Annotated in this window: 56 protein-coding genes and 5 tRNA genes (1 of these 61 running past the window's edge); 49 read left to right on the plus strand and 12 right to left on the minus strand. The window is 70.9% G+C overall.

From position 1 onward, the window contains the following. On the minus strand, positions 1-2,368 hold a 2,368-nt coding region (locus G3I54_RS32555), incomplete at its 3' end, for a nitrate- and nitrite sensing domain-containing protein (protein WP_164620026.1). 585 nt (positions 2,369-2,953) lie between these two features. Here G3I54_RS32555 and G3I54_RS32560 point away from each other — a divergent pair. The 9 genes from G3I54_RS32560 to G3I54_RS32600 all read left to right on the plus strand — a co-directional run bounded on the left by G3I54_RS32560 (position 2,954) and on the right by G3I54_RS32600 (position 6,886). After that, on the plus strand, positions 2,954-3,136 hold the full coding sequence (locus tag G3I54_RS32560) for a hypothetical protein (RefSeq protein ID WP_164620028.1): 183 nt from the start codon (positions 2,954-2,956) through the stop codon (positions 3,134-3,136). A 92-nt stretch (positions 3,137-3,228) separates the two neighbouring features. Next, positions 3,229-4,014: a fumarylacetoacetate hydrolase family protein gene (locus G3I54_RS32565; RefSeq protein WP_164620029.1), complete on the plus strand. Its 786-nt coding sequence runs from the start codon at positions 3,229-3,231 to the stop codon at positions 4,012-4,014. Then, positions 4,007-5,482, plus strand: a complete 1,476-nt coding sequence (gltX, locus tag G3I54_RS32570; protein ID WP_164620031.1) for a glutamate--tRNA ligase — start codon at positions 4,007-4,009, stop codon at positions 5,480-5,482. Before G3I54_RS32565 ends, gltX begins: the two co-directional genes overlap by 8 nt. 101 nt (positions 5,483-5,583) lie before the next feature. Further along, complete coding sequence (locus tag G3I54_RS32575; RefSeq protein ID WP_164620033.1) at positions 5,584-6,303, plus strand: HAD family hydrolase; 720 nt, start codon at positions 5,584-5,586, stop codon at positions 6,301-6,303. An 88-nt stretch (positions 6,304-6,391) separates the two neighbouring features. Next, a tRNA-Gln gene (locus G3I54_RS32580) sits at positions 6,392-6,463 on the plus strand. 38 nt (positions 6,464-6,501) lie between these two features. Next, a tRNA-Glu gene (locus tag G3I54_RS32585) sits at positions 6,502-6,574 on the plus strand. Between the two features lie 62 nt (positions 6,575-6,636). Continuing rightward, positions 6,637-6,709, plus strand: a tRNA-Glu gene (locus tag G3I54_RS32590). A 12-nt stretch (positions 6,710-6,721) separates the two neighbouring features. Further along, a tRNA-Gln gene (locus G3I54_RS32595) sits at positions 6,722-6,793 on the plus strand. Positions 6,794-6,813: 20 nt separating this feature from the next. Then, a tRNA-Glu gene (locus G3I54_RS32600) sits at positions 6,814-6,886 on the plus strand. 218 nt (positions 6,887-7,104) lie between these two features. On the opposite strand, the gene ndgR is transcribed toward G3I54_RS32600, so the two are convergent. Beyond that, entirely contained in the window at positions 7,105-7,821 is a 717-nt protein-coding gene (gene ndgR / locus G3I54_RS32605; protein WP_003966003.1) for an IclR family transcriptional regulator NdgR, read from the minus strand. 173 nt (positions 7,822-7,994) lie between these two features. On the opposite strand from ndgR, the gene leuC reads away from it, so the two are divergent. The 4 genes from leuC (at position 7,995) to G3I54_RS32625 (ending at position 11,167) form a co-directional block, all read left to right on the plus strand. Next, positions 7,995-9,422: a 3-isopropylmalate dehydratase large subunit gene (gene leuC, locus G3I54_RS32610; RefSeq protein WP_164620035.1), complete on the plus strand. Its 1,428-nt coding sequence runs from the start codon at positions 7,995-7,997 to the stop codon at positions 9,420-9,422. 2 nt (positions 9,423-9,424) lie between these two features. Beyond that, entirely contained in the window at positions 9,425-10,018 is a 594-nt protein-coding gene (gene leuD / locus G3I54_RS32615) for a 3-isopropylmalate dehydratase small subunit (RefSeq protein WP_164620037.1), read from the plus strand. A gap of 104 nt (positions 10,019-10,122) precedes the next feature. Then, positions 10,123-10,350: a hypothetical protein gene (locus tag G3I54_RS32620; protein ID WP_032790676.1), complete on the plus strand. Its 228-nt coding sequence runs from the start codon at positions 10,123-10,125 to the stop codon at positions 10,348-10,350. A gap of 142 nt (positions 10,351-10,492) precedes the next feature. Beyond that, complete coding sequence (locus tag G3I54_RS32625) at positions 10,493-11,167, plus strand: HU family DNA-binding protein (RefSeq protein WP_007448208.1); 675 nt, start codon at positions 10,493-10,495, stop codon at positions 11,165-11,167. A 116-nt stretch (positions 11,168-11,283) separates the two neighbouring features. Here G3I54_RS32625 and G3I54_RS32630 read toward each other — a convergent pair whose 3' ends face one another. Next, complete coding sequence (locus tag G3I54_RS32630) at positions 11,284-11,487, minus strand: hypothetical protein (protein ID WP_030085001.1); 204 nt, start codon at positions 11,485-11,487, stop codon at positions 11,284-11,286. Between the two features lie 10 nt (positions 11,488-11,497). Beyond that, the gene (gene cofC / locus G3I54_RS32635) at positions 11,498-12,181 is read right to left on the minus strand and encodes a 2-phospho-L-lactate guanylyltransferase (RefSeq protein ID WP_164620039.1); all 684 of its coding nucleotides are present in this window, start codon (positions 12,179-12,181) and stop codon (positions 11,498-11,500) included. A 150-nt stretch (positions 12,182-12,331) separates the two neighbouring features. On the opposite strand from cofC, the gene G3I54_RS32640 reads away from it, so the two are divergent. Genes G3I54_RS32640 through G3I54_RS32650 form a run of 3 tightly spaced genes read left to right on the plus strand, consistent with a single transcriptional unit; the run spans position 12,332 to position 15,301 of the window. Next, complete coding sequence (locus G3I54_RS32640) at positions 12,332-13,084, plus strand: lysophospholipid acyltransferase family protein (protein ID WP_164620042.1); 753 nt, start codon at positions 12,332-12,334, stop codon at positions 13,082-13,084. Then, complete coding sequence (locus G3I54_RS32645) at positions 13,081-14,091, plus strand: NAD(P)H-dependent glycerol-3-phosphate dehydrogenase (RefSeq protein ID WP_164620044.1); 1,011 nt, start codon at positions 13,081-13,083, stop codon at positions 14,089-14,091. Before G3I54_RS32640 ends, G3I54_RS32645 begins: the two co-directional genes overlap by 4 nt. A 34-nt stretch (positions 14,092-14,125) precedes the next feature. Next, positions 14,126-15,301 (plus strand): D-alanine--D-alanine ligase family protein, encoded by a 1,176-nt coding sequence (locus tag G3I54_RS32650; protein WP_164620046.1) that lies wholly within the window; start codon positions 14,126-14,128, stop codon positions 15,299-15,301. Positions 15,302-15,349: 48 nt separating this feature from the next. On the opposite strand, the gene G3I54_RS32655 is transcribed toward G3I54_RS32650, so the two are convergent. Further along, positions 15,350-15,838, minus strand: coding sequence for a DUF3515 domain-containing protein (locus G3I54_RS32655; RefSeq protein WP_164620048.1), 489 nt, complete (start codon positions 15,836-15,838; stop codon positions 15,350-15,352). Between the two features lie 20 nt (positions 15,839-15,858). After that, positions 15,859-16,092, minus strand: coding sequence for an Lrp/AsnC ligand binding domain-containing protein (locus G3I54_RS32660; protein WP_006127869.1), 234 nt, complete (start codon positions 16,090-16,092; stop codon positions 15,859-15,861). A 219-nt stretch (positions 16,093-16,311) separates the two neighbouring features. Here G3I54_RS32660 and G3I54_RS32665 point away from each other — a divergent pair, with 219 nt between their 5' ends. Further along, positions 16,312-17,292 (plus strand): thiamine-phosphate kinase, encoded by a 981-nt coding sequence (locus tag G3I54_RS32665; RefSeq protein WP_137234491.1) that lies wholly within the window; start codon positions 16,312-16,314, stop codon positions 17,290-17,292. 17 nt (positions 17,293-17,309) lie between these two features. Further along, complete coding sequence (gene thiD, locus G3I54_RS32670; RefSeq protein WP_164620050.1) at positions 17,310-18,119, plus strand: bifunctional hydroxymethylpyrimidine kinase/phosphomethylpyrimidine kinase; 810 nt, start codon at positions 17,310-17,312, stop codon at positions 18,117-18,119. 74 nt (positions 18,120-18,193) lie between these two features. Here thiD and rpmB read toward each other — a convergent pair whose 3' ends face one another. Further along, on the minus strand, positions 18,194-18,379 hold the full coding sequence (gene rpmB / locus G3I54_RS32675) for a 50S ribosomal protein L28 (RefSeq protein ID WP_026171429.1): 186 nt from the start codon (positions 18,377-18,379) through the stop codon (positions 18,194-18,196). A gap of 256 nt (positions 18,380-18,635) precedes the next feature. Between rpmB and G3I54_RS32680 the strand changes: the two genes are divergently transcribed. The 9 genes from G3I54_RS32680 (at position 18,636) to mutM (ending at position 27,915) form a co-directional block, all read left to right on the plus strand. Further along, a complete protein-coding gene (locus G3I54_RS32680; RefSeq protein ID WP_164620052.1) occupies positions 18,636-20,420 on the plus strand; it encodes a DAK2 domain-containing protein in 1,785 nt (594 codons plus the stop codon). 49 nt (positions 20,421-20,469) lie between these two features. Beyond that, positions 20,470-22,680: an ATP-dependent DNA helicase RecG gene (gene recG / locus G3I54_RS32685; RefSeq protein WP_203687503.1), complete on the plus strand. Its 2,211-nt coding sequence runs from the start codon at positions 20,470-20,472 to the stop codon at positions 22,678-22,680. Between the two features lie 106 nt (positions 22,681-22,786). Beyond that, on the plus strand, positions 22,787-23,371 hold the full coding sequence (rsmD, locus tag G3I54_RS32690) for a 16S rRNA (guanine(966)-N(2))-methyltransferase RsmD (RefSeq protein WP_164620056.1): 585 nt from the start codon (positions 22,787-22,789) through the stop codon (positions 23,369-23,371). Between the two features lie 26 nt (positions 23,372-23,397). Next, positions 23,398-23,877: a pantetheine-phosphate adenylyltransferase gene (gene coaD, locus G3I54_RS32695; protein ID WP_343240491.1), complete on the plus strand. Its 480-nt coding sequence runs from the start codon at positions 23,398-23,400 to the stop codon at positions 23,875-23,877. Positions 23,878-23,993: 116 nt separating this feature from the next. Beyond that, positions 23,994-25,082: a cell division initiation protein gene (locus tag G3I54_RS32700; RefSeq protein ID WP_164620060.1), complete on the plus strand. Its 1,089-nt coding sequence runs from the start codon at positions 23,994-23,996 to the stop codon at positions 25,080-25,082. Between the two features lie 222 nt (positions 25,083-25,304). Then, positions 25,305-25,913 (plus strand): DUF177 domain-containing protein, encoded by a 609-nt coding sequence (locus G3I54_RS32705; RefSeq protein ID WP_164620062.1) that lies wholly within the window; start codon positions 25,305-25,307, stop codon positions 25,911-25,913. Between the two features lie 2 nt (positions 25,914-25,915). Continuing rightward, entirely contained in the window at positions 25,916-26,089 is a 174-nt protein-coding gene (gene rpmF / locus G3I54_RS32710; RefSeq protein WP_003965982.1) for a 50S ribosomal protein L32, read from the plus strand. Between the two features lie 19 nt (positions 26,090-26,108). Then, on the plus strand, positions 26,109-26,933 hold the full coding sequence (gene rnc, locus G3I54_RS32715) for a ribonuclease III (protein ID WP_164620064.1): 825 nt from the start codon (positions 26,109-26,111) through the stop codon (positions 26,931-26,933). Positions 26,934-27,054: 121 nt separating this feature from the next. Then, positions 27,055-27,915 carry a bifunctional DNA-formamidopyrimidine glycosylase/DNA-(apurinic or apyrimidinic site) lyase gene (mutM, locus tag G3I54_RS32720; protein WP_164620066.1) on the plus strand — a complete coding sequence of 287 codons (861 nt, stop codon included), beginning with the start codon at positions 27,055-27,057 and terminating at the stop codon, positions 27,913-27,915. On the opposite strand, the gene G3I54_RS32725 is transcribed toward mutM, so the two are convergent. Both G3I54_RS32725 and G3I54_RS32730 read right to left on the minus strand, forming a co-directional pair. Beyond that, the gene (locus tag G3I54_RS32725) at positions 27,888-28,274 is read right to left on the minus strand and encodes a helix-turn-helix domain-containing protein (RefSeq protein WP_164620068.1); all 387 of its coding nucleotides are present in this window, start codon (positions 28,272-28,274) and stop codon (positions 27,888-27,890) included. The genes mutM and G3I54_RS32725 overlap by 28 nt on opposite strands. A gap of 84 nt (positions 28,275-28,358) precedes the next feature. After that, entirely contained in the window at positions 28,359-29,321 is a 963-nt protein-coding gene (locus G3I54_RS32730) for a CAP domain-containing protein (RefSeq protein WP_164620070.1), read from the minus strand. Between the two features lie 231 nt (positions 29,322-29,552). On the opposite strand from G3I54_RS32730, the gene G3I54_RS32735 reads away from it, so the two are divergent. The 4 genes from G3I54_RS32735 to G3I54_RS32750 all read left to right on the plus strand — a co-directional run bounded on the left by G3I54_RS32735 (position 29,553) and on the right by G3I54_RS32750 (position 36,346). Beyond that, entirely contained in the window at positions 29,553-29,834 is a 282-nt protein-coding gene (locus G3I54_RS32735; protein ID WP_030085033.1) for an acylphosphatase, read from the plus strand. 438 nt (positions 29,835-30,272) lie between these two features. Continuing rightward, positions 30,273-30,485 (plus strand): hypothetical protein, encoded by a 213-nt coding sequence (locus G3I54_RS32740; protein ID WP_006127885.1) that lies wholly within the window; start codon positions 30,273-30,275, stop codon positions 30,483-30,485. Between the two features lie 321 nt (positions 30,486-30,806). Further along, positions 30,807-34,697 (plus strand): AAA family ATPase, encoded by a 3,891-nt coding sequence (locus G3I54_RS32745; protein ID WP_164620072.1) that lies wholly within the window; start codon positions 30,807-30,809, stop codon positions 34,695-34,697. 230 nt (positions 34,698-34,927) lie between these two features. Next, positions 34,928-36,346: a sugar porter family MFS transporter gene (locus tag G3I54_RS32750; protein ID WP_164620074.1), complete on the plus strand. Its 1,419-nt coding sequence runs from the start codon at positions 34,928-34,930 to the stop codon at positions 36,344-36,346. A 68-nt stretch (positions 36,347-36,414) separates the two neighbouring features. Here G3I54_RS32750 and G3I54_RS32755 read toward each other — a convergent pair whose 3' ends face one another. Then, a complete protein-coding gene (locus tag G3I54_RS32755; RefSeq protein ID WP_164620076.1) occupies positions 36,415-37,401 on the minus strand; it encodes an LLM class flavin-dependent oxidoreductase in 987 nt (328 codons plus the stop codon). Between the two features lie 175 nt (positions 37,402-37,576). Between G3I54_RS32755 and ftsY the strand changes: the two genes are divergently transcribed. After that, positions 37,577-38,782: a signal recognition particle-docking protein FtsY gene (gene ftsY, locus G3I54_RS32760; protein WP_164620079.1), complete on the plus strand. Its 1,206-nt coding sequence runs from the start codon at positions 37,577-37,579 to the stop codon at positions 38,780-38,782. Between the two features lie 87 nt (positions 38,783-38,869). Here ftsY and G3I54_RS32765 read toward each other — a convergent pair whose 3' ends face one another. After that, the gene (locus G3I54_RS32765) at positions 38,870-39,517 is read right to left on the minus strand and encodes a bifunctional DNA primase/polymerase (protein ID WP_164620081.1); all 648 of its coding nucleotides are present in this window, start codon (positions 39,515-39,517) and stop codon (positions 38,870-38,872) included. Positions 39,518-39,971: 454 nt separating this feature from the next. Between G3I54_RS32765 and G3I54_RS32770 the strand changes: the two genes are divergently transcribed. The 5 genes from G3I54_RS32770 to ffh all read left to right on the plus strand — a co-directional run bounded on the left by G3I54_RS32770 (position 39,972) and on the right by ffh (position 47,660). Beyond that, positions 39,972-41,447 (plus strand): hypothetical protein, encoded by a 1,476-nt coding sequence (locus G3I54_RS32770; protein ID WP_164620083.1) that lies wholly within the window; start codon positions 39,972-39,974, stop codon positions 41,445-41,447. A 357-nt stretch (positions 41,448-41,804) separates the two neighbouring features. Further along, the gene (locus G3I54_RS32775; protein WP_164620085.1) at positions 41,805-43,157 is read left to right on the plus strand and encodes an ammonium transporter; all 1,353 of its coding nucleotides are present in this window, start codon (positions 41,805-41,807) and stop codon (positions 43,155-43,157) included. After that, positions 43,154-43,492 carry a P-II family nitrogen regulator gene (locus G3I54_RS32780; RefSeq protein WP_003965965.1) on the plus strand — a complete coding sequence of 113 codons (339 nt, stop codon included), beginning with the start codon at positions 43,154-43,156 and terminating at the stop codon, positions 43,490-43,492. Before G3I54_RS32775 ends, G3I54_RS32780 begins: the two co-directional genes overlap by 4 nt. A 28-nt stretch (positions 43,493-43,520) precedes the next feature. Beyond that, positions 43,521-45,980 carry a [protein-PII] uridylyltransferase gene (locus G3I54_RS32785; RefSeq protein WP_164620087.1) on the plus strand — a complete coding sequence of 820 codons (2,460 nt, stop codon included), beginning with the start codon at positions 43,521-43,523 and terminating at the stop codon, positions 45,978-45,980. A 132-nt stretch (positions 45,981-46,112) separates the two neighbouring features. Beyond that, positions 46,113-47,660, plus strand: a complete 1,548-nt coding sequence (ffh, locus tag G3I54_RS32790) for a signal recognition particle protein (protein WP_164620088.1) — start codon at positions 46,113-46,115, stop codon at positions 47,658-47,660. Positions 47,661-47,738: 78 nt separating this feature from the next. Here ffh and G3I54_RS32795 read toward each other — a convergent pair whose 3' ends face one another. Further along, positions 47,739-48,623: a class I SAM-dependent methyltransferase gene (locus G3I54_RS32795; RefSeq protein WP_164620090.1), complete on the minus strand. Its 885-nt coding sequence runs from the start codon at positions 48,621-48,623 to the stop codon at positions 47,739-47,741. Positions 48,624-49,075: 452 nt separating this feature from the next. Between G3I54_RS32795 and G3I54_RS32800 the strand changes: the two genes are divergently transcribed. The 12 genes from G3I54_RS32800 to G3I54_RS32855 all read left to right on the plus strand — a co-directional run. Continuing rightward, the gene (locus G3I54_RS32800) at positions 49,076-49,669 is read left to right on the plus strand and encodes a hypothetical protein (RefSeq protein WP_003965961.1); all 594 of its coding nucleotides are present in this window, start codon (positions 49,076-49,078) and stop codon (positions 49,667-49,669) included. Positions 49,670-49,826: 157 nt separating this feature from the next. Continuing rightward, positions 49,827-50,267 (plus strand): 30S ribosomal protein S16, encoded by a 441-nt coding sequence (gene rpsP / locus G3I54_RS32805; protein ID WP_164620092.1) that lies wholly within the window; start codon positions 49,827-49,829, stop codon positions 50,265-50,267. A 2-nt stretch (positions 50,268-50,269) separates the two neighbouring features. Then, the gene (locus G3I54_RS32810; RefSeq protein WP_003965959.1) at positions 50,270-50,509 is read left to right on the plus strand and encodes an RNA-binding protein; all 240 of its coding nucleotides are present in this window, start codon (positions 50,270-50,272) and stop codon (positions 50,507-50,509) included. A gap of 118 nt (positions 50,510-50,627) precedes the next feature. Further along, positions 50,628-51,233, plus strand: coding sequence for a ribosome maturation factor RimM (gene rimM / locus G3I54_RS32815; RefSeq protein ID WP_164620094.1), 606 nt, complete (start codon positions 50,628-50,630; stop codon positions 51,231-51,233). Next, entirely contained in the window at positions 51,233-52,054 is an 822-nt protein-coding gene (gene trmD / locus G3I54_RS32820) for a tRNA (guanosine(37)-N1)-methyltransferase TrmD (RefSeq protein WP_103507125.1), read from the plus strand. Before rimM ends, trmD begins: the two co-directional genes overlap by 1 nt. Before the next feature lie 130 nt (positions 52,055-52,184). Next, positions 52,185-52,535 (plus strand): 50S ribosomal protein L19, encoded by a 351-nt coding sequence (gene rplS, locus G3I54_RS32825; protein ID WP_003965955.1) that lies wholly within the window; start codon positions 52,185-52,187, stop codon positions 52,533-52,535. Between the two features lie 45 nt (positions 52,536-52,580). Further along, positions 52,581-53,351, plus strand: coding sequence for a signal peptidase I (gene lepB / locus G3I54_RS32830; RefSeq protein WP_164620096.1), 771 nt, complete (start codon positions 52,581-52,583; stop codon positions 53,349-53,351). After that, a complete protein-coding gene (gene lepB, locus G3I54_RS32835) occupies positions 53,344-54,420 on the plus strand; it encodes a signal peptidase I (RefSeq protein WP_164620098.1) in 1,077 nt (358 codons plus the stop codon). Before lepB (G3I54_RS32830) ends, lepB (G3I54_RS32835) begins: the two co-directional genes overlap by 8 nt. Further along, a complete protein-coding gene (lepB, locus tag G3I54_RS32840; RefSeq protein ID WP_164620214.1) occupies positions 54,323-55,219 on the plus strand; it encodes a signal peptidase I in 897 nt (298 codons plus the stop codon). Before lepB (G3I54_RS32835) ends, lepB (G3I54_RS32840) begins: the two co-directional genes overlap by 98 nt. Positions 55,220-55,269: 50 nt before the next feature. After that, positions 55,270-56,025 carry a signal peptidase I gene (lepB, locus tag G3I54_RS32845; protein ID WP_164620100.1) on the plus strand — a complete coding sequence of 252 codons (756 nt, stop codon included), beginning with the start codon at positions 55,270-55,272 and terminating at the stop codon, positions 56,023-56,025. After that, positions 56,022-56,510, plus strand: coding sequence for an NUDIX hydrolase (locus G3I54_RS32850; RefSeq protein ID WP_164620102.1), 489 nt, complete (start codon positions 56,022-56,024; stop codon positions 56,508-56,510). The genes lepB (G3I54_RS32845) and G3I54_RS32850 overlap by 4 nt, the downstream gene beginning before the upstream one ends. Before the next feature lie 64 nt (positions 56,511-56,574). Beyond that, on the plus strand, positions 56,575-56,675 hold the 5' end (the start) of the coding sequence (locus tag G3I54_RS32855) for a DUF2469 domain-containing protein (RefSeq protein WP_003965949.1). It continues 208 nt past the right edge of the window; 101 of the gene's 309 nt are visible here — the first part of the coding sequence; the start codon lies at positions 56,575-56,577; its stop codon lies beyond the right edge, outside the window.

Genomic DNA, 56,675 nt, shown 5'->3' on the forward strand with positions numbered 1-56,675 from the left:
TGTCCCGGGCCGGCAGTGCCGCCCGGGGACCCGCGCCGGAGCCGACCTGGCCGCGCTGTGCGCCGGGTCCGCCGCCGAGGCTCTTGGCGCCCGGACCGCCCGGACCGCTGCCGAGACCCGCGCGCTGGCCGTTGCCCGCGCCGTTCCCGTTGCCCGCGAGCAGACCGCCCGGGGCGCCGGACTGCTGACCGGGGCCCTGCTTGGACGGCGGCTGCTTGCCGCCGTGCGCGACGTCGACGGGCAGCATGACCAGCGCGGTCGTACCACCGGAGTCGGAGGGGCGCAGCTGGATCCGGATGCCGTGACGCAGCGACAGCCGGCCGACCACGAACAGACCCATGCGACGGGAGACGGAGACGTCCACCGTCGGCGGCTGCGCGAGCCGCTCGTTGATCGCGGCGAGGTCCTCGGGCGAGAGGCCGATGCCGGTGTCGTGGATCTCGACCAGCACCCGGCCGTCGGGCAGCGCGTGACCGGTGACCCGGACCTTCGTCTGCGGCGAGGAGAACGACGTGGCGTTCTCCAGCAGCTCGGCGAGCAGGTGCACGAGGTCGTTGACGACCCGGCCGGCGACCTCGGTGGCGGGCACCGCGGACAGCTCGATGCGCTCGTACTGCTCCACCTCGGAGGCGGCGGCACGGAGCACGTCGACCAGCGGAACGGGGCGGGTCCACCGGCGGCCCGGCTCCTCGCCCGCGAGGACGAGGAGGTTCTCGCCGTTACGGCGCATACGCGTCGCGAGGTGGTCGAGCTTGAAGAGCGAGGAGAGCTGGTCCGGGTCGGCCTCGCGGGACTCCAGTTCGGAGATGAGCGAGAGCTGGCGCTGGATGAGGCCCTGGGAGCGGCGCGAGAGGTTGGTGAACATCGCGTTGACGTTGCCCCGGAGAAGGGCCTGCTCGGCGGCGAGGCGGACGGCCTCGCGGTGCACGTCGTCGAAGGCCGCGGCCACCTGGCCGATCTCGTCCCGGGAGTGCACACCGACCGACTCGACGGAGGTGTCGACGTCCTGCGGGTCGGTCTCGGAGAGCTGCTTGACGAGCTCGGGCAGCCGGTCCTGGGCGACGCGGGTGGCGGTGTCCTGGAGGCGGCGCAGCGAGCGGATCATGGAGCGGGCCACCACGAAGGCGCCGACGAGCGAGACGCCGAGCACGAGGAGGATGACCGCACCGTTGACGATCGCCTCGCGCTGGGAGGCCTGGCGCAGTTCGCGGGCCTTGGCCTCCATGTCGCTGAGGAGGGTGGCCTCGATCGTCTCCATGGCCTTGATCTTGATGGTGCTCTGGTCGTACCAGTCGAGGTAGGACCGGACCTGCTTGCCCTCGATCCCGTTCGTGGTGTCCAGGATCCGCTTGGCGTACATGTTCCCGGCGTTGATCTCCGGGTTGCCGTTGTCCAGGGGAGCCATGAGCTCCTCGGCGCTCTCCCCGGTCGTCCCGTAGATCGTCTTGAACGAGGTGAGGGCGCGGGACTCCTTGGCGAGGGCGTTGGAGCCGAACTGCCGGTCGTTCGGGTTGAGGTGCGGCTCCTTCACCGAACCGCCGGGCAGCGCCGCGGCGATGATCGCGCGCTGGACCGAGGCGTACTCCTTGGCGGAGGAGAACGCCGCCAAGGCCCGGGTCCGCTTGATCATGTCCGGGTTGCTGGTCGCCTGCGCCATGTCCTGCGAGAGGCTCAGCAACGAGGTGATCAGCTGGTTGTACTGGTCGATCGTGTTGAGACTCGGTGCGCCCTCTTCATACGCCGTCTTGCGGATCGTACGGATGGTGCCGAGCTGGGAGGCGATCTGCGAGATGCTCGCGTGGATGCTGTCGAGCGCCTCGTCGCCCTCGGAGTCGCCGATCGAGTCGGTCTCGTCGAGGAAGGCGTCCTTGGCCCGGTCGGTCTTGTCCCGGGGCCCGGTGACCTTGTAGTCGGTGGGCTTGGACTTGTTCGACAGCGGACCGGCCGACTGGTCGCGCTCCACCTGGAGCGCCTGGGCGAGCGAGGTCGCCTGCTTGGTCATCTTGGTCAGCAGCTGCATGTGCTCCAGCTGCTGCATGTCGGTCATGGACTCGTTGATCCTCAGACCGCCCAGGGTGGTCGCCGCGACCACGGGGAGGGCGAGGAGCGAGACCAGTCGCGTACTGATGCGCCAGTTACGGAGCGCTATTCGCGAACCCGTGTCGACCGGGCCACGCGGCTGTGCGGGCGTGTTCGGCTCCGCGCCGCTGCTCGTCGTGGAGCCCGAGCGCTGCGCACGGTCGCTGTTGTCGCCGGCAGCGGCCGGCCCGGGGTTCTGGGCGTGCTGGGGCGAGGAACCGCGGTCGGTCCCGCCGCGCGGCTCCTGTTCCGCCGGAGCGCTGCCATCCCTCTTGAAACGTCCCTGCACTAGCGTCGCAACCTCTGGACCAGGCGTCCCGCCCGCAGGTAGCGGACAAGAACGGTGTCGGCGTCGTGGGGCGCTGGACGCGCCCCATGGTGGTCGTATGAGTGACCGGCGTACTTCCCCCTCCCGCCGCCACTCGGCGCTGCGTTGCGCCCCGGCGCGCCGGTCTGAAACCCGCGGCGGTGCGTGGAATTCCAGCACAGTGCAGGATCTCCAACAAGGCCCATGTACCGGGCTGTGACCTGGGTGACACGTTGTGATGAATGAGTAACAAGCAGTGGAGAGTGATCGTGGGTAAAGCGGACTATTACGGAGGAGTCACCTAGGGGTGGGGGGTGTCCCAGTCGCGATGATCAGGAGCGGAATAGTGGATTCAGTGATGCAATGTCCGTTTTCTGGATCACGGTCGGCTGTCCGTAATGGGCTAATTGTCGATTAGTTCGTGAGCAAACTCACATGATGATCGTCGCCTCATCCCGGCTCGGGCGGGGAATCGGATGTTTAGCCTGACGCTTTACAGGGATGGCGAATCCGACAAGCCGGCGCCGCGACGAGCGACGCCCTCACCGAACAGGGTCCTGACGGCAGATGAAGACGACGACGATGTTCCGCAACATTGCCAACCCCCGGCGCACCACGCTGGCGCACCTCAAGGACGCCGAAGCGCTGCAGACGCCCCTGACGCCGGAGCACGCCGCCGACCTGCCCAACGTCACCGCCAACCCGCGCCGCACCATCCTGATGGAAGCCCCGGTCGCCGCCGCCCAGTAGTACCCCGTCGTACGCACGGCCGTCCCCCTCATGCGCGCTAGCCTGGAGCGTCAGTCTTCAGCCAGCCAGCAAGTGAGGGGCGACAGCATCCCGTGCGCATCGCCAGGTTCTCCATCGACGGCAATGTCGCCTTCGGCGCCGTCGAGGGACAGGGCACCGTGGAATCCGGTGACCTCGTCCTCGACATCATCAAGGGCATTCCGTACGCCGACTTCGAGCTCTCGGGCACCAAGGTCCCGCTGAACAAGGTCCGGCTGCTGCCCCCCGTGCTCCCCAACAAGGTCGTGGCCATCGGCCGCAACTACGCGGAGCACGCCGCCGAACTCGGCCACGAGGTCCCCGACGCGCCGATCACCTTCTTCAAGCCCACCACCTCGGTGATCGGCTCCGGCGACGCGATCGAGTACCCCTCCTTCTCCAACGAGCTGCACCACGAGGCCGAGCTGGCCGTGGTCATCGGCCGCATGTGCCGCGAGGTCCCCCGCGAGCGCGTCAAGGACGTCGTTTTCGGCTACACCTGCGCCAACGACGTCACCGCCCGCGATGTGCAGCAGCGCGAGAAGCAGTGGGCCCGTGCCAAGGGCTTCGACACCTCCTGCCCGCTGGGCCCCTGGGTGGAGACCGACGTCGACCCGCACGACCTCACCATCCAGGCGACGGTCAACGGCGAGCAGCGACAGCTCGGCCGCACGAGCGACATGGTCCGCTCCATCGAGGACCTGATCGTCCACATCACGGAGGCCATGACGCTGCTCCCGGGCGACGTCATCCTCACGGGCACCCCCGCAGGGGTCGGACCCCTGCACGTCGGCGACGAGGTCGCCGTCACCATCGAAGGCATCGGCACTCTCACCAACAAGGTGATCAAGCGTGGCTAACGCACCAGTCCGTGTACGTTTCTGTCCCTCCCCGACCGGCAACCCCCACGTGGGCCTGGTCCGGACGGCGCTCTTCAACTGGGCCTTCGCCCGGCACCACCAGGGCACCCTGGTCTTCCGGATCGAGGACACCGACGCGGCGCGCGACTCGGAGGAGTCCTACCAGCAGCTGCTCGACTCGATGCGTTGGCTGGGCCTGGACTGGGACGAGGGCCCCGAGGTCGGCGGCCCGCACGCGCCGTACCGCCAGTCGCAGCGGATGGACCTGTACAAGGACGTCGCCGAGAAGCTGCTCGCCGCCGGGTACGCCTACCCCTGCTACTGCACCACCGAGGAGCTGGACACCCGCCGCGACGCCGCCCGCGCCGCCGGCAAGCCCTCCGGCTACGACGGCCACTGCCGCGACCTCACCGCCGAGCAGATCGCCGCGTACGAGGCCGAGGGCCGCAGCTCGATCGTCCGCTTCCGGATGCCCGACGAGGCCATCACCTTCACCGACCTGGTCCGCGGCGACATCACCGTCCAGCCGGAGAACGTCCCGGACTACGGCATCGTCCGCGCCAACGGGGCCCCGCTCTACACGCTGGTCAACCCGGTCGACGACGCCCTGATGGAGATCACCCACGTCCTGCGCGGCGAGGACCTGCTCTCCTCCACCCCGCGCCAGATCGCCCTGTACCGGGCGCTCATCGAGCTGGGCATCGCCAAGGACACCCCCGCCTTCGGCCACCTGCCGTACGTCATGGGCGAGGGCAACAAGAAGCTCTCCAAGCGCGACCCGCAGGCCTCCCTCAACCTCTACCGGGAGCGCGGCTTCCTCCCCGAGGGCCTGCTGAACTACCTCTCGCTGCTCGGCTGGTCGATCGCCGAGGACCGCGACATCTTCTCGACGGACGAGCTGATCGCCGCGTTCGACATCAAGGACGTCAACGCCAACCCGGCCCGCTTCGACCTCAAGAAGTGCGAGCACATCAACGCCGAGCACATCCGCATGCTCGATGTGAAGGCCTTCACGGAGGCCTGCGGCCCCTGGCTCCAGGCGCCCTTCGCCCCCTGGGCCCCCGAGGCCTTCGACGCGGAGAAGTGGACCCGGATCGCCCCGTACGCCCAGACCCGGGTCACGGTGCTCTCCGACATCACCGACAACGTCGACTTCCTCTTCCTCAACGAGCCGGTGGAGGACGAGGCGTCCTGGACCAAGGCGATGAAGGGCGACCCGGTCGCCCTCCTGACCACGGCCCGCGCCAACCTGGAAGCGGCCGACTGGAGCGACCCGGAGTCGCTGAAGAACGCCGTCCTGACCGCCGGCGAGGCCCACGGCCTCAAGCTCGGCAAGGCCCAGGCCCCGGTCCGCGTCGCCGTCACCGGCCGCACCGTCGGCCTGCCGCTCTTCGAGTCCCTGGAGATCCTGGGCCGTGAGAAGAGCCTGGCCCGCGTGGACGCGGCGCTGGCGAAGCTGACCGCGTAAACAAGCGACAGGACGCCCCGAGGAGGGCCGCAGCCGACCGGCTGCGGCCCTCCTCGGCTTTCCCCCTCCGCGGCCGCCCGCCGACGGCTACCGTGAGATCCATGCCGATCCGCGCCGTGCTCTGGGACATCGACGACACGATCTTCGACTACGCGGGCGCCGATCACACCGGTATGCGGATCCACCTGGAGAGCACGGGACTGCCCGAGGCGTACGCGTCGGTCGACGAGGCCCTCGCCGCCTGGAAGGCGATCACCGCCGTGCACTGGGCGCGCGTCGCCGCCGGGGAGACGGACTTCCTCGGCCAGCGCCGGGACCGGGTGCGGGACTTCCTCGCGCGGACGATGGCGGACGCGGAGGCCGACGCCTGGTTCGCCGGCCATCTGACCCACTACGAGGCCGCCTGGACGCTCTTCCCGGACGTGCTGCCGGTTCTGGACCGCCTGGCGCCCGACTACCGCCACGCGATCCTCTCCAACTCCAGCAGCCACAACCAGCACCGCAAGCTCACCGCGCTCGGTGTCCGGGACCGCTTCGAGGTGATGGTCTGCGCCGTGGAGCTCGGGATCTCCAAGCCGGAGGCCGGCGCCTTCCACGCGGCCTGCGAGGCGCTCGCGCTGGAGCCGCACGAGGTGGCGTACGTGGGCGACGAACCCGACATCGACGCGAGCGGGGCCGTGGCCGCCGGGCTGACGGGGATCTGGCTCGACCGGCGGGGGAGGGGCGGGCGGCCGGACCTCGTGACGATCACCGGGCTGGACCAGCTTCCCGGACTGCTGGCGGGCGATACCCGTTTTGGAGCGCCGGACACCTTCGGGTAATGTTCTTTCTGCGCCGCCCGAGCGGGCCGAAAGATCCGGCCGGGAAGCGTAGACAGAAGTGAAGCCCCCACCAGGGGTTGCATTTCAGTGGGCTATGGTGTAATTGGCAACACTACGGTTTCTGGTACCGTCATTCTAGGTTCGAGTCCTGGTAGCCCAGCGCAAGACCAAGCAGTACGAGCAAGATCAGCAGGACAAGCCCCCGTTGTGTAGCGGCCTAGCACGCTGCCCTCTCACGGCAGTAGCGCCGGTTCGAATCCGGTCGGGGGTACAGATCCTTCCCGCGAGAACATCATGGGTCGCACCCATCGCTCTCGATGCAGGATCGCTAGGGCCCCCGTTGTGTAGCGGCCTAGCACGCTGCCCTCTCACGGCAGTAGCGCCGGTTCGAATCCGGTCGGGGGTACTTGTCACACCATGGGCTATGGTGTAATTGGCAACACTACGGTTTCTGGTACCGTCATTCTAGGTTCGAGTCCTGGTAGCCCAGCGCAAGTCAGCAGTAACCACGCCCCCGTTGTGTAGCGGCCTAGCACGCTGCCCTCTCACGGCAGTAGCGCCGGTTCGAATCCGGTCGGGGGTACAACAGAGCAGTACGGAAAGGCCCTTCACCTCGGTGGAGGGCCTTTCCGCTTGCCCGGACCAGGGCGTCCCCGGCCAAGTGGCCCATGCCGCAACGCTGTTGGCAGGGGAAAGAAGCAGGGGAAAGAAAAAGGGCCGCCACGGCGCTGGGGCGGCCTTCCGGAAGAGGGGGAGAGGTGTCGTAAAGAGAGGGGAGAGACGTCGTGACGGGCGGGCGGGTCAGCCCGTGCGGCGCAGGGCCTCGCTCAGCCGCGCTGCCGAGTCGATGACGGCCTGGGCGTGCATCCGGCCCGGGTGGCGGGTCAGCCGCTCGATCGGGCCGGAGACCGAGACGGCGGCGACCACCCGGTTCGAGGGGCCGCGCACCGGAGCGGAGACCGAGGCCACGCCCGGCTCCCGCTCGCCGATCGACTGGGCCCAGCCCCGCCGCCGTACGCCGGAGAGCGCCGTGGCCGTGAACCGGGCGCCCTGGAGGCCCCGGTGCAGTCGCTCCGGCTCCTCCCAGGCCATCAGGATCTGGGCGGAGGAGCCCGCTTTCATGGTGAGCGTGGAGCCGACGGGCACCGTGTCCCGGAGTCCGGACAGCCGTTCCGCCGCCGCCACGCAGATACGCATGTCGCCCTGCCGGCGGTAGAGCTGCGCGCTCTCGCCGGTGATGTCGCGCAGGTGGGTGAGCACCGGTCCGGCCGTGGCCAGCAGGCGGTCCTCGCCCGCCGCGGCTGCCAGTTCCGACAGCCGGGGGCCGAGAATGAACCGGCCCTGCATGTCCCTCGCCACCATCCGGTGGTGTTCCAGTGCCACGGCCAGTCGATGGGCCGTGGGCCGTGCGAGCCCGGTCGCCGCGACCAGCCCGGCGAGGGTGGCCGGACCGGACTCCAGGGCGCTCAATACCAGAGCTGCCTTGTCGAGAACGCCGACGCCGCTAGAGTTGTCCATACGACGATACTCCCGTCTCACTCTGTGAAACGCAAGTTCAATTTTCGGCGGAAGTTGCGAACCTGTACGGGCGGCCGCACAACGGCTCGTAGCCACCGCCCCGCACGGGGGTCCGGACGGAGGCACACCGATCTCTAGTTGGGCCGGCGAAGACGCCGGCCGGAGGGAAAGCGATGGGTAGGACACTCGCGGAGAAGGTCTGGGACGACCACGTCGTCCGGCGCGCGGAGGGCGAGCCCGACCTTCTCTTCATCGATCTGCACCTGCTGCACGAGGTGACCAGCCCGCAGGCCTTCGACGGTCTGCGTCAGGCCGGACGTCCGGTACGGCGCCTCGACCTCACCATCGCCACCGAGGACCACAACACCCCGACCCTCGACATCGACAAGCCGATCGCCGACCCGGTCTCGCGCGCCCAGCTGGAGACCCTGCGCAAGAACTGCGCGGACTTCGGTGTGCGACTGCACCCGCTGGGCGACGTCGAGCAGGGCGTCGTCCACGTGGTCGGCCCGCAGCTGGGGCTGACCCAGCCGGGCACCACCGTGGTCTGCGGCGACTCCCACACCTCCACGCACGGCGCGTTCGGCGCGCTGGCGTTCGGCATCGGCACCAGCCAGGTGGAGCACGTCCTGGCCACCCAGACGCTGCCGCTGGCCCGCCCGAAGACCATGGCCATCACGGTCGAGGGCGAACTGCCCGACGAGGTCACCGCGAAGGACCTGATCCTGGCGATCATCGCCCGGATCGGCACCGGCGGCGGCCAGGGCTACATCCTCGAATACCGCGGCTCCGCCATCGAGAAGCTCTCGATGGAGGCCCGGATGACCATCTGCAACATGTCGATCGAGGCCGGCGCCCGCGCGGGCATGATCGCCCCGGACGCCACCACCTTCGACTACCTGGAGGGCCGCGACCACGCCCCCGTGGGCGAGGACTGGGACGCCGCCGTCGCGTACTGGAAGACGCTGCGCTCCGACGACGACGCGGTGTTCGACGCCGAGGTCGTCATCGACGCCACCGAGCTCGCCCCGTTCGTCACCTGGGGCACCAACCCCGGCCAGGGCGCGCCCCTGTCGGCCAACGTCCCCGACCCGGCTTCGTACGAGGACGCCTCGGAGCGTTTCGCCGCCGAAAAGGCCCTGGAGTACATGGGGTTGACCGCCGGGCAGCCACTGCGCGAGATCAACGTCGACACCGTCTTCGTAGGTTCGTGCACCAACGGCCGCATCGAGGACCTGCGTAACGCGGCCTCGATCCTGGACGGCCGTAAAGTCGCCGACGGCGTAAGGATGCTGGTCGTCCCCGGCTCGGTCCGGGTCGCGCTCCAGGCCGTCTCCGAGGGCCTGGACAAGGTCTTCACCGAGGCCGGCGCCGAATGGCGGCACGCGGGTTGCTCGATGTGCCTCGGTATGAACCCCGACCAGCTGGCCCCCGGCGAGCGCTCCGCCTCCACCTCGAACCGCAACTTCGAGGGCCGGCAGGGCAAGGGCGGCCGCACCCACCTGGTCTCGCCCCAGGTCGCCGCCGCCACCGCGGTGCTGGGCCATCTGGCCTCGCCCGCCGACCTGTCCGACGCCCGTACCCCCGCCGGAGTCCGATAGCCATGGAAGCATTCACCAGCCACACCGGCCGGGTCGTCCCGCTGCGCCGCAGCAACGTCGACACCGACCAGATCATCCCCGCCCACTGGCTGAAGAAGGTCACCCGCGACGGGTTCGAGGACGGGCTCTTCGAAGCCTGGCGCAAGGACGAGAACTTCGTCCTCAACCGCCCCGAGCGCCAGGGCGCGTCGGTCCTCGTCGCCGGTCCCGACTTCGGTACGGGCTCCTCCCGCGAACACGCGGTCTGGGCCCTGCAGAACTTCGGTTTCAAGGCCGTCGTCTCCTCCCGCTTCGCCGACATCTTCCGCGGCAACTCGCTGAAGAACGGCCTGCTCACCGTGGTTCTGGAGCAGAAGGTCGTCGACGCCCTCTGGGAGCTGACGGAGGCCGACCCGACCGCCGAGGTGACCGTCGATCTGGAGGCCCGCCAGGTCCGCGCCGAGGGCATCGCCGCCGACTTCGAGCTCGACGAGAACGCCCGCTGGCGACTGCTCAACGGCCTCGACGACATCAGCCTCACCCTTCAGAACGAAGCGGACATCGCCGCGTACGAGGCGGCCAGGCCGGTCTTCAAGCCGCGTACCATTGCCGCCTGAGCAGCGCTTTTCCAGGACTGCGCCCCCTGCCTCCCGGCAGGGGGCGCAGTCGCTTGTTGAGACCCCGTCGGGCGACAACTCGCCCCAGATGGCACAATCGGTGCATGGAACGCGACAGCCAACTCAAGCTCTACGGCCAAGTCGCCGACCGATTGAAGGAAGCGCACGCGAAGGTGCGTGCACTGCAAGTCCCGGAGAGCGTACGGATGGCGCTGACCCGGAAGCTGCTGGTCGTCACGGCCGCGGCGAAGCACGATCTCCCGGACGCGGCAAGGCGTCTGGACCGGTTGATGAAGGACCTCGATGAGGGCCGATTCCCCGAAGGTGACTGACACGTGGAACTGCGCATCGGTCGACTTCGTTGCGGCACTAGGGTGATTAGCCCGTTTCGTGTTTGATTTGCGGTATATATCTGCCTAACGTGCGAAAAAGCTTGAACACTTTCGTTCTGGCAATGTCTCCGAAGGGGAAGACGTGAACAAGGCGCAGCTCGTAGAAGCGATTGCCGACAAGGTCGGCGGCCGTCAGCAGGCCGCAGACGCTGTCGACGCGGTACTCGACGCGATCGTCCGTGCCGTTGTCGCCGGGGACCGTGTCTCGGTCACCGGCTTCGGCTCGTTCGAGAAGGTCGACCGCCCCGCCCGGTACGCCCGCAACCCGCAGACGGGTGAGCGCGTCCGGGTCAAGAAGACCTCGGTGCCCCGCTTCCGCGCGGGTCAGGGCTTCAAGGACCTGGTGAGCGGCTCGAAGAAGCTCCCCAAGAACGACGTGGCCGTCAAGAAGGCCCCCAAGGGCAGCCTCTCGGGCGGATCTTCCGCCGCCCGTACGACGGTGAAGGCCGCCGCCGCCAAGAAGTCGGCGGCCAAGAAGGCCACCGCGAAGAAGACCACCGCCAAGAAGGCGACCCCGGCGAAGAAGACCACCGCCGCGGCCAAGAAGGTCACCGCGAAGAAGACCACCGCGACCGCCAAGAAGGCCTCCGCGGCCGCGAAGAAGGCGACCCCGGCGAAGAAGGCCGCGACGACCGCCAAGAAGGCCGTCGCCAGCAAGACCGCGCCCGCCAAGAAGACCACGGCGAAGAAGGCGCCCGCGAAGAAGACCACGGCGCGCAAGACCACGGCCAAGAAGGCCACCGCACGCAAGAAGTGAGACCGGGCACCCGCTCGCACCTCACAACGCGCCGGGCCGGGCTCCCCTCCGGGGGAGCCCGGCCCGCGGGCTGTCCGGGCCCCGTTCGGCCCAGGGCCTGTCCGACCGAACCACTTCTAGAACGTCTGCAGGGTCACCAGCGTGATCCGCAGCGCCGCCCCCTCGCCCTCGCCCTCGATCCGCACCCGCTGCCCCGGACGCAGCAGCAACAGGCCGCCCGCGTCGAAGGCCGGGGCGCCGAACTCCACCGGGGTGCCGTCGTCCAGCAGCACACTGCCGCTGCGGGTCTCGGGGTCGTACGTGTACGAGGTCGCCTGCATGGGCGGCAGCCTATCGGTCGGCCGCCGGGGCGGGCACGGCCGCGATCCGCGCCGTGTGCGGCCCCACCCCCAGGGCCAGGGCGACCCGCAGATCCTCGCCCGTATCCACGTCCCGGCGCACCGAGTCGACACCGGACAGCGCTATTTCCACCGCCCCCGACGCCAGGTGCCGTGACCCGGACGGGCCACCGAAAGCCGGACGGAATTCCGCACCGCTCGCGGCGGCCAGAAATGTCGTACCGATTCCCGCCGCGTCCCGGAGAAATGCGCTGGGAAAAGCGGAAGCAAAATCGAGCACCCGCGCCAATTCGTCGGTGCGCAGCGCGGGCAGATCCGCGTTGAGCGCGGCCACCGCGGCGGCGGGCCGCACGGCCCGCACCGAGCGGGCACCGTGCGCGAGCGCCGCGTTGAGCCCGGCCCCCGGAACGTCCGGCACGATCCGCGCCCCGAGCGCGGAAAGGGCCGCCGCGGCCACGGCGTCGTCCGTGACGACCACCACATCCCGCACCCGGGCACAGGCCAGCGCCGCCGCCACCGTGTCCTGGGCGAACGCCAGGGCCAGCAGGGGCCGCGCATCCTCGCCCGCCGCCCGCCCCAGGCGGCTCTTGGCCCGTGCGAGCGGCTTCAGTGGAACGACCAGGGACCAGGGCCCGGCCGGATCGGTGTTCGTGGCGATCTCCCCCTCCGTACGCATCAGCACTTATTCTCGCCTGCCGGTACGACAACCCGGAGGACCACTACGCAACGTGAGGCGTACGGTGTTCTCGACAGAGCAGGGGCCTGGGGCGAGACTTGACCGTCAGTAGCCAGCCAGCAGGTCAAAGTCCCTAAGGAAGGTGTCCGAGTGTCCCGCCGCAGAATCGGCTTTTGGTACCGCCTGGCGGCGGTTATCGCCAAGCCGCCATTGGTGGTTCTGTTCAAGCGCGACTGGCGGGGGATGGAACACATTCCGGCCGACGGCGGATTCATCACCGCCGTCAACCACAACTCCTATCTGGACCCGCTCTCCTACGGCCACTTCCAGTACAACACCGGGCGCGTGCCGCGGCTCCTGGCGAAGGCCGGCCTCTTCCGCACCCCGTTCGTCGGGATGATGCTGCGCGGCACCGGCCAGATCCCCGTCTACCGCGAGACCACCAACGCCCTGGACGCCTTCCGGGCCGCCGTGGAGGCCATCGAGCGCGGCGAGTGCGTCGCCTTCTACCCCGAGGGCACCCTCACCCGCGACCCCGACATGTGGCCGATGGCCGGCAAGACCGGGGCCGCCCGGGTCGCCCTGATGACCAAGGCCCCCGTCATCCCGGTCGCCCAGTGGGGCGCCAACCTCGCGATGCCGCCGTACGCCAAGGAGAACAAGTTCCGGCTGTTCCCCCGCAAGACGCTCCAGGTGCAGGCCGGACCGCCCGTCGACCTCAGCCGCTTCCACGGCCTGGAGCCCACCCCCGAGGTGCTGCGCGAGGCGACCGAGGTCATCATGGCGGCCATCACCCGCGAGCTGGAGGACCTGCGCGGCGAGAAGGCGCCCGCCGAGCTCTACGATCACCGCAAAGCCCGTGCTGAACAACGGCGCAGGGCCCAGGGAAAGGGACCCACGTGACGCACCCCGTAAAAGCAGCCGTCTTCGGAACCGGCTCATGGGGTACGGCCTTCGCCGTGATCCTCGCCGACGCGGGCTGCGAGGTCACCCTCTGGGGCCGCCGCGCCGAGGTCGCCGAGACCATCAACACCACCCGCACCAACCCGGACTACCTCCCGGGCATCACGCTCCCCGACACCATCCGCGCCACCACCGACGCCGCCGAGGCCCTGCGCGGTGCCGAGTTCGCGTTCCTCGTGGTGCCCTCGCAGACGCTGCGCGCCAACCTCGCCGACTGGGCCCCGCACCTGGGGCCGGACACCGTCCTGGTCTCCCTGATGAAGGGCGTCGAGCTGGGCACCGCCGAGCTGATGAGCGAGGTGATCGCGGACGTGACCAAGGTCTCCGCGGACCGCATCGCCGTCGTCTCCGGACCCAACCTGGCCAAGGAGATCGCCGAGCGCCGCCCCGCCGCGGCCGTCGTCGCCTGCGCCGACGAATCGGTCGCCCAGCGCCTCCAGGCCGCCTGCCACACCGCGTACTTCCGGCCGTACACCAACACCGACGTGGTCGGCTGCGAGCTCGGCGGCGCCGTGAAGAACGTCATCGGCCTCGCCGTCGGCATCGCGGACGGCATGGGCCTCGGCGACAACACCAAGGGCTCCCTCATCACCCGGGGCCTCGCCGAGACCACCCGTCTGGGCCTGGCCATGGGCGCGGACCCGTTGACGTTCTCCGGACTCGCGGGCCTGGGCGACCTGGTGGCGACCTGCTCCTCGCCGCTCTCGCGCAACCACACCTTCGGCACCAACCTCGGCCGCGGCATGACGCTCCAGGAGACGATCGCCGTCACCAAGCAGACCGCCGAGGGCGTCAAGTCCTGCGAATCGGTCCTCGACCTGGCCCGCAGGCACGGGGTCGACATGCCCATCACCGAGACCGTCGTCTCCATCGTCCACGAGGGCAAGTCCCCGGTCGTCGCGGTGAAGGAGCTGATGTCGCGGAGCGCCAAGGCCGAGCGACGCTGACGTCTCCCTTACCAGCAGGTACGCTCATCGCGATATGAGCAGCGAGAACCTCCCCCAGAGCCCTGAGCGCCGCGAGAGCCCTGAGCAGCAGCGCCGCAAGCCCCGTGTGGCGGTCGTGTTCGGCGGCCGCAGCTCCGAACACGGCATCTCGGTCGTCACGGCCGGCGCCGTCATGAAGGCCATCGACCGGACCAAGTACGACGTCCTGCCGATCGGCATCACGACGGACGGCCGCTGGGCGCTCACCGCGGACGAGCCCGAACGCATGGCCATCACCGACCGCAAGGTCCCCGATGTGGACCGGCTCGCCGAGTCCGCCGAAGGCAGCGTCACGCTCTCCGTCGACCCCGGCAGCCGCGAGGTCCTCTACAGCGAACCGGGCTCGGTGCCCAAGGCGCTGGGCGAGGTCGACGTCGTCTTCCCCGTGCTGCACGGCCCGTACGGCGAGGACGGCACCCTCCAGGGGCTCCTGGAACTCTCCGGTGTGCCCTACGTCGGCGCGGGCGTCCTCGCCTCCGCCGTCGGCCAGGACAAGGAGTACATGAAGCGGGTCTTCATCTCCTTCGGGCTGCCGGTCGGACCGTACGAGGTCGTCCGGCCCCGCGAGTGGGACAACGACCCGGCCGCCGCCCGCAAGCGGATCGTGGACTTCGCCGGCGAGCACGGCTGGCCGCTGTTCATCAAGCCCGCCCGCGGCGGCTCCTCGATGGGCATCACCAAGGTCGACGGCCTCGAAGGCCTCGACGAGGCGATCGAGGAGGCCCGTCGCCACGACCCGAAGTTCCTCGTCGAGTCGCTGCTGCGCGGCCGCGAGATCGAGTGCGGGGTGCTGGAGTTCGAGGACGGCCCGCGCGCCAGCGTGCCCGCCGAGATCCCGCCGGTCACCGCGCACGACTTCTACGACTTCGAGGCCAAGTACATCGACTCGGCCGCCGGTCTCGTGCCCGCGCCGCTCACCGAGGAGCAGACCGCCGAGGTGCGGAGGCTCGCCGTCGCCGCCTTCGACGCCGTCTCCTGCGAGGGCCTGGTGCGCGCCGACTTCTTCCTCACCGAGGACGGCGGCTTCGTCATCAACGAGATCAACACCCTGCCGGGCTTCACCCCGATCTCGATGTACCCGCGCATGTGGCAGGAGAGCGGCGTCGACTACCCGGAGCTGGTCGACCGGCTGATCCAGGCCGCGTTGAACCGCTCCACCGGACTGCGCTGACGCGGACCGCGCCGACGCCGACCGTGCCGACGCGAACGCCGGCGGGCCTCAGAACCGGTCCGGGACCGTCTTCGCGATGGGGCCGGCGAACGCGGCCAGCGGCGTGATGTCGTGGGCGTACGCCGAGGAGAGCGTGACCTCGACGTACGCCTTGCGGTACGTGGTGGTGAACCGCGGTCCGGAGTCCTCGGGCTCCTCCAGCATCCACTTCACCCCGTCCGCCTCGACGCCCTGTGACTGGGGGTCGTCCATCTTCGCGGGCCGGGGGACCCCGCAGCGCAGTACGATCGCCCCGTCCCCCCAGCCGGCGGTCAGCTCCGAAGCCGGGGAGGGGTCGCTGCGTTCCAGTTCGAGGACGGCCTTCGGCAGTTCCTCGTGCAGGGCCTCGCAGTACGCTGCGGCCTCCGGGGACGGTGTGGGAACCGTGATCGAGGGCTGCGCGTCGCTGAGGGAACAGCCCGCCGCGGCCAGCACGAGCACGGCAGCGGACGGACCGAGGAATATCGAGCGTGGGGAACGGCGGGCGGATGACGTCACCGGCCCAGCCTAGACGGGGGTCAGAGGTGGACGACCGGGCAGGTCAGGGTTCGTGTGATGCCGTCCACCTGCTGCACTTTGGCGACCACCATGCGGCCGAGTTCATCGACCGTGTCTGCCTGGGCCCGCACGATCACGTCGTACGGACCGGTGACGTCCTCTGCCTGGATGACTCCCGGAATCTTGGAGATGGTCTCGGCGACGATCGACGCCTTGCCCACCTCGGTCTGGATGAGGATGTACGCCTGTACCACGGAACCTCCAGGGCGGCCACGAGGATCATGTGGGGGAAAGGGACGCCACGTTATCGCGTTGCCGCGGGCCACGGGGAGACCTACGGGCCGGATGACGTCCACAGCGTGGCGTACAGAGCGCAGAAGTTGACGTATGTCTTGACGGTACCGACAGCACAGACGGCTCGCGACCGGGGGCCCGGACGGGTGTCCGGGGCGATAAAGGAGAGGTGAGACTCGGTGAAGGGAACCGTGGGCGAGTTGGGGGAGTTCGGGCTCATCAGAGAGCTCACGTCCCGGCTCACCACCACTCCGGCGGTACGGCTGGGGCCCGGCGACGACGCCGCGGTCGTGGCCGCCCCCGACCGCAGGGTCGTGGCCAGTACGGACATCCTGCTGGAAGGGCGGCACTTCCGCCGTGACTGGTCGACGGCGTACGACGTCGGCCGCAAGGCCGCCGCCCAGAACCTCGCCGACATCGCGGCGATGGGCGCCGTGCCCACCGCGCTGCTCCTCGGCCTCGTCGTCCCCGCCGACCTCCCCGTCACCTGGGCCGCCGAGCTGATGGACGGGCTGCGCGACGAGTGCCAGGTGGCGGGCGCGGCCGTGGTGGGCGGCGATGTGGTCGGCGGCGACACGATCACCGTCGCGATCACCGCGCTCGGCGACCTGCGCAACCACGAACCGGTCACCCGGGGCGGCGCCCGTCCCGGCGACGTCGTCGCGGTCACCGGCTGGCTCGGCTGGTCCGCCGCCGGATACGCCGTGCTCTCCCGCGGCTTCCGCTCGCCCCGCGCCTTTGTCGAGGCCCACCGCCGCCCGGAACCGCCGTACCACGCGGGCCCCGCGGCCGCCGGACTCGGCGCCACCGCGATGACCGACGTCAGCGACGGCCTCGTCGCCGACCTCGGCCACATCGCGGAGTCCAGCAAGGTCCGCATAGACCTGCGCTCCGGCCTCATCGACATCCCCTCGCAGATGTCCGACATCGGCCAGGCCGTCGGCGTCGACCCGCTCCAGTGGGTGCTGACCGGGGGAGAGGACCACGCGATCGTGGCGACCTTCCCGCCGGACGTGAAACTGCCCGCCCGCTGGAAGGTGATCGGCGAGGTCCTCAACCCGTCCGCCCTGCCCCAGGTCACCGTCGACGGCGCGCCCTGGACCAGCAAGGGCGGCTGGGACCACTTCGGCTCCATCGAGGACACCCACCAGCCCCGGTGACCGTTAGATTGCTGCGTATGCCCATACGTACCGCTGTCCCGCCCCGCGTGCTCACCGTCGCCGGATCCGACTCCGGCGGCGGTGCGGGGATCCAGGCCGATCTGAAGACGATGCTCGCTCTCGGCGTGCACGGCATGAGCGTCCTCACCGCCGTCACCGCACAGAACTCCCTCGGCGTCCAGGGCGCGTGGGAGCTTCCGGTGGACGCCGTACGCGCCCAGTACCGCAGCGTCGTCGACGACATCGGCGTCCAGGCCGTGAAGACCGGAATGCTCGCCTCGGCCGCCCTCGTGGAGACCGTCGCCGAACTCCTCACCGGAACCGACGCCCCCGTCGTCGTCGACCCGGTCGGCGTCTCCAAACACGGCGACGCGCTGCTCGCCGCCGAGGCCCTCGATTCCGTACGGACGAAGCTGCTGCCCGTCGCCACCGTCGCCACCCCGAACCTCGACGAAGTGGCCCAGCTCACCGGGGTCACGGTCGCCGACGAGAGCGGTATGCGACGGGCCGCCGAGGAGATCCTCGCCTTCGGACCGCGCTGGGTCGTCATCAAGGGCGGCCACCTGCCCGGCGAGGCGGTGGACCTGCTCACCGACGGGAGCGCGGAACACTGGCTGCGCGCCCCCCGGCACGACAACCGCCACACCCACGGCACCGGCTGCACGCTGGCCTCCGCCATCGCCTCCGGGCTCGCGCTCGGGAAGGACGTACCCACGGCGGTACAGGGCGCGAAGACGTACGTCACCGGCGCGATCGAGGCCGGCTTCCCGCTCGGCGGCGGCATCGGCCCGGTCGACCACGGCTGGCTGACCCGGGCAGCTGTCTGAGCACAGCAAAAAGCCGGTCCACCGAGGTGGACCGGCTTTTTGGGCAACCGGAAGGCTGCGCTACGACGGGGACGTCAGCGCGCGACCTTGCCGGCCTTGATGCACGAGGTGCAGACGTTGAGCCGCTTCGGCGTCCGACCGACCACGGCACGCACGCGCTGGATGTTGGGATTCCAGCGACGGGACGTACGGCGGTGCGAGTGCGAAATGTTGTTGCCGAAGCTCGGCCCCTTGCCGCAAACGTCGCAGTTGGCAGCCACGGGTCACTCCAAAGACTTCAGATGCACTTACAGTGAATTCCGGCGCGCCGGATTCATTTGACTGAAGTGGCGGTACCGGAGGAATGGCCCGACTCTCATCGGGCAACCGGAGCAGCATACAACGCCTGCTTCGGAGATACGAAACTACCACGGGTTGGCCCCCCGCCCTTCCCGCCCCCTGTCCGGGCCGGAACCCCGGCAAGCGGGCTAACCTGCGGTGCAGCCCGTTGCCACGGCCGATCGAGGAGGACCATCGGTGCCGCAGCTCCCCGACGATCTGGACGCCGTCGCGGTGCGCACGTGGTGCTCACTGGCCCTGGAGGCCCTGGGCCGGGAGCGCGCGGAGATCGACGCGATCAACGTCTACCCCATCGCCGACGGGGACACCGGCACCAACCTCTATCTGACCGTCGAGTCCGCCGCCGCGGCCGTCGAGGCGGTGTTCGCCGCACACGAGACCGGCGCCACCGCGCCCGCCACCGCCGACGCCGTACGCGCCATGGCGCACGGCGCCCTGATCGGCGCCCGCGGCAACTCCGGCACGATCCTGGCCCAGCTGCTGCGCGGCATGGCCGGAGTGCTGGCCGACGGCGGCGACGCGGCCCATCTGCGCCTCGCTCTCACGAGCGCCGCCGACGCCGCCCGGCAGGCCGTCGCCCACCCCGTCGAGGGCACCGTGCTCACCGTCGCGGCCAAGGCCGCCGAGGCCGCCCGGGGCGAGGACCCCGACCTGCGGGCCGTCGTGAACGCCGCGTACGAGGGGGCGCTCGCCGCCCTCGCCCGGACCCCGGAACAGCTCGCCGTCCTCGGCCGGGCGGGCGTCGTCGACGCCGGGGGGCGGGGGCTGGTCGCGGTCCTGGGCGCGCTGGTGGAGACCGTGACCGGACAGGCTCCGGTACGAGGGCCTCGTACCGGCCCCGGGAAGGCGCCCGTGCCGGTGGACGGCGGGTCCGTGGTGGGCCTTCCGGTGGGCGGCACGCCGGTCGAGGGCGTCACGGAAGGGGGCTTTCCGGCGGGAGGTGTTCCGGTGGGCGGCGTTTCGGCGGGCGGTCCGGCCGGGGGCGCTTCCGTGGGCGGGGCCCTGGTGGGCGAGGGCCCGCTCGACTGCCCCGAGGACGGGGGCGCCGGGCCCGCGTTCGAGGTGATCTACCTCCTGGAGGCCCGCGACGAGCAGGTGGCCCGGCTGCGCACCCGGCTCGACGCGCTGGGCGACTCCCTGGTCGTGGTGGGCGGCGACGGGCTCTGGCACGTCCACGTCCATGTCGACGACGCCGGGGCCGCCGTGGAGGCGGGCGTCGAGGCCGGCCGGCCGTACCGGATCCGGATCACCCACTTCGCCACCGAGAGCGGCCACGACCTCCGCGTCCAGGCCGAACCCGCCCAGCGCGCCGTCGTCGTCGTGGTCCCCGGGGACGGCCTGGCCGGGCTCTGCACCGAGGCGGGCGCCACCACCGTTATCGCCCGCCCCGGCGAACCGCCCGCCAGCGGCGAACTGGTCGACGCCATCCGCCGCGCGCACGCCCGCGAGGTGGTGCTGCTGCCCAACGACGCGGCCCTGCGCCACACCGCCGCTGCCGCCGCCGAACAGGCCAGGACCGAGGGGGTCAGGGTCGCGCTCGTGCCGACGCGCGCCGCCGTCCAGGGCATCGCCGCCCTCGCCGTCCACGAGCCGGACCGGGGCTTCGACGAGGACGTGGTCGCGATGACCGCCGCCGCCGGGGCCACCCGCTACGCCGAACTGGCCGTCGCGGAACGCCAGTCGTGGACCATGGCCGGGGTCTGCCAGGCCGGTGACATCCTCGGCCTGATCGACGGCGATGTGGCCGTGATCGGCGCGGACGTCCCGGCCACCGCCCGCACCGTGCTCGACCGGATGCTGGCCGCCGGCGGCGAACTGGTCACCCTCGTCCTCGGCGAGGACGTCCCCGACTCGCTGGCCGACGCGCTGGAGGAGCACGTACGCGAGGGCCACCTCGCCGTGGACACCGTGGTCTACCGGGGCGGGCACCAGCGCGCACCGCTGCTGATCGGCGTCGAGTAGCGGCCCCACCGCCGCGCCCGGCGGACAGCTGTCAGTGCCGTGGTGTGCAATGGATCGCGTGTCCTCGTTCGATGAACCTCTCAAGAAGCTGCTCGGCGGAGCCACCGCGAAGGTGATGGCCGAACACCTCGACCTGCACACGGTCGGTGATCTGCTGCACCACTACCCGCGGCGGTACGAGGAGCGCGGCAAGCTGACCGCGCTGGCCGACCTCCCGCTGGACGAGCACGTCACGGTGCTCGCCCAGGTCGCCGACGCCCGGATCCTGATGTTCAACAACGGCCGGGGCAAGCGCCTGGAAGTCACCCTGACCGACGGCAGCGGCCGCCTCCAGCTGGTCTTCTTCGGCCACGGCGTCCACAAGCCGCACAAGGAGCTGCTGCCCGGCCGCCAGGCGATGTTCGCGGGCAAGGTCTCCGTCTTCAACCGCAAGATGCAGCTCGCCCACCCCACGTACCAACTGCTCGACGCCTCCGACGCCGACGAGGCGACCGAGGCCGTGGACGCCTTCGCCGGACGGCTGCTGCCGATCTACCCCGCCTGCAAGCAGCTCGACTCCTGGCGGATCGCCAAGGCCGTCGACGCCGTCCTGCCCAGCGCGCGGGACGCGGTGGACCCGCTGCCCGCCTCGCTCCGGGAGGGCCGGGGCTTCACCCCGCTGCCCGAGGCCCTGCTGAAGGTGCACCGCCCGCAGACGAAGGCGGACATCGAGGACGCCAAGGCCCGGCTCAAGTGGGACGAGGCCTTCGTCCTCCAGGTCGCCCTGGCCCGCCGCCGGTACGCCGACACCCAGCTTCCCGCCGTCGCCCGCCGCCCCGTCGCGGACGGCCTGCTGGACGCGTTCGACGCCAAGCTGCCCTTCACCCTCACCGAGGGCCAGGAGAAGGTCAGCAAGGAGATCTTCGACGACCTCGCCACCGAGCACCCGATGCACCGCCTCCTTCAGGGCGAGGTCGGCTCCGGGAAGACCATGGTGGCGCTGCGCGCGATGCTCGCCGTGGTCGACGCGGGCGGCCAGGCCGCGATGCTCGCCCCCACCGAGGTCCTGGCCCAGCAGCACCACCGCTCGATCACTGAGATGATGGGCGAGCTGGCCGAGGGCGGCATACTGGGCGGCTCGGACCGGGGCACCAAGGTCGTCCTGCTCACCGGCTCCATGGGCATGGCCGCCCGCCGTCAGGCCCTGCTGGACCTGGTCACCGGCGAGGCCGGGATCGTCATCGGCACCCACGCCCTCATCGAGGACAAGGTGCAGTTCCACGACCTCGGACTCGTGGTCGTCGACGAGCAGCACCGCTTCGGCGTGGAACAGCGCGACGCCCTGCGGTCCAAGGGCAAGCAGCCGCCCCACCTCCTCGTCATGACCGCCACCCCCATTCCCCGTACGGTCGCGATGACGGTCTTCGGCGACCTGGAGACCTCCGTCCTGGACCAGCTCCCGGCCGGCCGCTCCCCGATCGCCAGCCACGTCGTCCCCGCCAAGGACAAGCCGCACTTCCTCGCGCGCGCCTGGGAGCGCGTCCGCGAGGAAGTGGAGAACGGCCACCAGGCGTACGTGGTCTGCCCCCGCATCGGCGACGACGCGGAGGAGGAGGGGAAGAAGGGCAAGGCCAAGAAGAAGGCCGCCGAGGAGGACCCGGAGAAGCGGCCGCCGCTCGCCGTCCTGGAGATCGCCGACGAGCTCCGCAAGGGCGCGCTGGCCGGACTGAGCGTCGAGGTGCTGCACGGCAGGATGCACCCCGACGAGAAGGACGACGTCATGCGCCGGTTCGCCGCCGGGGACGTCGACGTCCTGGTCGCCACCACCGTCATCGAGGTCGGCGTCAACGTCCCCAACGCCACCGCCATGGTGATCATGGACGCCGACCGCTTCGGCGTCTCCCAGCTCCACCAGCTCCGCGGCCGCGTCGGCCGAGGCTCCGCCCCCGGGCTCTGCCTGCTGGTCAGCGAGGCCCACGAGGCGAGCCCCGCCCGCGCCCGCCTCTCCGCCGTGGCCGCCACCCTCGACGGCTTCGAGCTCTCCCGCATCGACCTCGAACAGCGCCGCGAGGGCGATGTGCTGGGCCAGGCCCAGTCCGGGGTGCGCTCCTCGCTGCGGATGCTCACCGTCATCGACGACGAGGAGGTCATCGCCGCCGCCCGCGAGGAGGCCGTCGCGATCGTCGCCGCCGACCCGGAGCTGGAGCATCTGCCGGAGCTGCGCACGGTGCTGGCGGCCCTGCTCGACAAGGACCGCGAGGAGTACCTGGACAAGGGGTGAGCCCGGGGCCGTCCTGCTGGTGCGGGCCCCACGCCATATCGTGGACGCACGGCCCGCCTACAGCGTGAGCCTTCCGCTCGCCCCCGACCCCGAGGACCCCACACCCATGACCCGCGTGATCGCCGGCTCGGCCGGCGGACGCCGCCTGGCCGTACCGCCCGGCACCGGCACCCGCCCCACCTCCGACCGTGCGCGCGAGGGCCTCTTCTCCACCTGGCAGGCGCTGCTCGGCACCCTCGACGGCAGCCGCGTCGCCGATCTGTACGCCGGATCCGGCGCGGTCGGCCTCGAAGCGCTGTCCCGGGGCGCGGTCCACGCCCTGCTCGTCGAGGCCGACCCGAAGGCGGTCCGCACGGTCCGCGACAACGTCCGCACGCTCGGCCTCCCCGGCGCCGAGGTCCGGGCCGGCAAAGCCGAGCAGATCGTGACAGGACCGGCGCCCTCGGACCCGTACGACATCGTCTTCCTGGACCCGCCGTACGCCGTCACCGACGACGATCTTCGCGAGATCCTGCTCACACTCCGTGCTCAGGGGTGGCTCACGGCCGATGCGCTCGTCACGGTGGAACGCAGCACCCGGGGCGGAGAATTCGGCTGGCCCGCCGGATTCGAGCCACTGCGGTCCCGTCGCTACGGCGAGGGAACGCTTTGGTACGGTCGCGCCGCCGCTACGTGCGAAGACGCACGATGACCGGACCGGAGAGCGAGGGAATCACAGTGCGCCGCGCCGTCTGTCCGGGGTCGTTCGACCCCATCACCAACGGACATCTCGACATCATCGGACGAGCCTCGAAGCTGTACGACGTGGTGCACGTGGCGGTGATGATCAACCAGTCCAAGAAGGGGCTGTTCACCGTGGACGAGCGGATCGAGCTGATCCGCGAGGTCACCGCCGACTTCGGCAACGTCGAGGTGGAGTCCTTCCACGGCCTGCTGGTCGACTTCTGCAAGCAGCGGGAGATCCCGGCGATCGTGAAGGGCCTGCGAGCCGTCAGCGACTTCGACTACGAGCTGCAGATGGCCCAGATGAACAACGGCCTCTCGGGCGTCGAGACGCTCTTCGTGCCGACCAACCCGACGTACAGCTTCCTGTCGTCCTCGCTGGTCAAGGAGGTGGCGACCTGGGGCGGCGATGTCTCCCACCTGCTGCCGCCGAAGGTCCACGAGGCACTGGTGAAGCGCCTCGGCGAACGCTGAGAAGCTGACGGGTCGTCACCAGGTGTCGGGCGGCGGCCGACTGGCCTTACAGTCGTCCCGTCCGTCTCCAACAGAGCAGCAGCTTCAACAGAGCAGCAGAGAGTGGCGAGCACACGGTGGACGTGCAGAAGAAGCTCGACGAGATCGTCGAAGCGGTCGGGAGCGCCCGATCCATGCCCATGTCGGCCTCGTGCGTGGTCAACCGCGCCGAGCTGCTCGCCATGCTCGAAGAGGTGCGCCAGGCGCTGCCCGGCTCCCTCGCCCAGGCCCAGGAGCTGATCGGCGGCCATGAGCAGCTCGCCGAGCAGGCCCGGCAGGAGGCCGAGCGGATCATCGAGTCCGCCCACGCCCAACGCTCCTCGCTGATCTCCGAGACCGAGATCGCCCGCCAGTCGCAGAGCGAGGCCGACCGGATCCTGTCCGAGGCCCGCCGCGAGGCCGAGGAGGTCCGGGCCGAGGCCGACGACTACGTCGACAGCAAGCTCGCCAACTTCGAGGTCGTCCTCACCAAGACCATCGGCTCCGTGGACCGGGGCCGCGAGAAGCTCCTCGGCCGTGGCCAGGGCCTGGACGAGCAGGGCTATCAGGACCCCGACTTCGCCGAGGCCCCCGAGCGCAGCGCCGACCCGGAGACCCTGCGGCAGCGGGCCGACGCCTATGTCGACGCCAAGTTCGGCGCCTTCGAGGCCGTCCTCGCCAAGACCCTGGAAGCGGTCGGCCGGGGCCGGCAGAAGCTGCACGGTCGGGTCGCCAGCGACGACCTCGGCGCGCACATGGCCGCCCAGGACGCCGCGGGCGGCCAGGGGCACACCAGCGACGCCGACTATCTGGCCGGCCTCGCCGAGCTCGCCCCGGAACCGCAGGCGCCCCAGCAGCCCCAGCAGCCGCAGTACCCCGCGCAGCCGCAGGGCGAGCCGAGCTACGCGCAGGCGTCGTACGGCTACCAGGAGCAGCCGGTCCAGCAGGGCGTGCAGGACGCCTACGGCTACCAGCAGCAGCCCGACCCGTACGCCGCCTACCAGCAGCAGGGCGGCTACGACCCGAACGGCTACCCGCCCCAGCCGGACTACGGCTGGCAGCAGCACCCCCAGCAGCAGCCCCAGGCGCCCGACCAGCAGGGCGGCGGCGCGCTGGACGAGACCAGCCTCTTCGACACCAGCATGATCGACCTGGAACAGCTGCGCCGGTACGAGCAGGGCCGCTGATCCCGGGGCGGACCGACCCGATTGGGTGCTGAGCGGTCCGTCCAGTATCCTGAATCCTCGGTCGCACATAGGTCCGCGATCTCGGCTGCCCGTTTCGTCTACGAATCGGGACGATTTGACTCCGGACCGTAGACGGCCCTTCCCCTCAGCAGCAAGCACGACACCCATGATTCGAAAGCAGGAAACGCCCTGAACGGCCACCTCGACCACCGCAACCCTCTCGTGTTCGATACGCGCGAGCTGGGTCGGCGTCCCGGTGCCCTGAAGCGGCTGTCCCGCTCGGTGGACGCACCCGGTTCACCGGTTCTCGGTATCGACGGCGTCATCGGTGTGCCGGAAGGCGCGCCCCTGGAGCTGGACCTCCGACTCGAATCGGTCATGGAAGGGGTGCTTGTCACAGGCACCGCCCGTGCGAGCGCCGAGGGGGAGTGCGTAAGGTGTCTGGAGCCGCTGACCGTAGAGGTCGACGCGGATTTCCAGGAGATGTTCTCGTACCCTGACGCCGATGACCGGGGCCGCCCTGCGGACCCGGCCGACGACGCCGAGGACGACGAGGACAGGTTCTTCCTCGAGGACGGCTTGTTCGACCTCGAGCCAATGCTGCGTGACGCGGTAGTGCTCGCACTGCCCATGCAGCCGGTGTGCAAGGAGACCTGCGCCGGTCTGTGTTCCGAATGCGGAATCAGGCTGGACGAGAATCCGGACCATCACCACGATGCCCTCGACATTCGTTGGGCGGCACTGCAAGGACTCGCCGAGACCGTTCAGGACGGCGAGAAGGACAACATGGGCGGCGCCGAACCGGGCGTCGACGAGAAGCAGGAGAAGTAGCCGTGGCTGTTCCGAAGCGGAAGATGTCGCGCAGCAACACGCGCCACCGCCGGTCGCAGTGGAAGGCTGCGGTCCCCACCCTGGTTTCGTGCGAGCGTTGCCAGGAGCCCAAGCTCCAGCACATTGCGTGCCCGAGCTGCGGCACCTACAACAAGCGCCAGGTCCTCGAGGTCTGAGCGGCTGGTGAGAGGCCCGATGTCTGAGTTGTCCAACGCCAAGAAGCAGGCAGACAACGTCAACACAGCCTCGTCCCACACGCTTCTGGAAGGGCGGCTCGGGTATCACCTCGAGTCCGCCCTTCTGGTGCGTGCGCTGACCCACCGTTCGTACGCATACGAGAACGGCGGCCTGCCCACCAACGAGCGGCTCGAATTCCTCGGGGATTCGGTGCTCGGCCTGGTGGTCACGGACACGCTGTACCGCACCCACCCCGACCTGCCCGAAGGCCAGCTGGCCAAGTTGCGGGCCGCGGTGGTCAACTCGCGTGCACTTGCGGAAGTGGGCCGCGGCCTCGAACTCGGCTCCTTCATCCGGCTCGGCCGCGGTGAAGAGGGCACGGGGGGCCGGGACAAGGCTTCCATCCTCGCCGACACACTGGAAGCAGTGATCGGCGCGGTCTATCTCGACCAGGGCCTCGGCGCGGCCTCGGAGCTGGTCCACCGGCTCTTCGACCCGCTGATCGACAGGTCCTCGAACCTCGGCGCCGGCCTGGACTGGAAGACCAGCCTCCAGGAGCTCACCGCGAGCGAGAGCCTCGGAGTCCCCGAGTACCTCGTCACGGAGACCGGTCCGGATCACGAGAAGACCTTCACTGCTGCCGCTCGCGTCGGTGGTGTCTCGTACGGCACCGGCACCGGCCGTAGCAAGAAGGAAGCGGAGCAGCAGGCGGCCGAGTCCGCCTGGCGCGAGATCAGCGCCGCCGCAGAGGCACGGCAGGCCGCGGAGAAGTCCGCGGCCGACGGAGGGGCCGCCGACACCCCTGCCGATCCGTCGCCGAACACGGACGCCGCTCCGGCCTGAAGCACAACGGGAGCCCCTCGGTGCCATGCGCACCGGGGGGTTTTCCCTGTCCCGGGGGGCGGTATCCGCGGTTCTCGCGGAGCCCGCCCCCGTACTACCGTCGTGTCTGGAGTGGTGCACCGTGCCCGAGCTGCCCGAGGTCGAAGTCGTCCGCCGGGGCCTGGAGCGCTGGGTCAGTGGCCGTACCGTCACCGAGGTCGAGGTCCTGCACCCGCGCTCGGTCCGCCGGCACCTCGCGGGCGGCGTCGACTTCGCCGCTCGGCTGCGCGGGGTCCGCTTCGGGGCGGCGATGCGCCGCGGCAAGTACCTCTGGGTGCCGATCGAGGAGGCATCCTCCTCGCTGCTGGGCCATCTCGGCATGAGCGGACAGCTGCTGGTGCAGCCCGCCGACGCCCCCGACGAGAAGCACCTGCGGATCCGGATGCGGTTCGACGACGCGCTCGGCACCGAGCTGCGCTTCGTCGACCAGCGCACCTTCGGCGGGCTCTCGCTGCACGACAACACCCCCGACGGCCTGCCGGACACCATCGCGCACATCGCCCGGGACCCGCTCGACCCGCTCTTCGACGACGCCGCGTTCCACACCGCGCTGCGCCTGCGCCGTACGACGGTCAAGCGCGCCCTGCTCGACCAGTCGCTGATCAGCGGCGTCGGCAACATCTACGCGGACGAGGCGCTCTGGCGCGCCAAGCTGCACTACGACCGGCCCACCGCGACCCTGACCCGCCCCAAGTCCGCCGAACTGCTCGGCCACGCCCGTGACGTCATGAACGCGGCGCTCGCCCAGGGCGGCACCAGCTTCGACAGTCTGTACGTCAACGTGAACGGCGAGTCCGGCTACTTCGACAGGTCGCTCGACGCGTACGGCCGGGAGGGCGAGCCCTGCCACCGGTGCTCCACCCCGATGCGCCGCCGCGCCTGGATGAACCGCTCCAGCTACTACTGCCCGCGCTGTCAGCGGCCGCCGCGCGCCTCGTCGTAACGCGCACGGGCGGAGAGCACATCGTCCATCCGCCCCTCCACGAGGTGGATCAGCCCGAGGAGCTTCTCCGTGACCTCGCGGCCGAACGGGGTGAGCTCGTAGTCCACCCGAGGCGGATTGACCGGCTGGGCCTCCCGCAGGACGAGCCCGTCGCGCTCCAGCGCGTGCAGGGTCTGGGAGAGCATCTTCTCGCTGACCCCGTCGACCCGGCGGCGCAGCTCGTTGAACCGGAGGCTCTCCTCGTACAGCGCGCCGAGCGTCAGGCCGCCCCAGCGGCCGGTGACATGCTCCAGCGTCGAGCGCGAGGGGCACTCCCGGGAGAAGACGTCGAACGCGAGGCGGTCCGTATCGCTGGCCATACCAAAAGCTTACTCCCGCACAGTGCTCACCCCGAGGGAGCGCTGTACGGGAGTAAGTGGATTCAGGTAGGCCCGGGGGCGGGGTCAGAAGCCGAAGTTCTGGACCCACCACGGGCCGCCGGAGCCCTCGTGGACGCCGATGCCGATGGTCTTGTAGTCGCAGTTGAGAATGTTCTCGCGGTGGCCGTCGCTGTTCATCCAGGCCTCCATCACGGCCTGGGCGTCCGCCTGGCCGCGGGCGATGTTCTCCGCGCCGAGTCCCTGCACACCGGCCTGGGCGGCCCGGTCCCAGGGGGTGTCGCCGTCCGGGTCCGTGTGGTCGAAGAAGCCCCGGGCCGCCATGTCCTCGCTGAAGTTCTGCGCGAGCGAGGTCAGCGGAGCGCTGGTGGACAGCGGGGAGCAGCCGACCTTCGCGCGCTCCTGGTTCACCAGCGCCAGCACCTCGGTGCGTGCGGAGGCGTCGGTGGGGGAAGGGCTCGGCTTCTTGCTGGGCGGCGGGGCGACGGAGGTCTTCGGCGGGGCCGGGGTCCTGCTCGCCGGGGCGGTGCTCTTCTCCGGGGTCGAGGTGGGCGCCTTCGACTTCTCGGACGGGGTGGCGGCCGGCTTCTTCGACTTCTTCGCCTTCTCCGAGGCGGAGGGCGCGGCCGGCTTCGACGGCGTCTTCGAGGGGGAGTCCGAGGCCGAGGGCGTCTTGGACGGCGACGTGCTCGGCGCCTCCGGGCGCTCGCTGCCCCGGCTGGCGGGGGAGGAGGAGGACCGGTCGGCCGGCGCGGTGGAGCTGCCGCCCTGCGTCAGCAGGTCCGGAGCGCCGCCGGTGCGTACCTGGTCGGCGGCGGTGGTGTTGCCGGAGGTGTAGGTGTCGCCGCCGGGCAGCAGGCCGGAGGCGACGGCGACCGCGCCGACGGCCACGGCCGCCGAGACGCCGAGGAGCCCGGTGCGGATGGGCACGGCGGACTTCTTCCGGCGCGTGCCCCGGCGCCGGGAAGCGGCCCCGGCCGCGGGTTCTTCAGCGGCGGGGCCTGCGGCGGATCGTCGATGGCGTCCCATGCGCTGTGCCTTCCTGATGCTCCGGACGCCGTTGCGACGTCACTCGACTGCCCCGTTGCCGCCTCGTTGATCGAATTCGGTCGCACGCGGAGCGAATGCCGCTTGATCGACTTTCCGTCGACTCGCGTCCGATACTCACCCGATCGAGTGAGGCTGTTGCGACGGGACTGTAGCCCATGGGCGAAAGGGGGCGGCGTGCTTCGAGAGCAATTGGCCGGTTAGCGTTCGGGCATGAACGAAGAAGCGCGCCTCGTCGTATGGGTACGCGGCCGAGTACAGCAAGTAGGCTTCCGCTGGTTCACCAGGGCAAATGCTTTGGAGATCGGTGGCCTCATCGGGTTCGCCCTCAATCTCGACGACGGCAGAGTGCAGATCGTGGCCGAAGGGTCACGTGAGAATTGCCACCGTCTGCTGGACTGGCTGCGGTCCGACGACACTCCCGGGCGCGTGGACGGAGTCACTGAGATCTGGGACACCCCGCGCGGTGGATACGACGGATTCGCCATCCGCTGATCCCGCCCCGCGCGGCCCTTCGGATCCGCTCGGTGAACGCCGCGCCCCGAACGGTCACCGGAACGCCGGGCCCGGGCCCGGCACCCGAAATGACCTGCGACGGGACCCGGAGACGGCCGATGGTTGCCAGATGCGGAATGTCGTGCAAGGCTGCGGCATTGACGAAGATCCGCGCACCCCTCGGGGTCCCGCAGGAGAGTCGCGCCGCATGATCGTCCGGCCGCGCGCCCCCGGGACACCCGGGTACACAGGGTGTGATCGTGTTGACCGTCAAACTTTTTGGTGAGACGCTGAAAACCCCGCGCACCTTAGCTGTTCGGTAGAGCTGATTAGCAGCAGAACCGCAGTGGTGACAGAGCCCTGCCGAGCACCGCGGGTGCGATCCCCTGACGACCCACACCGCATCGGTCGGTCACTCATTGTGGAGGACCATCCATCATGGCAAAGGCGCTTCTCGGTTACGTCGGCGGTTCCGACCCGCGACTCCTCGCCGAGATGCGACGGCTCCAGCAGCGCGTCCAGGACCTGGAATCCGAGCTCACCCGGATCCAGGACGAGAACGACGCGCTCAACGCCGCCGCCCAGCACCAAGAGTCGCTGCTCGACAGCATCGACATCGACGTACCCCAGGGCGAGCCTGCGCTGACCTGACCACCATGGCCCTTCGGGCCGGTCGGGCCGGGCACGCTCAGTAGCCTCGGAACACCTCTGATTCGTTCTGCGCAACGGATCGCCGTCCCCGAACACCGGGGTCCCCGTAGCACCGGGGACGTCGTTGTCCGGTCGCTCTGCGATGCACCGCGCAGGACCGCAGCTGGATCCACCGTGTCGCCAGCAAGATTCACAGGGACGCTTCGGCGTCCCTTTTTCTTTGCCCGACCCCCACCCCGGACGTACCGGCCTTCGCTTACCGTCTGATGTGCCCTGCACCTTCATCAGCGAAACCGAGAGCGAAAGGTAGAGTCCGGCGGCGTGCACCTCAAGGCCCTGACCCTGCGTGGTTTCAAATCGTTCGCGTCCGCCACCACCCTGCGGTTCGAACCGGGGATCACCTGCGTCGTCGGACCCAATGGATCCGGAAAGTCCAATGTGGTGGACGCGCTCTCCTGGGTCATGGGGGAACAGGGCGCCAAATCGCTGCGCGGCGGCAAGATGGAAGACGTGATCTTCGCCGGGACGACCGGGCGGCCTCCGCTCGGCCGCGCCGAAGTGTCGCTGACCATCGACAATTCCGACGGCGCATTGCCCATCGAGTACGCCGAAGTGACGATCACTCGGATCATGTTCCGCAATGGCGGCAGCGAATACCAGATCAATGGCGACACCTGCCGGCTGCTCGACATCCAGGAACTCCTCTCCGACTCCGGCATCGGCCGCGAGATGCACGTCATCGTCGGCCAGGGCCAGTTGGACTCCGTGCTGCACGCCGACCCGATGGGCCGCCGGGCCTTCATCGAGGAGGCCGCGGGCGTCCTCAAGCACCGCAAGCGGAAAGAGAAGGCGCTGCGGAAGCTGGACGCGATGGGCGCCAACCTGGCCCGGGTCCAGGACCTCACCGACGAACTGCGCCGCCAGCTCAAACCGCTCGGGCGACAGGCCGCCGTCGCCCGCCGGGCCGCCGTCATCCAGGCCGACCTGCGCGACGCCCGGCTCCGGCTCCTCGCGGACGACCTGGTGACCCTGCGGGACGCGCTGCGCGACGAGATCGCCGACGAGGCGGAGCTGAAGAAGCGCAAGGACGCGGCCGAGGCCGAGCTGAGTGCGGCGCTCGCCCGGGAGGCCGAGCTGGAGGGCGAGGTGCGCCGCCTCGCGCCCCGGCTCCAGCGCGCCCAGCAGACCTGGTACGAGCTGTCGCAGCTGGCCGAGCGGGTCCGCGGCACGATCTCGCTGGCCGACGCCCGGGTCCGCAGCGCCTCCGAGGCGCCCGCCGAGGAGCGCCGGGGCCGCGACCCCGAGGACCTGGAGCGCGAGGCCGCCCGGATCCGCGAGCAGGAGGCGGAGCTGACGGCGGCCCTGGAGGCGGCCGAACACGCGCTGGAGGACACCGCCGCCCACCGCGCCGACCTGGAACGCGAGCTGGCCGCCGAGGAACGCCGGCTCAAGGACGCCGCCCGCGCCATCGCGGACCGGCGCGAGGGGCTGGCCCGGTTGAACGGCCAGGTCAACGCGGCCCGCAGCCGGGCCGGTTCGGCACAGGCCGAGATCGACCGGCTGGCCGCCGCCCGCGACGAGGCGCAGGAGCGCGCGGTGACCGCGCAGGAGGAGTACGAGCAGCTCAAGGCCGAGGTCGACGGTCTGGACGACGTCGACGAGGAGCTGGCCGCCCGCCACGAGGAGGCCAAGGAGGCCCTCGCCGAGGCCCGGTCCGCCCACAGCGCGGCCCGCGAGGAGGCCACGGCAGCCGAGCGCAGGCGGGCGGCGGTCGCCGCCCGGCACGAGGCGCTGGCCCTCGGGCTGCGCCGCAAGGACGGGACGGGCGTGCTGCTCGGCGCCCGGGACCGGCTGGCCGGGCTCCTCGGCCCGGCCGCCGAACTGCTGACCGTGGAGCCCGGGTACGAGATCCCGGTCGCGGCCGCCCTCGGCGCGGCGGCGGACGCGGTGGCCGTCACGGACCCGGCCACGGCCGCCGACGCGATCAGGCTGCTGCGCGAACGGGACGCGGGGCGCGCGGCGATGCTGCTGGGCGCGGTGGCGGCCGACGGCGCGGGGGCCCGGCCTCATCACGTACCGGAGCAGCCTGGGGAGCAGGCGCCGAAGGAGCCGCCTGCCGCGCTGCCCGGACAGGGAAACGCTCCTGGTGAGCCGGCGCCTGCCGGGCTGTCCGCGCAGGGCGGCGCCCACGGCGGTACGGAACCTGAGCCGGACGCGTACGGCGGCAGCCGCACCGGCATGGAACCCAAGTCGTCTGCGCAGGGCGGCGGCCTCGTCGGCACGGAACCCGAGCCGTCTGCTCAGGGCAGCGCCCACAGCGGCACGGAACCCGGGCCGCCCGCGCAGCACGGCGGCCCGGACGCCGTCGTCGCCCTCCCGGACGGCCGTGCCGAGACGGTCACCGCCCTCGCCGCGCCCGCCGTCGCCGACCTCGTGCGCGGGCCCGCCGCGCTGGTCGGGGCCGTACGCCGTCTCGTACCGGACATGGTGGTCGTCGGGACGCTGGAGGATGCCGAGGCGCTGGTGGCCGCGCACCCCGGGCTGACCGCGGTGACCGGTGAAGGGGACGTGCTCTCCGCCCACTTCGCGCACGGCGGGTCCGCCGGGGCGCCCAGCCTCCTGGAGGTGCAGGCCTCCGTCGACGAGGCCGCCGCCGAGCTGGCCGACCTCGCCGTACGGTGCGAGGAGCTCGCCGAGGCCCAGCGGCTGGCGGGGGAGCGGCGCACGGAGCGGACCGCGCTCGTCGAGGAGTTGGGGGAGCGCCGCAGGGCGGCCGAGCGGGAGAAGTCCGGCGTCGCCCAGCAGCTCGGGCGGCTCGCCGGGCAGGCCCGGGGCGCGGCGGGCGAGGCCGAGCGGATGACCGCGTCCGCCGCCCGCGCCCAGGAGGCCCTGGAACGGGCGACGGAGGAGGCCGAGGAGCTGGCGGAGCGGCTGCTGGTCGCCGAGGAGGCCCCGGCCGAGGAGGAGCCCGACACCTCGGTACGGGACCGGCTCGCCGCCGACGGGGCCAACGCCCGCCAGACCGAGATGGAGGCCCGGCTCCAGGCCCGTACGCACGAGGAGCGGGTCAAGGCGCTGGCCGGCCGCGCCGATTCGCTGGACCGGGCCGCCCGTGTCGAACGGGAGGCGCGCACCCGTGCCGAACAGCGCCGGGCCCGGCTGCGGTACGAGGCCGAGGTCGCCTCCGCCGTGGCCTCGGGCACCCGTCAGCTGCTGGCGCACGTCGAGGTGTCCCTCGTTCGGGCCGACCAGGAGCGGACGTCGGCCGAGGCGGCGAAGGGCGAGCGGGAGCGTGAGCTGGCCGTCGAGCGCGACCGGGGCCGGGCGCTCAAGGGCGAGCTCGACAAGCTCACCGACTCGGTCCACCGGGGCGAGGTGCTGGGCGCGGAGAAGCGGCTGCGGATCGAGCAGCTGGAGACGAAGGCCCTGGAGGAGCTGGGCGTGGAGCCCGCGGGGCTGGTCTCGGAGTACGGCCCCGACCAGCTCGTGCCGCCCTCGCCCGCCGCGGAGGGCGAGGAACTGCCGGAGGACCCGGAGCATCCGCGTAACCAGCCGAAGGCGTATCGGCGGCCCGAGCAGGAGAAGCGGCTGCGGGCGGCCGAACGGGCGTACCAGCAACTCGGGAAGGTGAATCCGCTCGCCCTTGAGGAGTTCTCGGCGCTGGAGGAACGGCACAAATTCCTGTCCGAGCAGCTTGAAGACCTGAAGAAGACCCGGGCCGATCTGCTCCAGGTGATCAAGGAGGTCGACGAGCGGGTCGAGCAGGTCTTCACGGAGGCCTACCGGGACACCGCCCGTGAGTTCGAGGGCGTCTTCTCGCGGCTCTTCCCCGGCGGCGAGGGGCGGCTCATCCTGACCGATCCGGACAACATGCTGGCCACCGGGGTGGACGTCGAGGCGCGTCCGCCGGGCAAGAAGGTGAAGCGGCTCTCCCTGCTGTCGGGCGGCGAGCGGTCCCTGACGGCCGTGGCGCTGCTGGTGTCGATCTTCAAGGCCCGGCCCAGTCCGTTCTACGTGATGGACGAGGTCGAGGCCGCGCTCGACGACACCAATCTGCAGCGGCTGATCCGGATCATGGAGGAGCTCCAGGAGAGCTCCCAGCTGATCGTGATCACGCACCAGAAGCGGACGATGGAGGTCGCCGACGCGCTGTACGGCGTGTCCATGCAGGGCGACGGGGTCTCGAAGGTCATCAGCCAGCGGCTGCGCTGACCCTTACCGGCACGCCCCCTTTACTGGCACGACCGAACCATCAGAGGTTCAATGCACCTTTTGTGCACTTCTGGGCAGACGGGGCTGGACCCGCTGTTTGACTTCGTTTCCTGAACGCATAACCTCTGCAAAGTTGATTTCGCCTTCAAGTGGTGGCGGGCCGGATGTTGTGCCCCACTGGGAAGGCTCACCCCCCACGTCTGACTTGCGGCCAGGCATCAGGAGTTCACGTGACCAGCACAGCGAACGGACCCGAGTCCGGGGCCCGAGCGGCCCATCCGGACCACCTCGGCCATGTCATCTTCATCACCGCGGCCGCGGCGATGGGCGGCTTCCTCTTCGGCTATGACAGCTCCGTCATCAACGGGGCGGTCGAGGCGATCCGCGACCGGTACGACATCGGCTCCGGAACCCTCGCCCAGGTCATCGCCATCGCGCTGATCGGCTGTGCGATCGGCGCCGCCACCGCCGGCCGGATCGCGGACCGGATCGGCCGCATCCGCTGCATGCAGATCGCCTCGGTGCTCTTCACGGCCAGCGCGATCGGCTCCGCGCTGCCGTTCGCCCTCTGGGACCTGGCGATGTGGCGCATCATCGGCGGCTTCGCCATCGGCATGGCCTCCGTGATCGGCCCGGCCTACATCGCCGAGGTCTCCCCGCCCGCCTACCGCGGCCGGCTCGGCTCCTTCCAGCAGGCCGCGATCGTCATCGGCATCGCCGTCTCCCAGCTGGTCAACTACGCCGTCCTCCAGATCGCCGACGGCGACCAGCGCGGCAAGATCCTGGGCCTGGAGGCCTGGCAGTGGATGCTCGGCGTGATGGTCGTCCCGGCCATCCTGTACGGGCTGCTCTCCTTCGCCATCCCCGAGTCCCCGCGCTTCCTCATCTCGGTCGGCCGGAAGGCCGAGGCCCGCAAGATCCTCGAAGAGGTCGAGGGCAACAAGATCGACCTCGACGCGCGGGTGGCCGAGATCGAGACCGCCATGCACCGCGAGCACAAGTCCTCCTTCAAGGACCTGCTCGGCAACCGCTTCTTCTTCCTGCCCATCGTCTGGGTCGGTATCGGCCTCTCGATGTTCCAGCAGCTCGTCGGCATCAACGTCGCGTTCTACTACTCGGCGACGCTGTGGCAGTCCGTCGGCGTCGACCCGACCGACTCGTTCTTCTACTCGTTCACCACCTCGATCATCAACATCATCGGCACGGTGATCGCGATGGTGCTGGTGGACCGGGTGGGCCGCAGGCCGCTCGCCCTCGTCGGCTCCGTCGGCATGGCGGTCGCGCTGGCCGTCGAGGCTTGGGCCTTCTCCGCCGACCTGGTCGACGGCAAGCTGCCCACCGCCGAGGGCGCCGTCGCCCTGATCGCCGCCCACACCTTCGTGCTCTTCTTCGCTCTGTCGTGGGGTGTCGTCGTCTGGGTCTTCCTGGGCGAGATGTTCCCGAACCGCCTGCGCGCCGCCGCCCTCGGTGTGGCCGTCTTCGCGCAGTGGATCGCCAACTGGGCGATCACCGCCAGCTTCCCGAGCCTGGCCGACTGGAACCTCTCGGGGACGTACATCATCTACGCCTGCTTCGCCGTGCTCTCGATCCCCTTCGTGCTCAAGTTCGTGAAGGAGACCAAGGGCAAGACGCTGGAGGAGATGGGCTGACCCCCCCCCGCGCTGGAGGAGATGGGCCACCCCCCGCTGCCGCTCTCCTCTTCACCGGCGGCCCCGGCTCACCCTTGAGCCGGGGCCGCCGGCTTCTCCCGGCCCACCGCCTCGCAGAACAGCCGCAGGCTCCGCCACCCCTCCTCCACCGGCATCCCGCCGCACAGCGGATGCAGCACCAGCGAGTCCGCCCCCAGGCCCGACAGCTCGTCCGGCGTCACGATCCGGTACACCCCCTCCTCGCGCAGCTCCGCCACCGTCGTCGCCGCCGAGCGGACGGCCGAGCGGATGTCCTTGGACTGCCACGAGGCGTACGTCCGCGCCTCGTGCAGGAAGTGCTCGCCGTACTCCGCCCACGTACGGTCCGGGTCCTCGGACACATGCAGCAGCGGCGTCTCGGCCGCGGGCATCATGCAGAAGCCCTCCGTCCCGTGGACCGCGCGCTGCTCGTGGTAGTACGCCTCCAGCTCCGGCAGATGCGCGCTCGGGAACAGCGGCAGCCCCAGCCGGGCCGCCCGCCGCGCCGCGGCCCGCGAGCTGCCGCCGACCAGCAGCAACGGGTGCGGCCGCGTGTACGGACGCGGGGTGACGCGCACCGTACGCCCCCGGTACGGGAACGGCTCCCCGGTCCACGCGGTCAGCAGCGTCTCCAGCAGCTCGTCCTGGAGCCGGCCGCGCCGCCCCCACTCGACCCCGGCCCGCTCGTACTCCTCGGGGCGGTAGCCGATCCCCGCCACCGTCACCAGCCGGCCCGCGCTCAGCAGGTCCAGCACCGCGATGTCCTCCGCCAGCCGGAGCGGATCGTGCAGCGGCCCGATGATCGCCGAGACGGTCACCGCGATCCGGCGGGTGGCGCCGAAGACGGCTCCGGCGAAGGTGAACGGGGAGGGCAGCCAGGAGTTCGCCACCCCGTGGTGCTCCTCGGTCTGCACCGTGTCGACGCCGTGCTCGTCCGCGTACGCCGCCATCTCCAGGGCGGCGCGATAGCGGGCCGAGAGCGCTACGGGTTCGGCTGCCGGGTCGACGAGATTGAACCGGACCACTGTGAACGCCATCAGAGGCTCCCTTCACCGGGCGGGGCAGGCGGCCGCACCGTAGCTGACGAAGCGTCAGAAGTGTAGAGGCGTGCATGCGCATTGCCGCCAAAAAGGTGCATATGGATCGGCCGGATCGCCGGGGGTCAGCCGGGGCAGCGCCCGCGGCACGGCCGTGGCCGATACTGGACGGGTTATGGAACTCGTCGAAATCGTCATCCTCGCTGTAGTCATCGCCCTGGTCGCTGTCGGCCTGGTCGGCGGGCTCGTGGTCGGCAGCCGCAAGAAGAAGAAGCTGCCGCCCCCGCCGCCGAGCGCGCCGACCATCACCCCTCCCGCCGAGCCGCAGGTCGGCGAGGAGGCCGAGACGCCGCGCGACGAAGCGCGGCGCACCATCGACGAAGTCGGCCTCCCGGACGCCACCGCGCCCGTGGAGGAGGAGGCTCCGGTCGCCGAGGCCCCCGCGCTGGAGGTCCCCGAGCCCACCGCCGGCCGGCTCGTCCGTCTGCGGGCCCGGCTCGCCCGCTCGCAGAACTCGCTGGGCAAGGGGCTCCTCACCCTGCTCTCCCGCGACAACCTCGACGAGGACACCTGGGAGGAGATCGAGGACACCCTCCTCACCGCCGACGTCGGCGTCGCCCCCACCCAGGAACTGGTCGAGCGGCTCCGCGAGCGCGTCCGGGTGCTCGGCACCCGCACCCCCGAGGACCTGCGCACCCTGCTCCGTGAAGAGCTGATCACCCTGCTCGGCCCGGACTTCGACCGTGAGGTCAAGACCGAGGGCGGCGCCGATTCCCCGGGCGTCGTCATGGTCGTCGGCGTCAACGGCACCGGCAAGACCACCACCACCGGCAAGCTGGCCCGGGTGCTCGTCGCCGACGGCCGCAGCGTGGTGCTCGGCGCGGCCGACACCTTCCGCGCCGCCGCCGCCGACCAGCTCCAGACCTGGGGCGAGCGCGTCGGCGCCCGTACGGTCCGCGGGCCCGAGGGCGGCGACCCCGCGTCGATCGCCTACGACGCGGTCAAGGAAGGCATCGCCGAGGGCGCGGACGTCGTCCTCATCGACACCGCCGGCCGGCTGCACACCAAGACCGGCCTCATGGACGAGCTCGGCAAGGTCAAGCGCGTCGTGGAGAAGCACGGCCCGCTGGACGAGATCCTGCTCGTCCTCGACGCCACCACCGGGCAGAACGGCCTCGTCCAGGCCCGGGTGTTCGCGGAGGTCGTGGACATCACCGGCATCGTCCTCACCAAGCTCGACGGCACCGCCAAGGGCGGCATCGTCATCGCGGTCCAGCGCGAGCTGGGCGTACCGGTGAAGCTGATCGGCCTCGGTGAGGGGGCGGACGACCTCGCGCCGTTCGAGCCGGGCGCCTTCGTGGACGCCCTGATCGGCGACTGACCCCCTTCGCATCCGGTGCGGCGGACGGGCGGCGGGCTCCTCGCAGGAGCCGCCGCCCGTCCGCCGTTTCCGTGCCCGCTCGGCGCCCTACGAGCGGTGGCAGATGTACGCCAGCGTCCCCAGCAGCAGCCGCGCCTGCGGGGGAGCGGCCGCCGTGTCCAGCACGGGGGGCCGCAGCCAGCGGACCGGGCCGAGGCCGCCGAGGTCGGAGGGCGGGGCGGTGATGTACGCACCCGGGCCCAGGGCGCGCAGATCGAGGGCGGCGTCGTCCCAGCCCATCCGGTAGAGCAGCTCGGGCAGCTCGGCGGCGGCCCCGGGGGCGACGAGGAACTGCGCCCGCCCGGTCGGCGTCACCGCGACCGGCCCCGACGGCAGCCCCATCCGCTCCATCCGCACCAGCGCTCGCCGCCCGGCCTGCTCCGCCACCTCCAGGACGTCGAAGGAGCGGCCCACCGGCAGCAGCATCGCCGCTCCCGGCGTCTGAGCCCAGGCGTCCGACGCACGGTCCAGGCCGGTGCCCGCCGGGACCTCGCGGGCGAAGTCCAGTGGGTGGGCTCCCGGCGCCGGACAGGCCGCCTCGCCGCACGAGCAGGAGCCGGCCTCGGCCCGCGCCCCGGGCGTCACCGCCCAGCCCCACAGCCCTGTGTACTCGGCCACCGCCGTGCCCTCGGTGCCGCGGTGGCGTCGCCGCGCACCGGATCGCATCTCCCGGATGCCGCCGATCGTGAAGCCCATGCCCCCTCCAACGGGTCCGGCTCGTCGGTGGTTACGACCCGCTTCGCTCGGGTAACCCTCCGTCGCTGAAACTCGATCGAGTGGCGTGCGCGGTAGTGCGAAAGGGAGTGCGACACGGTGTGCGCGCCCCCGAGTGCTTCCGTCCGCTCGCCCTCGGTCCTGTTCGCTCAAGTCAAGCGCGCCCGGCGGTAGTCGGGTTCATTCGAAGGGGTGGCGAATGGTGGCGTTTCCTCAATTCCCCTCGCGGGAGGGGTGATCGTAGGATTACCGTCGGTACACGAACCCTGGGAGTATGTGCACCCACGGGTATGCCATGGGCAACCCGATTTCCAGTTCGATGACGTCGGTGAAGTCGAGATGTCGACGGGGGTCAACTCCCGGACGGACAGCACCGATGCACGGCATTCTGATAATGGTTCGCGCGATGAGGTTTCAGCGGGATGGGGGCGTTCCAGTGAGTGGCAGCGGCGCAGGCGACACGGATGCCGGAAAGCGTCCCAACGGACAGTTGGGGTCATGGTTCGTGCGCAGTGGCTGGTCCAAGGGCGAGCTGGCACGCCAGGTGAACCGGCGGGCGCGGCAGATGGGCGCCCACCACATCAGCACCGACACCTCCCGCGTACGGCGCTGGCTGGACGGCGAGCAGCCCCGCGAGCCGATCCCGCGCATCCTCTCCGAGCTGTTCTCGGAGCGCTTCGGCGCCGTCGTCGCCGTCGAGCAGCTCGGGCTGCGCACCGCCCACCAGTCACCCTCGGTGGCCGGGGTCGACCTGCCCTGGGCCGGACCCCAGACCGTCGCCCTGCTCAGCGAGTTCTCCCGCAGCGACCTGATGCTCGCCCGGCGCGGCTTCCTCGGCAGCTCGCTGGCGCTGGCCGCGGGGCCCGCCCTCATCGAGCCGATGCAGCGCTGGCTGGTGCCCGTCCCCGCCCAGGGCCCCGGCGAACCGGAGTCCCCGGCCGCCGCCCACCGCCCCTCCAAGCTCTCGCGGCCCGAGCTGGACCTGCTGGAGTCGACCACCGCGATGTTCCGGCAGTGGGACGCCCAGTGCGGCGGCGGACTGCGCCGCAAGGCCGTCGTCGGGCAGCTGCACGAGGTCACCGACCTGCTCCAGGAGCCCCAGCCCGGACCGACCGCCCAGCGGCTCTTCCGCTGCGCCGCCGAACTGGCCGAGCTGGCGGGCTGGATGAGCTACGACGTCGGCCTCCAGCCCACCGCCCAGAAGTACTTCGTGCTCGCCCTGCACGCCGCCAAGGAGGCCGGGGACAAGCCGCTCGGCAGCTACATCCTCTCCAGCATGAGCCGCCAGATGATCCACCTGGGCCGCCCCGACGACGCCCTGGAGCTGATCCACCTCGCGCAGTACGGCAGCCGCGACTGCGCCACCTCCCGTACGCAGGCCATGCTGTATGCGATGGAGGCCCGCGCCTACGCCAACATGGGCCAGCCCAGCAAGTGCAAGCGGGCCGTCCGGATGGCCGAGGACACCTTCCTGGACGCCGGTCTCGACGGTGAGCCCGAGCCCGACTGGATCCGCTTCTTCTCCGAGGCCGAGCTGAACGGCGAGAACGCCCACTCCTACCGCGACCTGGCCTATGTCGCCGGCCGCAGCCCCACCTACGCCTCGCTCGCTCAGCCCGTCATGGACAGGGCCGTCGAGCTGTTCGGCGAGGACGACGAGCACCAGCGCTCCTACGCGCTCAACCTCATCGGTATGGCCACCGTCCATCTCCTCCAGCGCGAGCCCGAGGAGTCCACCGTGCTCGCCACCCGCGCCCTGAAGATCGCCAAGAAGGTCCGCTCCGAGCGCGTGAACACCCGCCTGCGCAAGACCGTCGACACCGCTGCCAGGGACTTCGGCGATGTCGCCGACGTCGCCCGGCTCACCGAGCTGCTCCACGAACAGCTGCCGGAGACCGCCGAAGCGGTCTGACCGGCACCACCGGCCCCGGCCGCGGCGCCCCTTCCGTACAGCCCGACTCGGCTCCCCCATCGCCTGGTCACACGGAGGGCCGCCGTGGCCGGTTTCCTGTTTTCCGGCCCCTGGGCGTTTCAACCGCACCGTATGCGGCGTGCGCCGCAGGATAGGCAGGGCACCGGACGCGCCACCCCGGATTCATTCGGCCGTAACACGCGATCCCTCTTCGTCACGCTCGCGAAACATCGTGCGGCATCCCCGGAAACGGCGCTCGGCCAACCTCATGGCTCATAACCGGCCCGCACCTTTTCCCCAGTGGTCCCGCAGCATTCCCCCGCACGCCGCGGCCGCACCGACGACGAGGAGACGCCGATGCCCCCAGGCATCACGACGCTTGCCGCAGACGCCCCTGAGCTGTCTGCCGCCAACACCGGGTTCATGCTCATCTGCTCGGCCCTGGTGATGCTCATGACCCCCGGCCTGGCCTTCTTCTACGGAGGCATGGTCCGCGTCAAGAGCACCCTCAACATGCTGATGATGAGCTTCATCAGCCTCGGGATCGTCACGATCCTGTGGGTGCTCTACGGATTCAGCCTCGCCTTCGGCTCCGACATCGGGTCGGTCATCGGCTGGAGCGGCGACTACGTAGGCCTCAGCGGGATCGGCATCACCGAACTCTGGGACGGCACCACCATCCCGGTGTACGTCTTCGCCGCCTTCCAGCTGATGTTCGCGATCCTCACCCCGGCCCTGATCAGCGGTGCGCTCGCCGACCGCGTGAAGTTCACCGCCTGGGCGCTGTTCATCGTCCTGTGGGTCACCATCGTCTACTTCCCCGTCGCCCACTGGGTCTGGGGCTCCGGCGGCTGGCTCTTCGACATGGGCGTCATCGACTTCGCCGGCGGTACGGCCGTCCACATCAACGCCGGTGCCGCGGCCCTCGGCGTGATCTTCGTCATCGGCAAGCGCATCGGCTTCAAGAAGGACCCGATGCGGCCGCACAGCCTGCCGCTCGTCATGCTCGGCGCGGCCCTCCTGTGGTTCGGCTGGTTCGGCTTCAACGCCGGATCCTGGCTCGGCAACGACGACGGCGTCGGCGCGGTCATGTTCCTGAACACCCAGGTCGCCACCGCCGCCGCGGTCCTCGGCTGGCTCATCTACGAGAAGCTGCGGCACGGCTCCTTCACCACCCTCGGCGCCGCCTCCGGCGCGGTCTCCGGTCTGGTCGCCATCACCCCCGCGGGTGGTTCCGTCTCCCCGCTCGGCGCGATCGCGGTCGGCGCCATCGCCGGTGTCCTGTGCGCCATGGCGGTCGGCCTGAAGTACAAGTTCGGCTACGACGACTCCCTGGACGTCGTCGGCGTCCACCTCGTCGGCGGTGTCATCGGCTCCATCCTGGTCGGCTTCTTCGCCACCGGCGGTGTCCAGTCCGACGCCAAGGGCCTCTTCTACGGCGGCGGTGTCGACCAGCTCGGCAAGCAGGTCGTCGGCGTCGTCGCGGTCCTCGCGTACTCTCTGGTCGTCTCCGGCCTCATCGCCCTCCTGCTCCACAAGACCATCGGAATGCGGGTCTCCGAGGACGACGAGATCTCCGGCATCGACCAGGTCGAGCACGCCGAGACGGCCTACGACTTCAGCGGCGCCGGCGGCGGCACGGTCTCCCGCACCACCGCCCCCGCGACGGACCCGACGGCAGCACCGAAGGCAAAGAAGGTGGACGCATGAAGCTCATCACCGCGGTCGTGAAGCCCCACCGGCTGGACGAGATCAAGGAGGCCCTCCAGGCCTTCGGCGTCCAGGGGCTCACCGTCACCGAAGCCAGCGGTTACGGGCGGCAGCGCGGCCACACCGAGGTCTACCGGGGCGCCGAGTACACCGTCGACCTGGTCCCCAAGATCCGCATCGAGGTCCTCGTCGAGGACGAGGACGCCGAACAGCTCATCGAGGTCGTCGTCAAGGCCGCCCGCACCGGCAAGATCGGTGACGGCAAGGTCTGGAGCGTCCCGGTCGAGACCGCCGTCCGCGTTCGGACCGGCGAGCGCGGCCCGGACGCCCTCTGACCGACGGCCCGCAACGGAAGGCAGCTGGGTGACGAGTACCGAAGTGACCACCGAATCCGAAGGCTCGGGACCCAGCGGCTACGCGGCGGCCCGGCTGCGCCTCCTCCAGCAGGAGGCGCGGTCCGGGCCGCCGCGCCGTGCGGCCCTCGCCCGCCTCACCGACGACTGGCTCACCGGCCTGTTCACCGCCGCCGCGACCCGCGCCGGGGTGCGCGGCGCCGCCCTCGTCGCCGTCGGCGGCTACGGCCGCGGCGAGCTCTCCCCGCGCAGCGACCTCGATCTGCTCCTCCTGCACGACGGCAGCGCCGACGCGGCGGCCCTCGCCGCCCTCGCCGACGGCATCTGGTACCCCGTCTGGGACCTGGGGCTGGCCCTCGACCACTCCGTACGCACCCCGGGCGAGGCCCGGAGGACGGCGGGCGAGGACCTCAAGGTCCAGCTCGGCCTGCTGGACGCCCGCCCGGTCGCCGGCGACCTCGGCCTCGTCGCCTCCCTGCGCACCGCGATCCTCGCCGACTGGCGCAACCAGGCCCCCAAACGGCTCCCCGCCCTCCACGAGCTCTGCCAGGAACGCGCGGAACGGATGGGCGAGCTCCAGTTCCTCCTGGAACCCGACCTCAAGGAGGCCCGCGGCGGCCTCCGCGACGCCACCGCCCTGCGCGCGGTCGCCGCCTCCTGGGTCGCCGACGCACCCCGCGAAGGACTCGCCGAGGCCCGCCGCATCCTCCTCGACGCCCGCGACGCCCTCCACCTCACCACCGGGCGCGCCACCGACCGGCTCGCCCTCCAGGAACAGGACCAGGTCGCCGAGGCCCTCGGCCTGCTCGACGCCGACGTCCTGCTGCGCAAGGTCTACGAGGCCGCCCGCACCGTCTCGTACGCCACCGACGTCACCTGGCGCGAGGTCAACCGGGTCCTGCGCGCCCGCTCGGTCCGCCCGAAGCTCCGCGCCATGCTCAGCGGCGGCCTCGGCTCCAAGGCCGCCCCCGAACGCACCCCGCTCGCCGACGGCGTGGTCGACGCGGACGGCGAAGTGGTCCTCGCCCGCGCCGCCCGCCCCGAACGCGACCCGGTCCTCACCCTGCGCGCCGCCGCTGCCGCCGCCGAGGCCGGACTCCCGCTCTCCCGCCACCTCGTCCGCCACCTGGCCACCACCGCCCAGCCGCTGCCGGTCCCGTGGCCCCCCGAGGCCCGCGAGGAACTCGTCACGCTGCTCGGCGCGGGCGAGGCCACCGTCGGCATCTGGGAGGCACTCGAAGCGGAAGGGATCATCACCCGGCTGCTGCCCGACTGGGAACGCGTCCACTGCCGCCCCCAGCGCAACGCCGTCCACACCTGGACCGTCGACCGGCACCTGGTGGAGACCGCCGTCCGCGCCGCCTCCCTCACCCGCCGCGTCCACCGCCCCGACCTCCTCCTGGTCGCCGCTCTGCTCCACGACATCGGCAAGGGCTGGCCCGGCGACCACTCGGTGGCCGGCGAGGTCATCGCCCGGGACATGGCCACCCGGATCGGCTTCGACAAGCACGACGTGGGCGTCATCGCCACCCTCGTACGCCACCATCTGCTGCTCGTCGAGACCGCCACCCGGCGCGACCTCGACGACCCCGCCACCGTGCGGTCGGTGGCCGAAGCCGTCTCCAGCGCCTCCACCCTGGAGCTGCTGCACGCCCTCACCGAGGCCGACGCGCTCGCCACCGGGCCCGCCGCCTGGAGCTCCTGGCGCGCCTCTCTCGTCACCGACCTGGTCAAACGCGTCGCCGCCGTCCTCGCCGGCGAGCTCCCCGAGGAGCCGGAGGAGACCGCGCCCAGCGCCGAGCACGAACGCCTCACCATCGAGGCCCTGCGCACCGGCGAACCCGTCCTCGCCCTGCACACCCAGCCCGGGGAACCCGCCGAGGACGGCGAAGTGGAACCCGTCGGCGTCGAGCTCCTCATCGCCCTGCCCGACCGCCCCGGCGTGCTGCCCGCCGCGGCCGGCGTCCTCGCCCTGCACCGCCTCACCGTGCGCGCCGCCGACCTGCGCGCGGTGGAGCTGCCGAACGAGCTGGGGGAGCGGGCGGACCTGCTGCTGCTCAGCTGGCGGGTCGCCGCCGAGTACGGGTCCCTCCCGCAGGCCACCCGCCTGCGCGCCGACCTCGTACGCGCCCTCGACGGCTCCCTGGACATCCGGGCCCGGCTCGCCGAGCGCGAGGCCGCCTACCCGCGCCGGCGCGGCGTGAAGGCCCCGCCGCCCCGGGTCACCGTGGCCGCCGCGGGCTCCCGGCGCGCCACCGTCATCGAGGTCCGCGCCCAGGACGCCCCGGGCCTGCTGCACCGGATCGGCCGGGCCCTGGAACAGAGCGCGGTACGGGTGCGGAGCGCCCATGTCTCCACCCTCGGCGCCAACGCCGTGGACGCCTTCTACGTCACCGGGACCGACGGCGAACCGCTGTCCCCGGCCCGGGCCGCCGAGGTCGCCCGGGAGGTCGAGAAGGCCCTCGGCTGACCGCGTACGACACCACCGCACGGCCCTCGCTCGGCTTCGTATCCGGGCGAGGGCTTGGTGTTCTCCGGGGGACGGATACCCTGGAGGGCGACTGACCTGCCCCGCCCCCGACCCTGAGGACCGACGAGCGCCGTGTTCGATACTCTCTCCGACCGCCTTAGCGCGACTTTCAAGAACCTCAGGGGCAAGGGCCGCTTGTCCGAGGCGGACATCGACGCCACGGCACGCGAGATCCGTATCGCCCTGCTGGAAGCCGACGTCGCCCTGCCCGTGGTCCGGGCCTTCATCGCCAATGTGAAGGAGCGGGCGCGCGGCGTCGAGGTCTCCCAGGCGCTGAACCCCGCCCAGCAGGTCGTCAAGATCGTCAACGAGGAGCTCGTCTCCATCCTCGGCGGCGAGACCCGGCGGCTGCGGTTCGCCAAGACCGCGCCCACCGTGATCATGCTCGCCGGCCTCCAGGGCGCCGGTAAGACGACGCTCGCCGGAAAGCTCGGCCTCTGGCTCAAGGGCCAGGGCCACTCCCCGCTGCTCGTCGCCTGCGACCTCCAGCGCCCCAACGCCGTCAACCAGCTGAGCGTCGTCGCCGAGCGCGCCGGCGTCGCGGTGTACGCCCCCGAGCCGGGCAACGGCGTCGGCGACCCGGTCCAGGTCGCCAAGGACTCCATCGAGTTCGCCAAGGCCAAGGTCCACGACATCGTCATCGTCGACACCGCCGGACGCCTCGGCATCGACCAGGAGCTGATGCGGCAGGCCGCGGACATCCGCGACGCCGTCAGCCCCGACGAGATCCTCTTCGTCGTCGACGCGATGATCGGTCAGGACGCGGTCAACACCGCCGAGGCCTTCCGCGACGGCGTCGGCTTCGACGGCGTGGTGCTCTCCAAGCTCGACGGCGACGCCCGCGGTGGTGCGGCCCTGTCGATCGCCCATGTCACGGGCAAGCAGGTCATGTTCGCGTCGAACGGCGAGAAGCTGGAGGACTTCGACGCGTTCCACCCGGACCGGATGGCCTCCCGCATCCTCGACATGGGTGACCTGCTCACCCTGATCGAGCAGGCGGAGAAGACGTTCAGCCAGGAAGAGGCCGCCAAAATGGCCTCGAAGCTCCAGTCGAGCAAGGGTGGCAAGGACTTCACCCTCGACGACTTCCTGGCCCAGATGGAGCAGGTCCGCAAGATGGGCTCCATCTCCAAGCTGCTCGGCATGCTGCCCGGCATGGGGCAGATCAAGGACCAGATCAACAACATCGACGAGCGCGACATCGACCGCACCGCCGCGATCATCAAGTCGATGACTCCCAAGGAGCGCGCCGAGCCGACGATCATCAACGGCTCGCGCCGGGCCCGTATCGCCAAGGGTTCGGGCGTCGAGGTCTCCGCGGTCAAGAGCCTGGTGGAGCGCTTCTTCGAGGCCCGCAAGATGATGTCGAAGATGGCCCAGGGCGGCGGTATGCCCGGGATGCCGGGGATGCCCGGCATGGGTGGCGGCCCCGGCCGCCAGAAGAAGCAGGTCAAGCAGGCCAAGGGCAAGCGCAAGAGCGGCAACCCCATGAAGCGCAAGGCCGAGGAGGCCGCCGCCGCGGAGCGCCGCGAGCAGGCCGCCCAGGGCGGCGCGTTCGGTCTGCCCGCCCAGGAGGACAAGAACTTCGAGCTGCCGGACGAGTTCAAGAAGTTCATGTAAGCGGCACGGCATCAGTCATGCGTAAGGGGCGCCCTTGAGAGAGGGCGCCCCTTACGCATGTCCGGCGGACGTACTCGCTCAGGTCACGCAGACCAGATAGCGGAAGACGTTCGGCATCCACACCGTGCCGTCCTGCCGCCGATGCGGATGCAGGGCCTCCGCGACCTCCTTCTCCACCTGGGAGCGGTCCGTGGCCCGTACGGCGGCGTCGAAGAGCCCGGTCGACAGCAGCCCGCGCACCGCGCTGTTCACGTCCGCGTACCCGAACGGGCAGGACACCCGCCCCGAACCGTCCGGCTTCAGCCCGGCCCGCGCCGCCACGTCCTCCAGGTCGTCCCGGAGCGTGGGCCGCCACCTGCCGGGCTCCGTACGCGGCGGACGCCCGGACTCCGCCAGCCGCGCGGCCACCCGCAGCACCGCCGCCGTGGCGCAGCGCTCCGGCGGACCCCAGCCGGTCAGCACCACCGAGGCGCCCCGGACGGCCAGCGGCACCGCCGACCGCAGCGCGGGCACCAGCCCCTCGGAGTCCCCGGCCGCGCAGCCGATCGGCTCGAAGACCGTGATCAGGTTGTACGGAGCGCCGTCCGCGCCGGCGGGCGCGGACGGCCCGTCCTCCAGCAGCCGGGCCCGACGGTGGGCCGGGTGCGGGGAGTGCGCGGGCGCCTCGTTCCAGCCGGCCTCCGGCAACAGCCGCGCGCGGGCCAGCGCCAGGCGCTCCCGGTCGGAGTCCACACCCGTGACATGCGCACCCCGGGCCGCCGCGACGAGCATCGCGAGGCCCGAGCCGCAGCCGAGGGACAGCATCCGGGTGGCGGCCCCGACTTCCATCCGGTCGTACACCGCTTCGTACAGCGGCGCGAGCATGCGTTCCTGGATCTCGGCCCAGTCGCGTGCGCGGGTACCGGCGTCCGCCGGCGCGGAGGCGTCCGCGGCCGGCTGGTTCCGGACGAGCGTTGGTGTCATGGAAAGTGCCCCAATCCGCCAAGAGGTCGGTCGTGCCCGAGTGGACGTCCCCCGTGTGCGTATGTTCCGCACCCCCGTAGCCAGAGAACTGCGCATCCGCCGTTCCGTCCAGGGGTTGTGGGGCAGTGCTTGCGTGCACCGGTCGTGCGCCCCGTTCCGCGTCTGCTCTCCGACCAGTCTTACCCGACACCCCGCGCCGGGCACGTCGAGCGGCGGGGCGGGTAGTCTCTCGGGCGGATTCGTCAGGACCGCGGGCCGCCCGCGCACCTCACATCCGAAGCGCCCGGCGCACCGCACGCTGTGCACCACCTTGGTGCGAGCTGTGCGCCTTCTCCGCAGTTCTGCGTACCCGCCCTCGTCCGGACGCATCAACGGCAACTGACTGGTACGTGCAAATTATTTGGGATGCCCCGGAATAGGAACACCGGAGCACTCGGGCTCGTTGTCACGACGTGAGCACGACACCACCTGTACTTGCCGCAGAGCTGGCACAGGCGTGGGCCGACATTCAGCGGTACCACCCCGAGCTGCCCGATCTTGCCGCGCCCGAGTCCCTGATCGGAGAGTCCTCGTCCGCCTGTGGCGCCGAGCTCTCCTTCGAGCGACTGCTCCACGAGGCAGTCCACGGCATCGCCGCCGCGAGAGGAGTCCGAGACACCTCCCGCGCCGGCCGCTACCACAACCGACGTTTCCTCGCGATCGCCGAGGAGCTGGGCCTCGATCATGCCGAGGAACCCCACCCCAGCAGCGGATTCTCACTGGTCACGCTGAATCCGGAAGCCAAGCGCCGGTACCGTCCGACCACCGAACGGCTGCAGCGCGCCCTCAAGGCGCACACCGTCGCCACCGCCGCCGACACCAAGCGCTCCTTCCGCGGACCTGCCGCCCGGCACGGTTCCTCCGGAGGCGGTGTGCGGGTCAAGGCCGTCTGCGACTGCGGACGCAACGTCCGCGTCGTCCCGTCGGTCCTGGCGCAGGCGCCGATCGTCTGCGGCGGCTGCGGCAAGCCGTTCCGGATCCCGGAAGCGGCGGTCGCGGTGGGGTGAGCCGATGTGGTGTGGCACAATGGCTAGCTGTACTCGACAGTCGCACAGGACCCCTCTCTCCTCCGGCTGACGCGTCCATCGGGCACTCCGAGTACCGCAACCCCACGTGGCATCTAGTTGTGCCCAACCACGTCATAGACCAGGAGACACCACTTCCGTGGCAGTCAAGATCAAGCTGAAGCGTCTGGGCAAGATCCGTTCGCCTCACTACCGCATCGTCGTCGCCGACTCCCGTACCCGCCGTGACGGCCGGGCCATCGAGGAGATCGGCCTGTACCACCCGGTGCAGAACCCCTCGCGCATCGAGGTCAACTCGGAGCGCGCGCAGTACTGGCTGTCCGTCGGCGCCCAGCCGACCGAGCCGGTCCTCGCGATCCTGAAGCTCACCGGTGACTGGCAGGCCCACAAGGGCCTCCCGGCCCCCGCGCCGCTGCTGCAGCCGGAGCCCAAGGCTGACAAGCGCGCGCTGTTCGAGGCGCTGTCCTCGGACGGCGACGAGGCCAAGGGTGAGGCCATCACCCCCAAGGCCAAGAAGTCCGACAAGAAGGCGGACGAGGCGGCTGAGGCCCCCGCGTCCACCGAGTCGACCGAGGCCTGAGCATGCTCGAGGAGGCTCTCGAGCACCTCGTGAAGGGCATCGTCGACAACCCCGACGACGTGCAGGTTGCCGAGCGCACCCTGCGTCGCGGGCGCGTGCTGGAGGTCCGGGTCCACCCCGACGACCTCGGCAAGGTGATCGGCCGTAACGGCCGCACCGCTCGCGCTCTGCGTACGGTCGTGGGTGCCATCGGCGGCCGCGGTATCCGTGTCGACCTCGTCGATGTGGACCAGGTTCGCTGATCAGCGAGTTGAACACCGGCCAGGGCCGGGGAGGGCCTTCGGGCCGTCCCCGGCCTTTGTCGTCGGCCACCCGGACGTCTCCTCCTCCACGTCCGCACCCCATCAATCGGAGAACAGCGTGCAGTTGGTAGTCGCGCGGATCGGCCGCGCCCACGGCATCAAGGGCGAGGTCACCGTCGAGGTACGAACGGACGAGCCGGAGCTGCGGCTCGGACCCGGCGCCGTCCTGGCCACCGAACCGGCGGAGACGGGTCCGCTGACGATCGAGACCGGCCGGGTCCACAGCGGCCGGCTCCTGCTGCGCTTCGAGGGCGTACGCGACCGCTCCGGCGCCGAGGCCCTGCGCAACACCCTGCTGATCGCCGAGGTGGACCCGGAGGAGCTCCCCGAGGAAGAGGACGAGTTCTACGACCACCAGCTGATCGACCTCGACGTGGTGCTGGCCGACGGCACCGAGATCGGCCGGATCACCGAGATCTCCCACCTGCCCTCGCAGGACCTGTTCATCGTGGAGCGGCCCGACGGCAGCGAGGTGATGATCCCCTTCGTGGAGGAGATCGTCACCGAGATCGACCTGGAGGAGCAGCGCGCGGTCATTACCCCGCCGCCCGGCCTGATCGACGAGAGCGAGGCAGTGGTCGCCTCCTCCCGCGACGAGGAAGAGGCCCCGGAGGACGCGGAGGCCCCGGCGGACGCGGACGAGGCGCCGAAGGGCGACGCCTGATGCGGCTCGACGTCGTCACGATCTTCCCGGAGTACCTGGAACCGCTGAACGTCTCCCTGGTCGGCAAGGCCCGCGCCCGCGGCGTGCTGGACGTCCATGTCCATGACCTGCGGGAGTGGACGTACGACCGGCACAACACGGTCGACGACACCCCTTACGGCGGCGGCCCCGGCATGGTCATGAAGACCGAGCCCTGGGGCGAGGCGCTGGACGAGGCCCTGGCCGACGGCTACGAGGCCGGGGCGCACTCCCCGGTGCTCGTCGTGCCCACGCCCAGCGGTCGCCCGTTCACCCAGGAACTGGCCGTCGAACTCTCCGCCGCACCCTGGCTGGTCTTCACCCCGGCGCGGTACGAGGGCATCGACCGCCGGGTGATCGACGAGTACGCCACCCGGCTGCGGGTCGTCGAGGTCTCCATCGGGGATTACGTACTGGCCGGCGGGGAAGCGGCCGTCCTGGTGATCACGGAGGCCGTGGCCCGCCTGCTGCCCGGCGTCCTCGGCAACGCCGAGTCCCACCGGGACGACTCCTTCGCGCCCGGCGCGATGGCGAACCTCCTGGAGGGGCCCGTCTACACCAAGCCGCCCGAGTGGCGCGGCCGGTCCATCCCGGACGTGCTGCTCAGCGGCCACCACGGGAAGATCGCACGCTGGCGGCGGGACCAGGCCTTCGCCCGTACCGCCCTCAACCGGCCCGACCTGATCGAGCGGTGCGAGGCGAGCGCCTTCGACAAGAAGGACCGCGAGATCCTCTCCATCCTCGGCTTCGCGCCGGAGCCCGGCGGCCGATTTTGGCGCAGGCCCACCGCCGTGGAAGAATAGGCCGCTGCTGTACGTCCGGTGTGCGCCCCTGCCACAGGGGGAAAGACGCCCGCCCGACGCGATCAGCACTCCGAACTCTTCAACGACATTCCGTCGATGACCTGTGGCATCGGCGAAGAAAGCAGAAACCATGGCTTCCCTGCTCGATGGCGTCAACGCCGCCACCCTCCGTTCGGACGTCCCGGCGTTCCGCCCCGGTGACACCGTCAACGTCCACGTGCGCGTGATCGAGGGCAACCGCTCCCGTATCCAGCAGTTCAAGGGTGTTGTCATCCGCCGCCAGGGCTCGGGCGTCAGCGAGACCTTCACGGTCCGCAAGGTCTCCTTCAGCGTCGGCGTCGAGCGCACCTTCCCGGTGCACAGCCCGATCTTCGAGAAGATCGAGCTCGTCACCCGCGGTGACGTCCGTCGCGCCAAGCTGTACTTCCTCCGTGAGCTGCGCGGCAAGGCCGCGAAGATCAAGGAGAAGCGCGACAACTGAGCTGCTGCCCGCGTCCACAGGGCGGCCGGATAAGCTTCGGCCGCGATGGACACGCAAGCACAGCACTCGGAGCGCGACCGCTCCTCGGAACCCGACGCGGGGTCCGGGGAGAGGTCGCGCTTTTCGCGTACGCGGGACCGCGTCGCCTCCGTGCTGACCTGGCGGCGGGTGGTCACCGGGGCGGTCCTGGCCACCGTCGCCCTGCTGCTGTTCAGCTCCTACGTGGTCCAGCCTTTCCTGATTCCCAGCCGCTCGATGGAGCCCACGCTGCAGGTCGGGGACCGGGTCCTCGTCAACAAACTGGCGTACCGTTTCGGCGCCGAGCCCGAGCGCGGCGACGTGGTGGTCTTCGACGGCACCGGCTCGTTCGTACGGGAGGACCTCGACGCGAACCCGCTGACCGGGCTGGTGCGCGGAGCGGCGGCCTCCCTGGGGCTCGTGGAGCCCGCCGACACCGACTTCGTGAAGCGGGTGGTGGGCGTGGGCGGCGACCGTGTCGTCTGCTGCGACGCGCGGGGGAGGCTCGCGGTCAACGGCACAGCGGTGGACGAGCCGTATCTGTTCCCCGGTGACACCGCTTCCCGGGCGCCCTTCGACATCGTGGTGCCCGTCGGCGCCCTGTGGATGATGGGCGACCACCGCAGCCGCTCCAGCGACTCCCGGGACCGTCTCGGCTCGCCCGGCGGCGGGATGGTCCCCGTCGAGCGGGTGACCGGCCGGGTGGACTGGCTGGGCTGGCCGCCGGCCCGGATCGGCTCGTTGCAGGGGACCGGCGCCTTCGGCGGCGTACGGGCGCCCGGCGGGGCGCATGGGTAACCGCGGACGTCCGCGCGGCGCACCCGACCCCGACGCGTCCCTGCCGACCGGGACCAGGCCCACCGGGCCGCGCTCGCTGCCCACCCGGGCGGAGCGCCGCAAGCTCGCCAAGAAGGTCCGGCGCAAGCGCCGCAGGTCCGCGATGAGAGAGATACCCGTCCTCGTCGTCGTGGCGCTGCTGATCGCGCTCGTCCTGAAGACGTTCCTGGTCCAGGCGTTCGTCATCCCGTCCGGGTCGATGGAGCAGACCATCCGGATCGGCGACCGGGTGCTGGTGGACAAGCTGACCCCGTGGTTCGGATCGAAGCCGGAGCGCGGCGACGTCGTGGTGTTCAAGGACCCCGGCGGCTGGCTCCAGCAGGAGAACCCCGGACAGAAGAAGGACCCGCCGATCGGCGTCAAGCAGGCCACCGAACTGCTGACCTTCATCGGGCTGCTGCCGTCCGACGACGAGCAGGACCTGATCAAGCGGGTCATCGCGGTCGGCGGCGACACCGTGAAGTGCTGCGGCGAGGACGGCCGGATCACCGTCAACGGCGTACCGCTGGCCGAGACGTACCTCCACCCCGACGACCGGCCCTCGACCATCTCGTTCGAGGTGAAGGTCCCCAAGGGCCGGCTGTTCGTGATGGGCGACCACCGGTCGGACTCCGCCGACTCCCGCTTCCACCTCGACGAGCCCGACCGGGGCACGGTCTCCGAGGCGGAGGTCGTGGGGCGGGCCGTCGTGATCGCCTGGCCGTTCGGCCACTGGAGCACGCTGGAGGAGCGCGACGCCTTCACCGCGGTCCCGGACGCGCGTACATCGGAGGCAGCGGTTCCGGCACCGTCGAATAGTGTGGCACCTCCGGATCGCTATGGAATGGTCCGGCTCCCGACCCCTGCGGAACTCCCGCTCGTTATGGGAGTGGTGGGCCTGCACCGGATCGGGCGCGGGCCGTGGCACGTATTGAGGAGTGGATGTGGGGGATTTGGCGGTCGGCGCACGATCCGGACACGACGAACCCGAGGACCGGCCGGAGCGCGACGAGTCTCCCGCGGGCGGGGCGGCGGTCCCGCCGGAGGGTGACGGCGGCACCCCTGGCGACGACGGTGGCAGGCGTCCCAGGAAGCAGCGCTCCTTCTGGCTGGAGCTGCCGCTGCTCGTCGGCATCGCCCTGGTTCTGGCGCTGCTGATCAAGACGTTCCTGGTCCAGGCGTTCTCGATCCCCTCGGACTCCATGCAGAACACGCTGCAGCGGGGCGACCGGGTGCTGGTCGACAAGCTGACCCCGTGGTTCGGCTCGGAGCCGGAGCGCGGCGAGGTCGTGGTCTTCCACGACCCGGGCGGCTGGCTGGAGGACACCGCGACGCCGGAGCCCAACGCGGTGCAGAAGTTCCTGAGCTTCATCGGCCTGATGCCGTCCTCCGAGGAGAAGGACCTGATCAAGCGGGTCATCGCGGTCGGCGGCGACACCGTGGAGTGCAAGGAGAACGGGCCGGTCACGGTCAACGGGAAGAGCCTGGACGAGAAGTCGTTCATCTTCCCGGGGAACACCCCGTGCAACGACAAGCCCTTCGGCCCGATCAAGGTGCCGGACGGCCGGATCTTCGTCATGGGCGACCACCGGCAGAACTCCCTGGACTCGCGCTACCACCAGGAGCTCCCCGGCGAGGGCACGGTCTCCACGGACGAGGTCGTCGGCCGCGCCGTCGTCGTCGCCTGGCCGCTGGGCCGCTGGGCGACCCTGCCGGTCCCGGACACCTTCGACCAGCCCGGTCTGAACGCGGCCGCCGCGATGGCGCCGACGGCACTGGGCGTAGCCGGAGCGGTGCCCCTCGTGTTGTGGCGCCGCCGGAGGCTGACCGCCGGGCGTACCGCCGGGTAGGGTGCCGACTCGGATCAGCGATTGTCGATCTCCGACGGGGGAGCGCTGGGATGAGCGGTACAGGACGCAAGGACGACGGCCGCGGCCGGCTCGGCGCCATGATGTCGGGCTTGGCCGTGGCCGTCGGCTGTGTGCTCTTCCTCGGCGGTTTCGTCTGGGCGGCGGTGGTCTACCAGCCGTACACGATCCCGACCAACTCCATGGCCCCGACGGTGAACCCCGGCGACCGGGTGCTCGCCGAGCGGATAGACGGTGCCGACGTCCGGCGCGGTGACGTGGTGGTCTTCACCGACCAGGTCTGGGGCGCCACGGCGATGGTGAAGCGCGTCGTCGGGATCGGCGGCGACAAGGTGGCCTGCTGCGACAAGGAAGGGCGGCTCACCGTCAACGGAACCCCCGTCGACGAGCCGTACCTCACCCGGGGCCCGGCCGCCCCGGGCGAAGCGGCCCCCGCCTCGCCCCAGGACTTCTCCGCCACCGTGCCCAAGGGCCAGATCTTCCTGCTCGGCGACGAACGGGCCACCTCCCTGGACTCCCGGGTCCACCTGCAGGACGCCGGCGAGGGCTCCGTACCGCTCAGCGCCGTACAGGCCCGGGTGGACGCGGTGGCCTGGCCGATGAACGGCATGATCAGCCGGCCCTCCTCGTTCGCCGCACTGCCCGGCGGGGTGTCCGCCGCGGGGCCGCTGCCGCTCCAGCTGGGGGCGGTCCTGGTGGGTGTCGTCCTGATCCTCGGCGGCGCGGTGTACGGGCCCGTGGCGGCGCGCCTGGCCCGCCGGAGGACGGTCGCCGGAGGGGCCCGGTGACCTCGGAGGCCCGCAGGGTCGCCCGGGTGGTCCTCCTGGACCCCGACGACCGCGTTCTGCTGCTGCACGGTTACGAGCCGGACGACCCGGCCGACACCTGGTGGTTCACCCCGGGCGGCGGCCTGGAGGGCGATGAGACCCGGGAGCAGGCGGCTCGCCGTGAGCTCGCCGAGGAGACCGGGATCACGGACATCGAGCTGGGCCCGCTGCTCTGGACCCGGATCTGTTCCTTCCCGTTCGACGGGCGGCGCTGGGACCAGGACGAGTGGTACTACCTGGCCCGCACGACACGGACCGCCACCGCCCCGCAGGGCCTCACCGACCTGGAACTGCGCAGCGTCGCCGGTCTGAGGTGGTGGACTTCCGCCGAACTGCTCGCGACGCGTGAGACGGTGTACCCGACCAGACTCGCCGAGCTGCTGCGCACGCTTCTCGACGAGGGTCCCCCGCGTGATCCGTTGGTTCTGGCCCCCGAAATCGTCTAATCGTTCAGGGGTGCCGGAGGCTGACGCACAATGGGGGCACGCACGGCTGAAGGGGAAACATGCCATGAGCGCCGAGGACCTCGAGAAGTACGAGACCGAGATGGAGCTGAAGCTCTACCGGGAGTACCGCGATGTCGTCGGTCTGTTCAAATATGTGATCGAGAC

This window comes from Streptomyces sp. SID14515 (assembly GCF_010548505.1).
Classification (GTDB): Bacteria; Actinomycetota; Actinomycetes; order Streptomycetales; family Streptomycetaceae; genus Streptomyces; species Streptomyces caviscabies.

Bases quoted from the DNA above. Each gene is read 5' to 3' on its own strand.
- G3I54_RS32560 (WP_164620028.1), top strand. From the start codon at position 2,954: ATGAAGACGACGACGATGTTCCGCAACATTGCCAACCCCCGGCGCACC.
- G3I54_RS32575 (WP_164620033.1), top strand. From the start codon at position 5,584: ATGCCGATCCGCGCCGTGCTCTGGGACATCGACGACACGATCTTCGAC.
- ndgR (WP_003966003.1), bottom strand. From the start codon at position 7,821: ATGGACAACTCTAGCGGCGTCGGCGTTCTCGACAAGGCAGCTCTGGTA.
- leuC (WP_164620035.1), top strand. From the start codon at position 7,995: ATGGGTAGGACACTCGCGGAGAAGGTCTGGGACGACCACGTCGTCCGG.
- leuD (WP_164620037.1), top strand. From the start codon at position 9,425: ATGGAAGCATTCACCAGCCACACCGGCCGGGTCGTCCCGCTGCGCCGC.
- G3I54_RS32620 (WP_032790676.1), top strand. From the start codon at position 10,123: ATGGAACGCGACAGCCAACTCAAGCTCTACGGCCAAGTCGCCGACCGA.
- G3I54_RS32630 (WP_030085001.1), bottom strand. From the start codon at position 11,487: ATGCAGGCGACCTCGTACACGTACGACCCCGAGACCCGCAGCGGCAGT.
- cofC (WP_164620039.1), bottom strand. From the start codon at position 12,181: ATGCGTACGGAGGGGGAGATCGCCACGAACACCGATCCGGCCGGGCCC.
- G3I54_RS32650 (WP_164620046.1), top strand. From the start codon at position 14,126: ATGAGCAGCGAGAACCTCCCCCAGAGCCCTGAGCGCCGCGAGAGCCCT.
- thiD (WP_164620050.1), top strand. From the start codon at position 17,310: ATGCCCATACGTACCGCTGTCCCGCCCCGCGTGCTCACCGTCGCCGGA.
- recG (WP_203687503.1), top strand. From the start codon at position 20,470: ATGGATCGCGTGTCCTCGTTCGATGAACCTCTCAAGAAGCTGCTCGGC.
- rsmD (WP_164620056.1), top strand. From the start codon at position 22,787: ATGACCCGCGTGATCGCCGGCTCGGCCGGCGGACGCCGCCTGGCCGTA.
- rnc (WP_164620064.1), top strand. From the start codon at position 26,109: ATGTCTGAGTTGTCCAACGCCAAGAAGCAGGCAGACAACGTCAACACA.
- G3I54_RS32725 (WP_164620068.1), bottom strand. From the start codon at position 28,274: ATGGCCAGCGATACGGACCGCCTCGCGTTCGACGTCTTCTCCCGGGAG.
- G3I54_RS32730 (WP_164620070.1), bottom strand. From the start codon at position 29,321: ATGGGACGCCATCGACGATCCGCCGCAGGCCCCGCCGCTGAAGAACCC.
- G3I54_RS32735 (WP_030085033.1), top strand. From the start codon at position 29,553: ATGAACGAAGAAGCGCGCCTCGTCGTATGGGTACGCGGCCGAGTACAG.
- G3I54_RS32740 (WP_006127885.1), top strand. From the start codon at position 30,273: ATGGCAAAGGCGCTTCTCGGTTACGTCGGCGGTTCCGACCCGCGACTC.
- G3I54_RS32755 (WP_164620076.1), bottom strand. From the start codon at position 37,401: ATGGCGTTCACAGTGGTCCGGTTCAATCTCGTCGACCCGGCAGCCGAA.
- ftsY (WP_164620079.1), top strand. From the start codon at position 37,577: ATGGAACTCGTCGAAATCGTCATCCTCGCTGTAGTCATCGCCCTGGTC.
- G3I54_RS32765 (WP_164620081.1), bottom strand. From the start codon at position 39,517: ATGGGCTTCACGATCGGCGGCATCCGGGAGATGCGATCCGGTGCGCGG.
- G3I54_RS32775 (WP_164620085.1), top strand. From the start codon at position 41,805: ATGCCCCCAGGCATCACGACGCTTGCCGCAGACGCCCCTGAGCTGTCT.
- G3I54_RS32780 (WP_003965965.1), top strand. From the start codon at position 43,154: ATGAAGCTCATCACCGCGGTCGTGAAGCCCCACCGGCTGGACGAGATC.
- G3I54_RS32795 (WP_164620090.1), bottom strand. From the start codon at position 48,623: ATGACACCAACGCTCGTCCGGAACCAGCCGGCCGCGGACGCCTCCGCG.
- G3I54_RS32810 (WP_003965959.1), top strand. From the start codon at position 50,270: ATGCTCGAGGAGGCTCTCGAGCACCTCGTGAAGGGCATCGTCGACAAC.
- trmD (WP_103507125.1), top strand. From the start codon at position 51,233: ATGCGGCTCGACGTCGTCACGATCTTCCCGGAGTACCTGGAACCGCTG.
- rplS (WP_003965955.1), top strand. From the start codon at position 52,185: ATGGCTTCCCTGCTCGATGGCGTCAACGCCGCCACCCTCCGTTCGGAC.
- lepB (WP_164620096.1), top strand. From the start codon at position 52,581: ATGGACACGCAAGCACAGCACTCGGAGCGCGACCGCTCCTCGGAACCC.
- lepB (WP_164620098.1), top strand. From the start codon at position 53,344: ATGGGTAACCGCGGACGTCCGCGCGGCGCACCCGACCCCGACGCGTCC.
- lepB (WP_164620100.1), top strand. From the start codon at position 55,270: ATGAGCGGTACAGGACGCAAGGACGACGGCCGCGGCCGGCTCGGCGCC.